Annotated in this window: 61 protein-coding genes and 1 pseudogene (2 of these 62 cut by a window edge); 21 read left to right on the top strand and 41 right to left on the bottom strand. The window is 43.8% G+C overall.

The features are described from left to right. From Pas1_RS03690 to flhD, 3 genes are all read right to left on the bottom strand, one after another. Positions 1–3,667: the 5' portion of a beta strand repeat-containing protein gene (locus tag Pas1_RS03690; RefSeq protein WP_112294543.1), read on the bottom strand. Its footprint begins 302 nt before the window's first position; only the first 3,667 of its 3,969 coding nucleotides appear in the window; the start codon lies at positions 3,665–3,667; the stop codon falls past the left edge of the window. 183 nt (positions 3,668–3,850) lie between these two features. Next, positions 3,851–4,414 carry a flagellar transcriptional regulator FlhC gene (gene flhC, locus Pas1_RS03685; protein WP_096672511.1) on the bottom strand — a complete coding sequence of 188 codons (564 nt, stop codon included), beginning with the start codon at positions 4,412–4,414 and terminating at the stop codon, positions 3,851–3,853. Positions 4,415–4,451: 37 nt separating this feature from the next. Beyond that, positions 4,452–4,784 (bottom strand): flagellar transcriptional regulator FlhD, encoded by a 333-nt coding sequence (gene flhD, locus Pas1_RS03680; protein ID WP_096672510.1) that lies wholly within the window; start codon positions 4,782–4,784, stop codon positions 4,452–4,454. A gap of 394 nt (positions 4,785–5,178) precedes the next feature. Here flhD and Pas1_RS03675 point away from each other — a divergent pair, with 394 nt between their 5' ends. Next, entirely contained in the window at positions 5,179–6,438 is a 1,260-nt protein-coding gene (locus Pas1_RS03675; protein WP_136625602.1) for a response regulator, read from the top strand. A 5-nt stretch (positions 6,439–6,443) separates the two neighbouring features. Here Pas1_RS03675 and Pas1_RS03670 read toward each other — a convergent pair whose 3' ends face one another. From Pas1_RS03670 to Pas1_RS03660, 3 genes are read right to left on the bottom strand one after another with little or no spacing between them, the layout of a single operon-like run. Further along, on the bottom strand, positions 6,444–7,040 hold the full coding sequence (locus Pas1_RS03670) for a FlgO family outer membrane protein (protein ID WP_112294541.1): 597 nt from the start codon (positions 7,038–7,040) through the stop codon (positions 6,444–6,446). A 53-nt stretch (positions 7,041–7,093) separates the two neighbouring features. Then, complete coding sequence (locus Pas1_RS03665) at positions 7,094–7,750, bottom strand: FlgO family outer membrane protein (RefSeq protein ID WP_112294540.1); 657 nt, start codon at positions 7,748–7,750, stop codon at positions 7,094–7,096. Continuing rightward, the gene (locus tag Pas1_RS03660) at positions 7,747–8,001 is read right to left on the bottom strand and encodes a hypothetical protein (RefSeq protein WP_112294539.1); all 255 of its coding nucleotides are present in this window, start codon (positions 7,999–8,001) and stop codon (positions 7,747–7,749) included. The genes Pas1_RS03665 and Pas1_RS03660 overlap by 4 nt, the downstream gene beginning before the upstream one ends. 167 nt (positions 8,002–8,168) lie before the next feature. On the opposite strand from Pas1_RS03660, the gene Pas1_RS03655 reads away from it, so the two are divergent. From Pas1_RS03655 to Pas1_RS03600, 12 genes are all read left to right on the top strand, one after another. Next, positions 8,169–8,969 (top strand): SAM-dependent methyltransferase, encoded by an 801-nt coding sequence (locus Pas1_RS03655; RefSeq protein ID WP_112294538.1) that lies wholly within the window; start codon positions 8,169–8,171, stop codon positions 8,967–8,969. Between the two features lie 94 nt (positions 8,970–9,063). Beyond that, positions 9,064–9,927: a flagellar motor stator protein MotA gene (gene motA / locus Pas1_RS03650; RefSeq protein ID WP_112294537.1), complete on the top strand. Its 864-nt coding sequence runs from the start codon at positions 9,064–9,066 to the stop codon at positions 9,925–9,927. Between the two features lie 3 nt (positions 9,928–9,930). After that, positions 9,931–10,926, top strand: a complete 996-nt coding sequence (gene motB, locus Pas1_RS03645; protein ID WP_112294536.1) for a flagellar motor protein MotB — start codon at positions 9,931–9,933, stop codon at positions 10,924–10,926. Positions 10,927–10,984: 58 nt separating this feature from the next. Further along, a complete protein-coding gene (locus Pas1_RS03640; protein ID WP_136625601.1) occupies positions 10,985–12,925 on the top strand; it encodes a Tar ligand binding domain-containing protein in 1,941 nt (646 codons plus the stop codon). A gap of 189 nt (positions 12,926–13,114) precedes the next feature. Further along, positions 13,115–14,275, top strand: coding sequence for a flagellar biosynthesis protein FlhB (gene flhB, locus Pas1_RS03635; RefSeq protein ID WP_112294534.1), 1,161 nt, complete (start codon positions 13,115–13,117; stop codon positions 14,273–14,275). Next, complete coding sequence (gene flhA, locus Pas1_RS03630; RefSeq protein ID WP_112294533.1) at positions 14,272–16,350, top strand: flagellar biosynthesis protein FlhA; 2,079 nt, start codon at positions 14,272–14,274, stop codon at positions 16,348–16,350. Before flhB ends, flhA begins: the two co-directional genes overlap by 4 nt. Next, positions 16,347–17,654, top strand: a complete 1,308-nt coding sequence (gene flhF, locus Pas1_RS03625) for a flagellar biosynthesis protein FlhF (protein ID WP_112294532.1) — start codon at positions 16,347–16,349, stop codon at positions 17,652–17,654. The genes flhA and flhF overlap by 4 nt, the downstream gene beginning before the upstream one ends. Then, a complete protein-coding gene (locus Pas1_RS03620) occupies positions 17,638–18,183 on the top strand; it encodes a MinD/ParA family protein (protein WP_136625600.1) in 546 nt (181 codons plus the stop codon). The genes flhF and Pas1_RS03620 overlap by 17 nt, the downstream gene beginning before the upstream one ends. Before the next feature lie 4 nt (positions 18,184–18,187). Further along, a complete protein-coding gene (locus tag Pas1_RS03615) occupies positions 18,188–18,922 on the top strand; it encodes an RNA polymerase sigma factor FliA (protein ID WP_112294530.1) in 735 nt (244 codons plus the stop codon). Beyond that, positions 18,904–19,644, top strand: a complete 741-nt coding sequence (locus Pas1_RS03610) for a flagellar motor protein (RefSeq protein ID WP_096672496.1) — start codon at positions 18,904–18,906, stop codon at positions 19,642–19,644. The genes Pas1_RS03615 and Pas1_RS03610 overlap by 19 nt, the downstream gene beginning before the upstream one ends. Continuing rightward, on the top strand, positions 19,628–20,518 hold the full coding sequence (locus tag Pas1_RS03605) for a flagellar motor protein MotB (RefSeq protein WP_112294529.1): 891 nt from the start codon (positions 19,628–19,630) through the stop codon (positions 20,516–20,518). Before Pas1_RS03610 ends, Pas1_RS03605 begins: the two co-directional genes overlap by 17 nt. 58 nt (positions 20,519–20,576) lie before the next feature. After that, positions 20,577–20,867, top strand: a complete 291-nt coding sequence (locus tag Pas1_RS03600; protein ID WP_112294528.1) for a hypothetical protein — start codon at positions 20,577–20,579, stop codon at positions 20,865–20,867. Positions 20,868–20,969: 102 nt separating this feature from the next. On the opposite strand, the gene Pas1_RS03595 is transcribed toward Pas1_RS03600, so the two are convergent. The 3 genes from Pas1_RS03595 to Pas1_RS03585 all read right to left on the bottom strand — a co-directional run bounded on the left by Pas1_RS03595 (position 20,970) and on the right by Pas1_RS03585 (position 23,120). Then, positions 20,970–22,265 carry a type II toxin-antitoxin system HipA family toxin gene (locus Pas1_RS03595; RefSeq protein ID WP_112294527.1) on the bottom strand — a complete coding sequence of 432 codons (1,296 nt, stop codon included), beginning with the start codon at positions 22,263–22,265 and terminating at the stop codon, positions 20,970–20,972. Next, complete coding sequence (locus Pas1_RS03590; protein ID WP_088526006.1) at positions 22,266–22,517, bottom strand: helix-turn-helix transcriptional regulator; 252 nt, start codon at positions 22,515–22,517, stop codon at positions 22,266–22,268. 276 nt (positions 22,518–22,793) lie between these two features. Further along, the gene (locus Pas1_RS03585; protein ID WP_112294526.1) at positions 22,794–23,120 is read right to left on the bottom strand and encodes a hypothetical protein; all 327 of its coding nucleotides are present in this window, start codon (positions 23,118–23,120) and stop codon (positions 22,794–22,796) included. A gap of 107 nt (positions 23,121–23,227) precedes the next feature. On the opposite strand from Pas1_RS03585, the gene Pas1_RS03580 reads away from it, so the two are divergent. Further along, complete coding sequence (locus Pas1_RS03580) at positions 23,228–23,587, top strand: hypothetical protein (RefSeq protein WP_112294525.1); 360 nt, start codon at positions 23,228–23,230, stop codon at positions 23,585–23,587. A 28-nt stretch (positions 23,588–23,615) separates the two neighbouring features. Here Pas1_RS03580 and flgJ read toward each other — a convergent pair whose 3' ends face one another. The 9 genes from flgJ to flgB form a co-directional block, all read right to left on the bottom strand. Continuing rightward, positions 23,616–24,632 (bottom strand): flagellar assembly peptidoglycan hydrolase FlgJ, encoded by a 1,017-nt coding sequence (flgJ, locus tag Pas1_RS03575; protein ID WP_192874763.1) that lies wholly within the window; start codon positions 24,630–24,632, stop codon positions 23,616–23,618. Positions 24,633–24,652: 20 nt separating this feature from the next. Then, on the bottom strand, positions 24,653–25,729 hold the full coding sequence (locus Pas1_RS03570; RefSeq protein WP_255537591.1) for a flagellar basal body P-ring protein FlgI: 1,077 nt from the start codon (positions 25,727–25,729) through the stop codon (positions 24,653–24,655). Between the two features lie 120 nt (positions 25,730–25,849). Beyond that, entirely contained in the window at positions 25,850–26,488 is a 639-nt protein-coding gene (locus Pas1_RS03565) for a flagellar basal body L-ring protein FlgH (RefSeq protein WP_225971643.1), read from the bottom strand. Between the two features lie 62 nt (positions 26,489–26,550). Then, positions 26,551–27,339, bottom strand: a complete 789-nt coding sequence (gene flgG / locus Pas1_RS03560) for a flagellar basal-body rod protein FlgG (protein WP_112294522.1) — start codon at positions 27,337–27,339, stop codon at positions 26,551–26,553. Between the two features lie 41 nt (positions 27,340–27,380). Continuing rightward, a complete protein-coding gene (gene flgF / locus Pas1_RS03555) occupies positions 27,381–28,121 on the bottom strand; it encodes a flagellar basal-body rod protein FlgF (RefSeq protein ID WP_112294521.1) in 741 nt (246 codons plus the stop codon). Between the two features lie 39 nt (positions 28,122–28,160). Next, a complete protein-coding gene (locus Pas1_RS03550) occupies positions 28,161–29,741 on the bottom strand; it encodes a flagellar hook-basal body complex protein (protein ID WP_112294520.1) in 1,581 nt (526 codons plus the stop codon). A gap of 51 nt (positions 29,742–29,792) precedes the next feature. Then, entirely contained in the window at positions 29,793–30,497 is a 705-nt protein-coding gene (locus Pas1_RS03545) for a flagellar hook assembly protein FlgD (protein WP_112294519.1), read from the bottom strand. 13 nt (positions 30,498–30,510) lie between these two features. Beyond that, entirely contained in the window at positions 30,511–30,921 is a 411-nt protein-coding gene (gene flgC, locus Pas1_RS03540; protein WP_112294518.1) for a flagellar basal body rod protein FlgC, read from the bottom strand. 21 nt (positions 30,922–30,942) lie between these two features. Then, positions 30,943–31,380 (bottom strand): flagellar basal body rod protein FlgB, encoded by a 438-nt coding sequence (flgB, locus tag Pas1_RS03535; RefSeq protein WP_112294517.1) that lies wholly within the window; start codon positions 31,378–31,380, stop codon positions 30,943–30,945. Positions 31,381–31,596: 216 nt separating this feature from the next. Between flgB and flgA the strand changes: the two genes are divergently transcribed. The 6 genes from flgA (at position 31,597) to Pas1_RS03505 (ending at position 38,403) form a co-directional block, all read left to right on the top strand. Continuing rightward, positions 31,597–32,451, top strand: a complete 855-nt coding sequence (gene flgA, locus Pas1_RS03530) for a flagellar basal body P-ring formation chaperone FlgA (RefSeq protein WP_112294516.1) — start codon at positions 31,597–31,599, stop codon at positions 32,449–32,451. A 215-nt stretch (positions 32,452–32,666) separates the two neighbouring features. Further along, the gene (gene flgM / locus Pas1_RS03525) at positions 32,667–32,972 is read left to right on the top strand and encodes a flagellar biosynthesis anti-sigma factor FlgM (RefSeq protein ID WP_112294515.1); all 306 of its coding nucleotides are present in this window, start codon (positions 32,667–32,669) and stop codon (positions 32,970–32,972) included. 79 nt (positions 32,973–33,051) lie between these two features. After that, positions 33,052–33,879, top strand: a complete 828-nt coding sequence (locus Pas1_RS03520) for a flagellin N-terminal helical domain-containing protein (protein ID WP_112294514.1) — start codon at positions 33,052–33,054, stop codon at positions 33,877–33,879. A gap of 307 nt (positions 33,880–34,186) precedes the next feature. Then, positions 34,187–35,371, top strand: a complete 1,185-nt coding sequence (locus Pas1_RS03515) for a flagellin N-terminal helical domain-containing protein (protein WP_112294513.1) — start codon at positions 34,187–34,189, stop codon at positions 35,369–35,371. Between the two features lie 191 nt (positions 35,372–35,562). After that, positions 35,563–37,863, top strand: coding sequence for a flagellin (locus Pas1_RS03510; RefSeq protein ID WP_112294512.1), 2,301 nt, complete (start codon positions 35,563–35,565; stop codon positions 37,861–37,863). A 126-nt stretch (positions 37,864–37,989) separates the two neighbouring features. Then, on the top strand, positions 37,990–38,403 hold the full coding sequence (locus Pas1_RS03505) for a hypothetical protein (RefSeq protein WP_096672478.1): 414 nt from the start codon (positions 37,990–37,992) through the stop codon (positions 38,401–38,403). A gap of 87 nt (positions 38,404–38,490) precedes the next feature. On the opposite strand, the gene Pas1_RS03500 is transcribed toward Pas1_RS03505, so the two are convergent. The 20 genes and pseudogenes from Pas1_RS03500 to fliF all read right to left on the bottom strand — a co-directional run bounded on the left by Pas1_RS03500 (position 38,491) and on the right by fliF (position 54,520). Further along, positions 38,491–40,068: a tetratricopeptide repeat protein gene (locus tag Pas1_RS03500; RefSeq protein WP_112294511.1), complete on the bottom strand. Its 1,578-nt coding sequence runs from the start codon at positions 40,066–40,068 to the stop codon at positions 38,491–38,493. Between the two features lie 48 nt (positions 40,069–40,116). Continuing rightward, positions 40,117–40,875, bottom strand: coding sequence for a nucleotidyl transferase AbiEii/AbiGii toxin family protein (locus Pas1_RS03495; RefSeq protein WP_215274831.1), 759 nt, complete (start codon positions 40,873–40,875; stop codon positions 40,117–40,119). 74 nt (positions 40,876–40,949) lie between these two features. Then, entirely contained in the window at positions 40,950–41,786 is an 837-nt protein-coding gene (locus tag Pas1_RS03490) for a type IV toxin-antitoxin system AbiEi family antitoxin domain-containing protein (protein WP_112294509.1), read from the bottom strand. Positions 41,787–41,847: 61 nt separating this feature from the next. After that, positions 41,848–42,060 (bottom strand): hypothetical protein, encoded by a 213-nt coding sequence (locus tag Pas1_RS03485; RefSeq protein ID WP_096672475.1) that lies wholly within the window; start codon positions 42,058–42,060, stop codon positions 41,848–41,850. 58 nt (positions 42,061–42,118) lie between these two features. Next, positions 42,119–42,439, bottom strand: coding sequence for a helix-turn-helix domain-containing protein (locus Pas1_RS03480; RefSeq protein WP_096672474.1), 321 nt, complete (start codon positions 42,437–42,439; stop codon positions 42,119–42,121). A 257-nt stretch (positions 42,440–42,696) separates the two neighbouring features. Continuing rightward, complete coding sequence (fliR, locus tag Pas1_RS03470; protein WP_112294508.1) at positions 42,697–43,473, bottom strand: flagellar biosynthetic protein FliR; 777 nt, start codon at positions 43,471–43,473, stop codon at positions 42,697–42,699. Positions 43,474–43,491: 18 nt separating this feature from the next. Beyond that, positions 43,492–43,761 (bottom strand): flagellar biosynthesis protein FliQ, encoded by a 270-nt coding sequence (fliQ, locus tag Pas1_RS03465; protein ID WP_112294507.1) that lies wholly within the window; start codon positions 43,759–43,761, stop codon positions 43,492–43,494. A 39-nt stretch (positions 43,762–43,800) separates the two neighbouring features. Continuing rightward, positions 43,801–44,604: a flagellar type III secretion system pore protein FliP gene (gene fliP / locus Pas1_RS03460; RefSeq protein ID WP_404824871.1), complete on the bottom strand. Its 804-nt coding sequence runs from the start codon at positions 44,602–44,604 to the stop codon at positions 43,801–43,803. Next, positions 44,591–45,208, bottom strand: a complete 618-nt coding sequence (fliO, locus tag Pas1_RS03455) for a flagellar biosynthetic protein FliO (protein ID WP_112294506.1) — start codon at positions 45,206–45,208, stop codon at positions 44,591–44,593. Before fliO ends, fliP begins: the two co-directional genes overlap by 14 nt. A 51-nt stretch (positions 45,209–45,259) precedes the next feature. Next, positions 45,260–45,508, bottom strand: a pseudogene (gene fliN / locus Pas1_RS03450) (flagellar motor switch protein FliN); the annotation flags it as partial. 88 nt (positions 45,509–45,596) lie between these two features. Beyond that, positions 45,597–46,616 (bottom strand): flagellar motor switch protein FliM, encoded by a 1,020-nt coding sequence (fliM, locus tag Pas1_RS03445; protein ID WP_112294505.1) that lies wholly within the window; start codon positions 46,614–46,616, stop codon positions 45,597–45,599. A 13-nt stretch (positions 46,617–46,629) separates the two neighbouring features. Further along, on the bottom strand, positions 46,630–47,112 hold the full coding sequence (gene fliL / locus Pas1_RS03440) for a flagellar basal body-associated protein FliL (protein ID WP_112294504.1): 483 nt from the start codon (positions 47,110–47,112) through the stop codon (positions 46,630–46,632). A gap of 175 nt (positions 47,113–47,287) precedes the next feature. After that, positions 47,288–47,707, bottom strand: a complete 420-nt coding sequence (locus Pas1_RS03435) for a hypothetical protein (protein WP_112294503.1) — start codon at positions 47,705–47,707, stop codon at positions 47,288–47,290. Positions 47,708–47,790: 83 nt separating this feature from the next. After that, positions 47,791–48,141 (bottom strand): BLUF domain-containing protein, encoded by a 351-nt coding sequence (locus tag Pas1_RS03430; RefSeq protein WP_112294502.1) that lies wholly within the window; start codon positions 48,139–48,141, stop codon positions 47,791–47,793. Positions 48,142–48,147: 6 nt separating this feature from the next. After that, positions 48,148–49,311, bottom strand: coding sequence for a flagellar hook-length control protein FliK (locus tag Pas1_RS03425; protein ID WP_112294501.1), 1,164 nt, complete (start codon positions 49,309–49,311; stop codon positions 48,148–48,150). Between the two features lie 9 nt (positions 49,312–49,320). Continuing rightward, positions 49,321–49,782 (bottom strand): flagellar export protein FliJ, encoded by a 462-nt coding sequence (fliJ, locus tag Pas1_RS03420; protein ID WP_112294500.1) that lies wholly within the window; start codon positions 49,780–49,782, stop codon positions 49,321–49,323. Positions 49,783–49,784: 2 nt separating this feature from the next. Next, complete coding sequence (fliI, locus tag Pas1_RS03415; RefSeq protein WP_112294499.1) at positions 49,785–51,242, bottom strand: flagellar protein export ATPase FliI; 1,458 nt, start codon at positions 51,240–51,242, stop codon at positions 49,785–49,787. Then, positions 51,239–51,886, bottom strand: a complete 648-nt coding sequence (locus Pas1_RS03410; RefSeq protein WP_112294498.1) for a FliH/SctL family protein — start codon at positions 51,884–51,886, stop codon at positions 51,239–51,241. Before Pas1_RS03410 ends, fliI begins: the two co-directional genes overlap by 4 nt. Position 51,887: 1 nt before the next feature. Next, positions 51,888–52,898 carry a flagellar motor switch protein FliG gene (fliG, locus tag Pas1_RS03405; protein WP_112294497.1) on the bottom strand — a complete coding sequence of 337 codons (1,011 nt, stop codon included), beginning with the start codon at positions 52,896–52,898 and terminating at the stop codon, positions 51,888–51,890. Next, entirely contained in the window at positions 52,898–54,520 is a 1,623-nt protein-coding gene (gene fliF / locus Pas1_RS03400) for a flagellar basal-body MS-ring/collar protein FliF (protein ID WP_112294496.1), read from the bottom strand. The genes fliG and fliF overlap by 1 nt, the downstream gene beginning before the upstream one ends. A gap of 252 nt (positions 54,521–54,772) precedes the next feature. On the opposite strand from fliF, the gene fliE reads away from it, so the two are divergent. Then, positions 54,773–55,153 (top strand): flagellar hook-basal body complex protein FliE, encoded by a 381-nt coding sequence (fliE, locus tag Pas1_RS03395; RefSeq protein ID WP_112294495.1) that lies wholly within the window; start codon positions 54,773–54,775, stop codon positions 55,151–55,153. Between the two features lie 26 nt (positions 55,154–55,179). Here fliE and Pas1_RS03390 read toward each other — a convergent pair whose 3' ends face one another. The 3 genes from Pas1_RS03390 to fliK form a co-directional block, all read right to left on the bottom strand. Further along, positions 55,180–55,494: a hypothetical protein gene (locus tag Pas1_RS03390; RefSeq protein ID WP_112294494.1), complete on the bottom strand. Its 315-nt coding sequence runs from the start codon at positions 55,492–55,494 to the stop codon at positions 55,180–55,182. Positions 55,495–55,588: 94 nt separating this feature from the next. Next, positions 55,589–55,855, bottom strand: coding sequence for an EscU/YscU/HrcU family type III secretion system export apparatus switch protein (locus Pas1_RS03385; RefSeq protein WP_096672456.1), 267 nt, complete (start codon positions 55,853–55,855; stop codon positions 55,589–55,591). Continuing rightward, on the bottom strand, positions 55,848–56,706 hold the 3' portion of the coding sequence (gene fliK, locus Pas1_RS03380; protein WP_112294493.1) for a flagellar hook-length control protein FliK. Its footprint extends 47 nt past the window's final position; 859 of the gene's 906 nt are visible here — the last part of the coding sequence; the start codon falls outside the window, past its right edge; it ends in the stop codon at positions 55,848–55,850. Before fliK ends, Pas1_RS03385 begins: the two co-directional genes overlap by 8 nt.

Raw genomic sequence — 56,706 nt, 5'->3', positions numbered from 1 at the left:
TAGCAGTAACAGTAGCCATCGGCCCGTAGGCTGTTCCAGTTAAGGTCAAGGTACTTCGAGTACTTTCGCCAGTAAATCCACCAACAAATGTCCCGCCGAAAACCCCGAGATTTATACCTGGATCTCTACCTGTAGTAATTTTACTAGCAAATATCGAAGCCACTTCAGAGGCAGTTAAGTTGGTATTGGCCGTAAGCGTCAACCCACCAATCGTGGCGCTATCGCCAGAATTAAGATCGCGAAGAGTAACCGCCTGTTTAGCGTAGACACCCAACACACCATTAGAGCCTACAGCTTGAGTAGTGACATTAGACGAAGATATGGCGACTCTAGGAGTCACACTGCCGCTCACGCTCACTGTACTCATCGGTCCAAATGAAGTGCCGGTTAAAGTCAATGCATTTCCCGTACTAGCGCCATTAAAACCAGTTAATGAGCCCACAAAGGATCCCTCTGCATTAAGGGGATCATGCGGACTGCTAGCAGCAGTCTTATCTGCAAACATTTGTGCTACTTCAGTTGCAGTCAAATCCTTAGCAGCCGTAAATGTTAATCCGCCAATCGTGGCACTATCACCAGCGTTTAGAGCATTCAGACTGACTGTTTGCTGTGCGTAGACACCTGTGATACCTGCAAAACCAGCGGCTACAGTTGTAACGTTAGATGACGACAAATAAGCATTACTCGATGGAATGCTACTTGAACTTCCACTAACTGAAATTGCGCCTTGTGGTCCGTAATAAGTACCGGTGATTGATAAAGAACCACTTGATATAGATCCTGGGGCAAAGTTTGCAGAAAATGAGCCGCCAAAATATCCGCCTGCAGGTGAGCTGGTATTACTAGTCATCCGCGCAGAGAAATTATTTGCCACTGTAGCTGCATTCACGAAAGTATTGGCGTAAAAGGTAAGGCCACCAACAGTAACGCTCTCACCAGGAAACAGATCATGAAACTGCAAAGTTTGCTGCGCATAAGCGCCGGCTTGACTTGCAGTTCCGACAGAAATTGTTGTCACATCAGACGCGCTCAGCGCACTATTACCACTACCTCCGGTCACAGTTCCAGATGCGGGTAGCAAATCTCTGGGGCCTGGACTAGAAGCATTTGCAGACAGTTGTCCAAGGGTTACGTTGTAGTTATTTAAAGAGAATTGCGAGCCATAAGTAAAACTAGTGCCACCAAAGGAGCCAGCACTTGAAGGTGGATCTGAGTTGTATTGCTGTTTATTTAAAAATGCAATCGCCACATCTCTTGCCGTCATATTTGAATTTGCGGTAAGAGTAAGACCTCCTAAAGTTTCAGTCTCGCCAGCAGATAAGGCCCTCATCTGAATCAACTGCTGAGCATAGTTGCCTGAGCTAGAGTAATTGCCTGTCACAGAAATAGACACATCTGAAGACTGGATAATGGTTGGGCTTACAGTTCTACCGCTAACCTCCATTGTTCTCGCACCATTTGAAGTTCCGTTGAGAGATAGATTTCCCATCCCAGATGATGTTGCAGCAAATCCACCCGAGAACGCATTCAAAAATGTCCCTGAAGAACTATCTGTATTCGAATTAATTTTGGCTGCAAAAATATCGGCAACTTGAGTTGCCGTTACATTTGAGCTCGCTGTAAATGTAAGACCTCCAACTGTAGCAGTTTCTCCCGCTGCCAAGGAATGCAATACAACTGAAAACTGGGCTGCTAAAGAAGGGCTTCCGGCAGCAATAATGGTTATGTCACTTGCACTTAATGCAGGTCTAATAGAAGAAGACAAGGTAGAGCTTACGACAATTGCGCTCATCGGCCCTACTGCATTTCCATTAAGCGTAAAAGTACCGTTGCTATTGTCAACAGCGCTAAAACCACCTATAAAGCTACTCGTAAAATTACCGCCTGCTGGAGTACTGCTTGGGCTATTGATCTTTTGTGCAAAGGCTGCTGCCACTTGCGCTGCTGTTAAGCCAGTGGTGGCAGTTAGTATTAGGCCACCGACAGTAGCAGTATCACCAGGCGCCATAGCATTTAAGCGAATGGTTTGTTGTGCATAAGATGGTGCCACATAGGCCACCCCAGTGCGGTTGCTAGCAACATTCGCAGAAGTGATCGCTGTTGTTGCGCTTGTAATATTACCGCCAACCCCAATCGAGTTTGGACCGGTTGCCGTTGCAGTAAAGGTCACGGCATTTCCAGAGCCCGGGCTCGTTAGGTTATAACCACCTTGAAAGTTATTGGTAAAGTTACCAGCAGCGCTATTGCTGCTATTTGCAATCTTTTGATAAAAAATGCTGGCAACCTGTGACGCCGTTAAATCACTATTTGCAGTAAAAGTTAGCCCACCTACAGTAGCACTATCCCCTCCAGCCAAACCATTAAAGCTGATGGTTTGCTGAGCATTAGTAGGCGCTACATAGGTCACTCCAGAGATGTTGCTAGTGATATTGCTGCTAGTAATTGGAGATGTTGCGCTCGTAATGTTGCCACTGACTGCAACTGGATTTCGAAAGCCTAAAGGATTACTCGTCAATCTAACTGAACCATTGGCAAGGTCAGTGGCATCAAGACCACCTATAAAACTATTCGAAAAATTACCGCCTGCTGGAGTGCTACTGGGGGTAGCGATCTTTTGAGTAAAGGCTGCTGCCACTTGCACTGCACTTAAATCGTTAGTAGCAGTGAATGTTAAGCCACCTACAGTAGCGCTATCCCCACTCGCCAAACCATTAAAACTAATAGTTTGTTGTGCATTAGTAGGGGCTACATAAGCCACTCCAGAGATATTACCGGTAATGTTGCTATTAGTAATTGGAGATGTTGCACTAGCAATGTTGCCGCTAACAGAAATAGATTGTGGTCCGGTGATCGATCCTGTAAGGATCACTATGCCACTTCCATTATCAGCAGCAGTAAAACTACCTGTAAAGCTATTCGTAAAGTTACCGCCTGTAGGAGTACTGCTTGGACTATTGATCTTTTGAGCAAAGGCTGTTGCCACTTGCGCCGCCGTTAAATCTCGAGTGGCGGTAAAAGTGAGCCCGCCTATAGTTGCACTATCGCCATTTGCCAAACCATTAAAGGTAATCGTTTGTTGTGCACTAGTGGGGGCACTAACAGTAGGCACACCATCTACTATCGTAGTTGGCGTTAAATTTTGAGAAGCTACAGCAAAAGTAATGGCATTCAGAGCCGCTTGTAGGCGGGTGATATCTATACCCTGAATGACAGTAGTTTGGTTATTCACACCATCGGTACCGCTCACTACTGATAATGTCTGGTTACCAGTAAGTAAATTATTGCCATTTAAGCTAGTTGTCGCAGCAATTTGTCCAATTTGTTTATTAAGGCTAGCAAATTCAGCAAACAAATTACTCTGATCAACGGAGTTAAATAAACCATTAGACACTTGCGTGGCCAAACCTTGCATTTGGGACAAAATCGATGAGATTGAACTTAAGCCTGTTTGTGTAATATCGATGATGTTGTTGGCATTAGTAATATTGCCTTGAACAGCATCTTGGCTAGTGGCCTGATTAGATAATCTAGCAACGACACTAGCATCTTGTTTTGAGAGAGGCTGTTTACCGTTGGCAATCTGTGTTTGCGTTTTATCAAGACGTGCCTGAACATCATTGACTGCACTTTGCAGACTAGATGCTAAGGAAGTGATTGAATTATTCATACAAACTAAAAAACACAATAAAATTAATGGCTTAGGTTACTAAGCCATATTAATTAATTACTGTTTTTTTAATGGCTAGAAAAAAGGCATTTAATAGCCTTAATTCCTAGACTCCGCTAGAAATAGCGCCTGGAAAGAGAGTTACAACTAGATAAAACTGATTTGAATGTTAAGTTTTATAACTTAGGCAGCAAGTAATAATTTCTTATTCTTCTGATACTTACCTGCTCTTGAGGGCACATTACACAGATTGCACTCGTATTCTTCATGTAAGTCATACACATCAACTACAAACTTACCTTTACAGCATGAACAAGTTTCAGTTTTCAGAAGTTTTTGCTCTACAAAACGAATCAGAGTCCACGCGCGGATCAAACTGATGACTGGCTCATCGCTGACAGGATGGTCGTCAGCCTGCTCAATGATGTGATATTGCTCAAGATAAAGCTGATAAGACTTAATGAGCGCCTGAATACCAGTAACACCAGTATTTTCTTTTAGGAAATTGTAGATATTGAGAAATAAAGAGGAATGAATATTCGGTTGCCAGGTCAAAAACCAGTCAGTTGAAAATGGCAACATCCCTTTTGGAGGCGAGATACCTTTCAATTCCTTATAAAGCTTAGTCAAACGCTCTCGTGACAAAGAAGTATGCGACTCCAGCAACTGCAGGCGAGCACCTAAATTAATTAACTGAATTGCTAACTGAAGTTGCTCGGTCTCACCAACGATGCTTTTGACTTTCATGATCTAAATTCCGCTTTCTTTATAGGTATTGCAGAAATTAGGCAATAGCTTCGGCTTTTTGGCCGGCCATCAAAATTGAGCTGTGGACAATGGATTGGGATAAACCCTTAGTATTCTTGGTCAACATACCCAACATAGCGGCATCATCAAAGCGAAAGCGCATCAACATCATGTTGGAGCTAGCCAACTTGATCAGCTGAGAATTGCTTAAATCCCCAATTAAATCAGCGATATCCTGACTCACACCAAGGCGGAAAACAGCTTGATCCTTGTCTGCTTGAATCATCTGTTGAGCCAGCATTAAATAATTCAGATTCGCTTCACGAATTTCTGTCATAATGCTTTCTTGTGATTTATCAATCAGTTGCATGTTCTATCTCACTTAATTTATGCGATTTAGTACTTTCGCGATGAATGTAGTTTGCCCGACCCAATTTTTTTCTAAATGAGATAAATGCTACAAATTTAGTAAGGAAAATACTTACAAAACTGTATAAGATGTTTTTGTGCTGCTGATTAGACAGTCTCAATAAGTCGCAATAGACCTAGGTAATCAGCAAAAAAAATAATTCGAATGGTTAGCAAAAGCCCGATTTATAAGGCCTAAGTGTAAATGGAGACCAAATTTTGTATACGCCACGAAGCTACCAAAAATTAGGCAATGCAATGAGCTTGACTCCATCATCACCCAGCCCTAATACTCTCTCACTCAATTTAGATATTAAGATTTCTTGTGCTCAGTTCACAGAATTTAGAGCAAAACTGTGACTATAAACAACACAAGCTCTATGGAGAGCCAAACGAATGGCTATCACCCGGTATTAGCAACGGCTCAAGTACTCATTGTTGAAGACAACCTCATCAATCAGGTTGTCATTAAGCAATTTCTGATGCGCGCTGGCGCGCGTATCGACGTAGCAAACAATGGACAAGATGCGCTAGAACTCTTAAAGACCAAACAATACGACGCAGTGTTGATGGATATTCAGATGCCAGTATTAGATGGCTTACAAGCTTGCAAGCAAATTCGGGAACAAGCACATTTGAAGTCTTTACCCATCATTGGGCTTAGCGCAGGTGTATTCGCTGATGAAATTCAACAGTGCTTTGATTATGGAATGAGCGACTTTATTAGTAAGCCCATCGATCCAAACAGGCTATATCAAACAGTGGTCAATTGCATTTTGCAATTACGACCCCTACGCGAGCATCTGAAATCAACCAATACAGATATTGCTGATCCCCAAAAGCTATCCGATACAGTACTAAAGGACTTGCCCGGCTTTAACATCAATAAAATTGCATTGTTGATGAATGATGTTGCTTTGACTTTCAAGTTGCTGAACCTATTTGCAGTGGATTGCAGGGATTGCAGCGTAGGCCTGCAAAATGAAGTTGCAATGAATGATTTCCAGGCAGCACAAAAAAGGATTCATGCATTTAAGGGGTCTGCATGCACCATTGGAGCTGATGCAGTATTTGCCGCAGCACAGTTTCTAGATGCAGACTTAAGACTCGGCCAGCTCCATGCTGAAAACTATCATGATTTTCTAGAGGTACTTGCAGAGACTAGGATTTATTTAAAACAATATCTTGATAAGTACGAATCACATCATCGCAAGCAAAGCACTCAACAAAGTCTTCAAGATAGACCGCTTCAAGATCTTGTCATTCTGTTAACTGAAGATAATGCTATCGCACAAGAAGCACTAAAAGAATACTTAGAAATTTTTGGCGCGCGTATCGACGTCGCAAACAATGGACAAGATGCGCTAGAACTCTTAAAGACCAAACAATACGACGCAGTTTTGATGGATATTCAGATGCCAGTGTTAGATGGCTTACAAGCTTGCAAGCAAATTCGGGAACAAGCGCATTTGAAGTCTTTACCCATCATTGGGCTTAGTGCCAGAGTGTGTGCAGATACCTCTCAACAATGCCTTGATCATGGAATGAATGGCTGTATTTCTAAAACGGTAGATCCTAAAGAGCTAGTAAATCAAATCACTCAATGGATTAGATAGCATTGCTATTTGTCGAGTCTTAATTTACCGCCACTGCAAGAATAGTTCAGCTCTCGCACAATCGCAGCGCTAATAATTTGATTGCTGGGATCAATGGCTTTAACATTAATCACTAGCTTGTTGGGCAAATTGAGGTAAGTTCCAACAATCACTTGACTGGCGCCAACCTTCGTATTACCAGCCTGACCAATCTTGCGAGTCAAAGACACAATGCCGGTATCGCTGATACGAATATCTTTACCAAACTCTACTTGCACTACCTTCTTCCCGGGGATACGCGCAAGATAACTCCGCATCATCTCGCTCATGACTAGGACATTAGGCTCTGTTTTGAGCGTGTTGACATTGACAAAATCAGCCACGAGTAACACACCGTACTCGTCTGGACCATTAGGATCAAATTTAGGTAATGAGGTATTGAGCTCAGTTGCCATGCCCGAAACCAAGACAGTTAAATCCGTTGCTTGCAGCTTATCTTCAAATGTAAGGCACTGAGCATCGCTACGACTAGTGGTACCACAAGCGGTAAGACCCAAAAGTACACAGAGAAAAACAATACCTATAGATAGATAAGAAAAGTTGTGGGATTGGCGAATAGACATATCGATTCAGAATATCAATAAAAGTCGTATTCTACTAGTGGGTACTAGTACGATTAATTAGCGAGGTTTAAAATTGGCATAGCTGGTGGTCTTGGAGGACCATTCAACAAATGCGAGATCAAACGATCTTGCGGCAACTTAACTTGCGCTGTGGATACTACAGCGCCACTGATGACCTGAATCATTCTGACATTCAGAATAAGTCCCTCAGCGGTATTCACATAAGTGCCAGTAATAATGCTACCGGTTTGTACCGGTGGCTTCAGTTGCTTGACATCCCTACTCAGAGAAAACTCACCGCTAGATTCAATCAGAATATTTTTTCTGAAGGTAACGTCTGTGACAGACCAATTTCTTAACTGCATTTCATGCATCAAGTTTTGCGCCAAGAGCCGGCCTAGCTGAGAAGTCTCATTCAAAGTACTGAGATCAACAAAATCTGTGACTACCAATGCACGGCTTCTCATTTCCGGGGAAAGATTACGCTCTAACTGCTCAGCGATAAACATCGAGGCTGTATTCAGGGCACCAGAAGATGAGGTACTTGGAATGAGGGAAATGGCCTCATAACGAAATGGATAAGGTGAAACAGTCCTCTCTTGACTTGCTTGTGTCTGGGCGTGTGCACTCAAGGAAAATACTGCAGAAAAAAAAGCGCATGTGCTTGCAAGGCGAATCGAGAATACGAAAGGATTTAAATGCAATTTCATTGGGGTACCGCTCTTGAACTCACTGCCTCAGTTGGCATTACCTTACTGAGCTTCGTATCACCCTCAGGAAGTCGAACGCGATAACTCACTGGAAAATCACTAGACATACCAGGTTGAATAATCATCACTGAGTAGTAAGGTTGAGCATTGCAATTTTCACAGTTGACTGCATAGGGCGAGCTCGCAGAAGTACAGCCTGAACAAATCAGAAGACTCGCAATCAATAATGAAAGATAATTTAAACGCAACATATCCCTAGCCCGTAAACCCTTAACTGCCTCACTTGAATAATTCAATACCCACAAACGTTTTAATGCAGCCCGCTTGAATGGATTCTTATGCTTTCTTTATCCCTTTACGGCTCAAAATTGCAATTGATGAGGATTTACTCAAATGATTTTTAAAAACTGAAGTTTTGATGGCAAAGTATTTTGGTTTTAGTAAGGCTCCGCCTGCTCTTATTGCCCTTCTCGTTCAGGGTATTGCTTTTATTTTGGCTGCCACCCTGTGCTGGCTTTTAATACAACTGGGCTTTCATTTCTATAAATGGCTTCCCAGCCTGGCATGCTTATTTGTAGCGCAAGGTATATTTGCCTATTTTTTAAGCGCTCAATTTAAAATGGCGCACTGGTGGCGCTATATTCAACTTTTTTTCCCACTAGCTATTTGGGCGGCATTGGAACTACACATTCCCACCAGCTACTTTTTAGCGGGTTTCATCTTTACTGGAGCCCTCTTTTGGTCAGTTTTTATCACTCAAGTGCCTTTTTACCCCTCCAAACCCGAGGTTTGGACTGCAGTTTCTGAACTTTTACCGGGCAAAAAGCTCAGAATTCTGGAAATTGGCAGCGGTCTAGGCAATTTTGCACTCCGCATAGCCCAATTACGACCAGAATCTCGGGTTGAGGGCATTGAGATAGCGCCTTTGCCCTGGCTTATAAGTCTTATACAAGCCAAATTCTTTACTTCTAGGGTTCGCTTTCGTCTAGGCAACTATGAAAAAGTGAATTTTTCCGACTATGACCTGATTTTTGCCTACCTTTCTCCTGCAGCAATGCCCGAACTCTGGGACAAGGCCCTTTTGGAGATGAATAGCGAAAGCCTCTTAATTAGCCATGAATTTCCCGTCCCTGGCATTGATGAATCACAGAAAATGGGCTTTAGCTCAGACCAGCGCCAATGCTTCGTCTACCAAATGGGTCAATATCGCCCCACGTAACGGAAAGACAGGCACCATAATCTTGCTTTATTCAGGCAATTAAATGTCGTAATTACAGGTATTCTTCTGATATTCAGGCAAAAAGGGGCTTCTTGTGTTTGTCATCATTGGTTACGTAGTCGTTATTTTCTCAGTCTTCGGCGGATTTATGATGGCCGGCGGCCATCTTGCAGCACTACTTCAACCAATCGAGCTATTAATGATTGGCGGCGCAGCATTTGGCGCCTTTCTGGTTGGCAATGATCTCAAAACAATTAAAGCAACGGTTGCAGCCTTGCCAACTGTGCTGGCTCCATCGAGCTACAGCAAAGCCCTCTATTTAGATTTGCTGGCAATGATGTTTGAGTTTTTGACCAAGATTCGTAAAGACGGCATGATGGCCATCGAAAAAGACGTTGAAAATCCAGAGAACAGCGCCATCTTCACCAAATACCCAAAGATTATGAAAGACCATCATTTGATGGACTTTTTATGCGATTACTTACGCATGATGCTCTCAGGCAATATGGAGCCATTTCAAATTGAAAACCTCATGGATGTGGATATTGAGACACATCACAATGAAGGTCATGCGGTATGTCATGCAGTTGCAAAAATGGCTGATGGTATGCCAGCCTTTGGTATTGTGGCCGCTGTGATGGGAGTGGTCCACACGATGTCCTCAGTTGGCCAAGTTTCAAACAATGAGTTGGGAGTCATGATTGCACATGCGCTAGTAGGAACCTTCTTGGGTATTTTGCTTTGCTACGGATTCGTTGGCCCATTGGCAACTATCCTAGAACAAAAGCTGAATGAATCTTCTAAGATGCTACAGACCGCTAAGATCATTTTGCTAGCCAGCTTAAACGGTTATGCGCCAACGATTGCAGTAGAGTTTGGACGTAAGGTATTAAATTCTACTGAGCGTCCTGAGTTTCTGGAACTCGAAGAATATATTAAAGGCGCCAGGACGCGTTAATCCATGGCTACTAAAGAAGAAAAGCCTCTCATTGTTGTAAAACGCATTAAAAAAGTGGCTGGTGGGGCACACGGAGGTGCATGGAAGATTGCTTATGCAGACTTCGTAACCGCCATGATGGCCTTCTTCCTTTTGATGTGGCTTCTAGCGTCCGTCTCCAAGGAGGACTTAAAGGGTATTTCTGAATACTTCAAGATGCCGATTGAAAAAATCGTATCTACCGGACCTAGCACTACTGGTTCAAGCGGTATTTTCGTTGGTGGCGGTAAAGATCTGACGCGTAAAGACGGTGAAGTTTCTAAAGCAGATGACAACAGCGATAAATCTCCACAAAAGATGCTGGATGAGGAGGGCCTCAAGCAACTGAAAACCAAAGTGGAATCTGTTATTCAAGATAACCCACAACTGCAAAGCTTGAAAAAACAAATTCTCATTGATATTACTGATGACGGTTTACGCATTCAGATTGTGGATAACCTGAAAAGACCCATGTTTGCCTTATCCGATGATGAACTCCAGCCTTATGCGCGGGAGATTATGAAAACAATTGGCAAGTCACTCAATGGTGTTGAGAACAAACTTACTTTGTCTGGTCACACCGATGCATTGCCCTTCCCTAATAAAGAAAAGTCTTATAGCAACTGGGAACTGTCTGCCGACAGAGCGAATGCTGCCAGGCGAGAATTGGTTAATGGCGGTATGGACGAAACTAAATTACTCCAAGTGATTGGTCTTTCTTCTGCAGTTTTATATGACAAGACAGATCCACTAAACCCCATTAATCGCCGCATCTCCATTATTGTGATGAACAAAAAAGCGCAAGAGCGCATAGAGAAAAATATGTCCATTGAAGCTGGTAATGCTGAAGGGGTACAAAAAGGTATACAAGCTTCAGGCCCTAAAAGCGCCCCAACTTCAGCTCCTGAGGCAAAGCCAACCACTAGGGTAGACGCCAAGCCAGATGTGAAGCCAGCGGCTAAGACAGAAGTTAAACCCTGAGGCTTAGCCACTTCAATTGAGTTATGTACCCTTCCGTTTATTTGTAATAATGTAAATCATGATCAAACTCAATACCGGACTTTCGAAACTTCCTTACTTGCCAGTCAAGGTTAGCCTGCTCGGCATGTTATTGACCGCGCTTGTTATGGCAGGCTTGCTCCTAATCAATACCCAAAGCTGGACTCCAGAATTCAAGATAACTTTAAAGTCGTCAAACTCCTCATCATCAACAAACACTGCATCTGAATTGCCAAAAGCCGATACGCCTGCACCCGTTGATTTAAATAAGCTCAAAGAGCTGATTGCACAAAATCGTATCTTCTTAAATACCGCATACGCAGAGAAAAAATCCCCCGATCCCGTCTCAGAGGAAGTGCGTAATCTAGCGGAACGCGTCACTCAAGATCTTGCACAGATGAATGCTATGTGGCAGTCCTTCTTAGCGCAGCCTTTAAGCGCTGAAGAAAAAACGGTAGCAAGCCAATTTACAAGCGATTTTGACAAGCTGGTTAACCAATCTATCAAACCTGCCGTTGACCTTTTGCAAGTCAATTATTTATCGCAAGCCAGCGCATTACTCGCTCGCACTCAAGGCTTGCAAACGCAAGTGATGACAGATCTAGATGCTCTTATCAAGGCACAAGCGAGCGCAAAACTAATTGCCTTACAAAAGAAAAGTGTTACTGAAGTGAATCCTGCAGCCCCTTCGGTTCCCGTAACTTCTGTAAGTGAGCCAGCCAATCGGCCAAACGAAGCTTCCTTAGATACTCCCTCAGCAAAATCAAGCGCCCCCTCTTCCAACAACAGCTTGCCAACTGACAAGCTGATGATTATTGCTGTCGGCATGCTAATCATGCTGAGCCTGGCTGCTCAAATCTCTCGAACTCTCAAACATAGTTTAGGCGCTAGTCCTGAAGAATTAACGAAGGCTGCAGGCTATATCGCTAGCGGCCAATTAGATTACCGCATTGCATTGAGTGCAGGTGATCATAGCAGTGCAATGGCGGCCATTAAAGCGATTCAGGGTGAGTGGAAACAGTTCATACTGGATACCAGCATTTTGAACGCCGCCCTGCAAGACGGCAAACTCTTAGGCCGCCGAGATGCAGATCAGCATCGCGGTGCTTTTTATGAATTCGCTCAAGAACTCAACACTACTATTGATCTGGCAATGCAAAAAGGTCAAGTATCTGAATCTGCGCAGCGCACTATTGAGCAAGCACTCCAAAAAGCTTTAGCGCAAGCTCAAACCATTCCAGCAGCGTTGCAAAACCATGATCTAAGTAAACGGCTATCCGTTGATAGCGAACTGGAAGAAGTCAATTTACTCAACAAGACCATGAATCAACTGCTAGATAAAATGGAAGAGTTCAGTAGTATTGCCCAAGTTCAAGGGGTAGAAATTCAGAAGCTAGCTAAGGAATTAACGCTTTACCATGCAAGCCTGATCAAAGGCGCACAAGAGCAGGCTCAAGTCTTGCAAACCTCAAACCTGAAGATGCAAGGTTTGGGTGAAAGCACTAAACAAAATGCTGAAAACGCTAAGCAAGTTCGGCTCATGGCAGTATCCAGTACTGAAATGGCTAACGCCCTAAGTACCGAAATAGCGCAAGCAGGCGTTCCTCCCGAGAAAATAGATAGTATTAATAAGTTCGTTGAGCGTATTGCTAGCTCCACGCAATATGTTGCTGATATGAGCGCCAACATTACGACCGCCTCTTTAGATCAGAGCCTGAACCTCTACGAGGTGAATGGCGCCGTATCCCAGGTCGAAAAAATTGCCCAGAAAAATGTCGAAACCATGAAAGATACGGCTCTCAGCGGGGAAATGCTCTTGCAACATGCCAATGCTTTAGCCGAGACTTTTGGTCATTTGACAGTTTCAGCGCCTCAAAATACCCCCGTCAAGACTGCTTCACTTGATGCGCCAAAGAGTCCAGAACTTGAAAATCCCGCAGCAAATCCTGCTGAAAAAGACCCTGACTGGAAGCTGTTTTAGGCCCCATCTAAGGTCGTCGCTATACCCAACAGTCACTCTAAATCGGATGTTTTTGGCCTTCCATTGCCAATAAACTTGGTTTTAGAAGCTTGAATTAAGGGGGGTTCACCCCCCTTTTCCAGCAATTCATTTAAGCCCCGCTCGCTGAAAATCATTTATCAGCAATTTAATCCTATTTAAGGTGTAGCGGTGGCAGAAGAAAGCGATTTAGAAAAATCAGAACAGGCCTCGTCGACGCGACTAGAAAAAGCGTACGAAGAGGGTGACGTTCCTCGCTCCAAGGAATTGGCGACTTGCGTCTTGCTGTTTACTGCCGGCATGTCAGTCTGGGGGTTGGGTTATCACCTCAACTCCGCATTAAAAGACCTGCTGAGTAGTGGTCTGACTTTTGATAGCAAATTGGCATTCAATCCAGAAGCCGGTCTTAGCCGCTTATCTGATCAGGTTATCGACTTATTAATCGCCTTTGCTCCGCTTGGCTTTGCATTAATGATTGCCGCCCTTGCAGCGCCAGTATTGGTTGGCGGCTGGAACTTTAGCACTCAATTACTCACACCCAATTTAGAAAGACTTGATCCCATCAAAGGCATGGGCAATCTCTTTTCTAAAAACTCCCTAGTGGAGCTCGTTAAATCCATTGCTAAAGCAACCCTGATAGGTGTAGTAGCTTACTTTGTAATTTCTGCAGATTTTCCTCAGCTGATTACGCTCTCGCTGATTCCAGTTGAAGTAGGCCTTGCAAAGACCGGCTTATTTCTTGTCAAAGCATTCATTTTTATTGTGGGTGCTTTAGTAGTCATTGCATTAGTTGATGTCCCCTATCAACTCTATCGCTATGCTGAAAAACACAAGATGAGCCGCCAAGAATTAAAACAAGAATCCAAAGAAGGTAACGGTAACCCTGAAATCAAGGCCAAGATTCGCCAACAACAAAGAGAGATGTCACGTCGCCGCATGATGTCCAATGTACAAAAGGCAGATGTCATTATCACCAACCCTACGCACTACTCTGTTGCCATTCAATATAAAGAAGGTGATATGCGAGCACCGATGCTCCTAGCTAAAGGAACAGATACCTTGGCACTACGCATTCGAGAAATTGCTAAAGAGCATGAAATTTTGATATTGGAATCACCCAAACTTGCGCGTGCAATTTATGCCAATACTGAACTTGATGCAGAAATTCCAGAATCCCTATACCTTGCTGTTGCTGAGATTTTGGCCTTTGTGTTCCAGGTGAAGAACTTCAATGGTCGCAGCGGCGCTTACCCAACTCAACCACACAATATTGTTGTGCCAGATGAATTAGATCCGCTATCTAACCCTAAGCAACTTGAGCTTGCATCATGAACTTCTCACAATTTTTAGAATCTCTCAAAAACCTTAATAGCAAGACGATTGCGGGTCCTATCATCATCGTGATGTTACTAGCCATGATGATTTTGCCGATTCCAGCAATTGGCTTGGACCTTTTATTTACATTCAATATTGCACTCTCCATCTTAGTATTAATGATCGGACTGCAAACCGCTAAGCCGTTGGATTTTTTAGCCTTTCCGACAGTGCTTTTGGTCACCACGATGTTACGTTTGAGCTTAAACGTAGCTTCAACCCGCTTAGTGTTGACTGAAGGTCATACAGGCCCTGCTGCCGCTGGTAAGGTCATCGAAGCTTTCGGACACTTCCTGATTGGCGGTAACTACGCTGTTGGTATTGTAGTTTTTATCATCTTGACCATCATTAACTTTACAGTTGTAACTAAAGGTGCTGGGCGTATTGCTGAAGTAGGTGCTCGTTTTACCTTAGATGCGATGCCCGGTAAGCAGATGGCAATTGATGCTGATCTCAATGCAGGTTTAATCGGTCAAGATGAAGCGCGTAGCCGCCGTGCAGATATTGGTCAAGAAGCTGAATTTTATGGTGCCATGGATGGTGCTTCGAAATATGTTCGTGGCGATGCGATTGCCGGCATTCTGGTAATCGTCATCAATATTCTGGGCGGCCTGATTGTTGGTATGCTCCAGCATGATTTAAGCTTTAGTGAAGCAGTTAAAAATTACACCTTACTAGCTATTGGTGATGGCTTAGTAGCCCAAATTCCATCGCTCATCATTTCAGTTGCGGCCGGTATTGTGGTGTCACGCGTTGCGAATAATCAAGATATTGGCACACAGTTAACCAAGCAACTCTTTACCAATCCGAAGATTCTTAATATCACGGCCATTATTATTGGTGGCATGGGCCTCATTCCCGGTATGCCGAATTTGGCCTTCCTGTTACTTGCAGCCACCCTTGCTGGCATTGCCTATTCATTAAAGAATCAAACTAAAAAATTACTGGATTCAGAAACAAATGCAAGCCAAGAAGTGGCTCAAGAGTCTATTGATGCCACTTGGGACGATGTCATGCCAGTCGATGCATTGGGTCTTGAGGTAGGCTTTCGTCTCGTTCCCTTGGTTGATTCACGTCACGGTGGTGATCTCATTAAACGCATTAAGGCACTACGTAAAAAGTTTGCACAAGATGTGGGTTTTTTAACTCCACCTGTGCATATTTGCGACAACCTGGATCTTAAGCCCTCTGCCTATGTCATTAAGCTTAAGGGCGTAGAGGTTGCTAAAGGAGAATCCCACTACGGTCAATTTTTAGCTATTAATCCTGGTAATGTGACTGGTGAACTACCAGGCCCAGTCACTTCTGATCCTGCATTTGATTTACCTGCTACCTGGATTGACAACACACTACGCGAAGACGCCCAAAGCAAAGGCTATACCGTAGTCGATGCAAGTACAGTAATTGCCACCCACCTCAACCATGTGATTGGTATGCATGCCTCAGAATTGCTGGGACATCAGGAGGTTCAGCAATTAGTCACTCTACTTGCTAAAGAGTCGCCAAAATTGGTTGAAGACCTGATTCCCAAATTACTGACGATTTCAGTAGTACAAAAAGTACTGCAAAATCTTTTGATTGAAGGTGTCACGATCCGCGATATGCGCACCATCATGGAAACGCTCATTGAATATGCTCCCCATACACAAGATCCTGCCGATCTGACTGCAAAAGTCAGAATCAAATTGGGTCGCGCAATTACGCAACAGCTCTTCCCTCATAGCAATGAGATGTCGGTGATTTCATTAGAAAACAATCTTGAGCGTTTATTGATGCAAGCAGTGACTGGCTCTGGCGATAACAGCTCAATTGAGCCTGGCATTGCTAAAACCCTTGCCAACGAAGCGAATGAAGCAGCTAAAGCACAAGAGAGAAACGGACATTCCCCAGTATTGCTCGTTGCTTCACCCTTACGCGCGACCTTAGCCAAATTTTTGAAGAGAGTTACGCCTAATCTACGCGTGCTCTCTCATGAAGAATTACCCGATTCCAAAACTATCCGTGTTGCCAACTTAATTGGAGGTTCAGTATGACCATGAAAAAATTTCTAGCCAAAACGACTCGTCAGGCTTTGATGCAAGTCAAAGCAGAGCTTGGTGAAGACGCTACCATTATTTCTAATCGCTCGATTAACGGCTGGACAGAAATTTTGGCGCGCAGTGAATCCAGCGTTCTTCCTGGCTCAAACCTGCTGGGCAGCGTGTCTACTGCTAAGGAACAAGCGGAAAAAGCCTTGCAAGCCAAAAAGGTACAGGCTACTGTCGATTTACTCAATGGTAGATCTAGTTCTAAGGTAGCTGCCCCTGTTGTCGAGTTGACTACTACTAATGTAGAGGTGATAGCGCCTAAAGAGCAGCCCGTTGAGATCATCAATCATCCTCAGATTCAGGGGATGCTTAAAGAAATGCGCGAAATGCGCAATCAGTTCCAGGCACAACTGGAGACTCTCTCTAATAGCACCCTTGAGTTCAGCCCTAATAAACGGGATTTGATGAGTCAATTTTTATCTGCTGGCTTTAATCTAGATCTGGCTAAACGCGTGATTAGCAAACTCCCTTCCGATTTTTCTTCCAAAGAAGCCAAGCCTTGGGCAATGAATTTACTGGCTAAGAATATGCAGGCCCTAGAAAATGAAGCGGAAATCATGAACCAACATGGTATTTATGCTTTGCTTGGGCCTACTGGTGTCGGCAAAACTACGACGATTGCCAAAATTGCCTCACGCTTTGTCCTTAAACATGGCAATCAAGACATTGCCTTGGTAAGCACTGATACTTATCGTATTGGCGGTCATGAGCAATTGCGTATTTATGGCAAGATTTTGGGTGTTGAAGTGTTTGCCGCAAAAGATGCTCAAGAATTGCAACAGACCCTTGAGAAATTACAAGACAAGAAGCTCGTCCTCATCGATATGGCTGGTTTAAGCCAAAAAGACAAGATGGTTAGTAGTCAGCTTGATATGCTGTGCGAGGCATCACGTGATATCAAAAAAATCATTTGCCTAAATGCTAGTGGCACCTTGGATACGCTCAATAATGTGAGCAAGGCGTTTGCTGGCAGAGGTTTGGATGGCTGCATCATCACTAAAGTAGATGAAGCAATTGGTTTGGGCGGCGTTATTAATGTGATTCTGCAAAATAAACTGAAAGTCCTGTATCTCACCAATGGTCAACGCGTTCCAGAAGACATTGCTCTAGTCGATAAAATCGCTTTGATTGAAGAGGCTTTCAAACAAGAAGACTCTAGTGATCACCTCTCGATTGTCAGACCAGAAGACTTGCCTGCTTTTTTCAGCAAATCTACAGCGATAACACAAGGGCATGTTCAATATGCTTAATCCACGCGATCAAGCAGAAGGTCTCAGACGGATTTTGATGCCAACCAAGGCTTGCCCAATTAAAGCCTTAAGTACAAAACTAGCCCAAGGCAAAGGTCAGCTTCTACAAGACCTAACTATGGATATCGGTGGACGGAATATTCACTTTATCGATATGAGCCTAGACCGGGCTCAGGAGCTCCCCTTGGCACTCTTAAATCAACACGAAATCGTACTCAAATTGGCGCAAAGCTCTGAATCTATAAAGCGGGCTTTTGGAATCATTAAATTACTGGCCAAAAGTCCTGAAAACCGGGTATTTGGCATCATCGTCAGCGCCCAAAATCCTGAGACTGCGAAGACCGTCTTTCGCAACCTTAAGCATGCCAGCCGGGCTTTTTCACAGATTCAACTAGAGATCATGGGTTTTAGTACACTTAGCAACAGTTGGGTAAGCCCAGTCGTCATGGACTCATCCCCTGTAGTGACACGCATGATTACTAGAGACCCTATTTTTACTACCCAATTTGGTATAGCCCCTACTCAATAAGATCATGTACAAGGCCGACGGAAAAACAGACCAGAAAGAAACGCTGGTCCACCAATACGCCGACCTGGTCAAAAAAATGGCTTATCAAATCAAGGCCAAGTTACCAGCTAGTGTTGAGGCAGATGATTTGATCCAAGCAGGCATGATGGGTTTGCTAGATGCCGCTGGTAAGTACCAAGATAATCAAGGTGCCCAGTTCAAGACCTATGCGACCCAGCGCATTCATGGGGCGATCATGGATGAACTGCGTAACGCGGACTGGTTGCCTCGCAATGTTCGCAAACAAATGCGCGATGTTGAAAAAGCGATTGCTAGCTTGCAACAAACCCTTGGCAGAGCTCCTTCAGAAATCGAAGTTGCCAAAAAGCTCAACCTCGATATTGCCGATTACTTTCAGATGTTGACTGACTGTAGTGGCCATCAACTCATTTATTTTGAAGATGTCCATAAGAGCGAAGAAGAAGATCATTTCTTGGATCGCTTTATTCAGAATAATAAAAGTGATGTCATTAATGGCTTACTGTCCAAAGACTTTAAAGAAGCCCTTAAACAGTCGATTGACGCCTTGCCAGAACGAGAAAAAATGTTGATGGGCTTGTATTACGAACAAGAACTCAACTTAAAAGAAATTGGCGCTGTGATGAGCGTCACCGAATCTCGTGTTTCCCAAATGCATAGCCAAGCAGTCGCTCGGATACGCGCAACCTTAAAAGAGAAATTATGGACTGGGCCAGCCTAGGCGGTATTGCACTTGCACTAATCGGAATTTTGATTGGTCAATCGATTGATGGCGGCAGAATAGGCTCACTCCTGCAGCCCTCAGCCTTTTTCATTGTGACCTTTGGTACATTTGGCGCAGTCTTACTGCAGAGTCGCCCCGTGAACTTTCGCAGTGGCATTGCCAAACTCAAATATGTCTTTGTTGAACCTGTTGATCAACGTACGGCTTTGGCTATGGAGATTTCACACTGGAGCATGGTGGTCAGAAAAGAAGGTGTCTTAAAGCTCGAGAACTTTATGGTTGAGACTCCCGATCCTTTTGTTAAGAAGATCCTACGTTTAGCGATTGATGGTGCGCCACCGCAAACCATTAAAGAAATCGGTGCTAATGATATTTACCAATATGAACTTCATGAGCGTAATGCCATCAAGATTTGGGACTCTGCTGGTGGTTATGCGCCCACGATTGGTATTTTGGCAGCAGTGATGGGCTTAATCCATGTAATGGAAAACCTCTCTGACCCGACCTTACTGGGTAGCGGTATTGCCATTGCCTTCGTAGCGACGATTTATGGTGTGGGTTTGGCCAATCTGGTTTTCATTCCGATTGCTAACAAGCTCAAAACGCTTTTACAACTTGAAGTTTCCAAATACGAGATGCTCGTTGAATCTTTAGCATCGATTGCTTATGGCGAACATACCAAAGTGATAGAGGACCGTTTGTCTGGATACCTCCTTTAAAAACCCACCCCTTAAGCGACGTAAGCGCCCAGAAGATCACGAACACCATGATCGCTGGTTGGTGTCCTATGCCGACTTCATTACCCTACTCTTTGCGTTTTTTGTCGTGATGTATGCCAGCTCCAGCATTAATGAAAAAAAGTATGACGCCTTATCTAATTCTCTAATATCCGCCTTTGCACCATTGCAAGCCACCGAAGGGGATAACAAGCTAGATACCAAAATTAAGCCTAACGGTGATATTGCAGGGGCTCAAACTGACGCAAGCCCAATCCTCATAGACCCCTTGGGTCTGATCAGGCTCAAACGTGACATGGCTTTTATCAAGCGTGAGAAGATGAATCGGGTTGAGAAAGACCTGACTAAGGCCTTAAAACCACTGATAGAGGACGGCAAAATCGGGGTAATGCAAACCTCTAAAGGGGTGCGTATTGACATCATTGATAGCTATTTATTTAGCCCCGGCTCAGCCAGTGTCACTAGCCCTGCTGCGCTCAATACGCTGGCACAAATTGCCCCTATTTTGGCTAAAAGTGATCAAGCAATTGATATTGAAGGTCACACCGATAACCAACCCATCAATACCAAAGCCTTTAACTCCAACTGGGAACTCTCTGCTATCAGGGCAACAACTGTTCTGAATATCTTGAATCAAAAAGGCATTAGCGAATCACGTTTAAGTGCAACCGGTTTTGGTTCATCCAGACCTATAGATTCAAATGACACTGCGGTAGGGAAAGCAAAAAATAGAAGGGTTTCTATTTTGCTATTGAACGATTCTGTCCAACAACCCGGTTCCGATATTGCACCAGCTAAGTTAGTGCAACCAGCGGTGCAGCCCCAGAATCAGCCTATGGAAACGAAGAGTCAATAAAGTTGATTTGAGTGCCGTCTGTAACCAACTAAACACACTGACGCTATAATCTCACCCTATGTCATTCCTTGATCTACTCGGCCCCCTCCTCTTTATTATCTTTATCATTATGGTGATCGGGATTGCTGCTTTCGTGGTCAAGTTGAGTGATGCGATTGATAAGCAAGAAAAAGTCATTAAAACTTTATTTAGAATCATTGAAGAAAATCAGGCAGAAGCCCGTAATGCAATTGATGCTTTTGAATCGACCCGCGAAAAAGTGGTCAGTGTTAGCACTCGCGTAGAAAGCGTCGAGTTTGAATTAAAGGGTATGCGGGACAAAATGAAAGAAATGGCGATTAAAAAATAAAACTGAGCTATAAGTTCTTCGCCTTTCTAATTGATCGGCGACTAGCTTAATCAAGAGAAAATTGCTCACTTCAAAAATTGATCTCCGCCAGTCATCATGTATTTACTCGCTGATAGCAAAGCGCTTGATTGTTGTTTTACAGCGCCCCTCAATCAATGAAGTAATTTGACCAAGAATTGGGTGATCCAAGTCATTGGCTTTGAATTGAGTGTGAAGACTCTGCGCAAGTCCTGGCAATACATCAGCGATCTCAAGTACTCTCCTCTTTAATTGAGGTGCACCTAACTGGGCAGATTCGGCCATCTGTACCCAATGGCGTGCATGCAATTCATCGAAGCGGTATTTGCTGCCAATCTTCATGGCCATACTATCGGTAAGACCTGGATAGACCGCTGTTGATAACACGTCATAGAGTGGCGCTAATTGAATTCCATTTCGACCATATAGTAATGAAAAGTTCTTTGCGTGGGCATCGTTGTTACCAACCAAGCAATTAAAGATGATGTAGTCCAGTAGCCTCAAAAGATTAGGGGCACTCGGTGTGGTGACCTTACGTACCAATGCAAATCCATCGACAATAGATGGCCCACCCTCATTTTGGTATTTAAACTCTGGACCCACACTCAATGCCTGACAAAAATCTTCTTGGTGCAATCTTGTTAATAGTCCATTGCTGTCACAAAAACGGTCATATCGTTCTACCAACAAATACGTTTTACCTTTTGTGCAGCCAATCTGAGCGGTAGCTGCACTTAGCTTTAGCTCCTTAGCCAAGGCAAGGCAAAAGGCTTCGTTATAAACACTTCCATCCACATCCGATATCTCTGGCTTAAGTATGTACGAGCTGGGAATATTATTTTTTGGTAGGCCAATTTCAAAATAATTACCTCGAGCAACCTCACTCTGCACCTCTCTAACAACTACCGGTAACTTCTCTTGGGCTCCTGCAAGAGAAAGTCTTAATCCGGACTCTCCAGCAAGCAATGGTCGCTTCGGCAGCTTCTCTAGGACTCCAAGTAATTGATCTTCCTTAAGCCACTCTATCGATTCACTTGCATACGCTTCTAGAGGAGGTATTTGACCAGGCTCCAATAAAATCAATGCACCTGCACACTCACCCCCAATACCATCCAATAATGCAAAATCATTTTTACTGGATACTTTTAAGATGCTGGCTACTGCATCACGCTTGTCACCCTCTGGCAATAAGCCAGCAAAAAAAGGTTTTGTAATCTTGTCGCCAAATGATTCGGGAATTAAAGGCAAAGAGTGCGAAAGAGGCTTAGCATTTTTTGATTCTAGCCATTGAGGTAAATATCGAAAAGACAGATAACCCTCGTCTTGAGTTAGCACACCAACGCACTCACCAAAAAACCAGACGTTTAGTTCTCGAACCATTTAGCGCGCACCCTCTTGCTTGTTTACAATAAATGGGTCCATGCCCTCTACGCTTAATACACCACCCAAGGCTTGCAACACCCTGAGAATATTTTCCAATCTCAGCGTGGGTTTACCCGCCTCCAGTTCAACGATGAACCTTACCCCCACGTTAGCGGCGAGCGCCAATTGTGGTTGAGTCAATTTCAAACGCCTACGAGTTTCACGGATCAGACTACCTAAATCTGTTGAATTTTGAATGGATGTGCTCATAAATATTTCCTGTTCGGGAAATTTTAATCAAATATGCCTATTTTTTCAACATAATTTCCTGATCGGGAAATTTATAGATTATTTGCTCAAATTATAGGCATATATTCCCGATCGGGAAATATTACTGTATATCACCACTAACTAATAGTGAATAACCCACCAATTTAATAATGGCTATCAAGATGCAGTTCGTTGAGAGTCTAGCCCTCAATCTTGCGTCTCATGAAGAGGTCATTTCCAGTCTCATCCTGAATAACTGCAATGAGCCTGTTCACATCACCAAAATTTGATAGGCAATAAGTAGCCGTCAATCTCTCTGCTGAGAGCTTGTTTTGATGAATCCGTAGTGATTTTTTCTTTGACCAAATGAATCAACATATCAATCACGAGTGCTCTCACCTCATCTGGGTGCCAAACATTCATACGATCTGTGAATGAGGACAAAAAATTCTTGCCATTTAGACCGCGTAATCCAGGGTGTAAATTTTCTGAGACTTCAATAGTCGTTGCCAGAGATTGCATGGCATTACGGTTACCAGAAAACTGGGTGTTAAAGGTTCTGCATAATCTTTCAATGAGCTCGGATTCGGTTAAGGCAGCCATACAGGGTCCAGTTTTAATAGTTTTGAATACAATACATCTCAATAGTCATGGCATTATGACATCCTCTAAAATGAAGCGGTATCCTAGGACGTTATAGCCCAAATCCCTTGAAAACCAATACCTCCAAAATCAGAGTAGCCGACAAAAGAGCTGCCCGACTGCTGTGTCAGGCTTTTAATGACGGCATGCGCAGTGGGGCTGAATATAAAGTCGCTTTAGTGAGGATGATAGATGGTCAAAAGAGTCAAATTCCAGAACTAAGATCCCTTGACTCTAAAAGCGTCCTAGCCGCCTCGAATCTGCAAGTGAACGTCATGTTTCCTCATGAATTTCGTAAAAATGCCATTCAAATGATTGTTTTTCTATTATTCAAGCACATCAACCCCAATCTTAGTGGTGCCGATCGCTTCGTAATGGAAGCATTTATAGACGAACAATTAGTACCCCTCAAAGAGTGGGTGCAATAAACCTAGCGGGTTAATTTACCCGAACCCACTAAGAGGGATTGCTCACCCGCTTAATCACACTAGCCAACTTCTTGGCGTAATCCGGATCCGTTGCATACCCCGCTTTTGCCATTGCGTCAGCATAGCTATTGATGTTACCGAGGTTGTTGAGAACGTTCTGGTAGCGTGGATTACTAGAAATCAAGTTTGCAAAATCTTTAAATGAGTCTGCATAAGAATCGTAGGCTCTGAATTTTTCGACTCTTTGTTGCTTTTCACCATTTATATATTCAGTAGTGACTGCAGAAACAGTTTTACCAGTCCAACTGCCGCCTGCCTTAATGCCAAATAAATTATTACTCTGGGTGCCATCAGCCCCTTTAATTTCTTTTTTACCCCAACCTGTTTCTAAAGCAGCTTGACCCAGCATAAAGTGTGCCGGTAGTCCAGAAGCATTACTAGCCTGCTGTGCATAGCTAGCCATTTTGTTCGTAAAAGAACTAACCGCTTCTTTTAGAGTGCTACCCACAGAAGAGGCCATTGCCTCACCTGCATCTTCTAGCGAAGTAAAGAGTTTGGAGACCTTATCCATGAAAGACGGGCTCGCTTTAGCACTAGACATAGATGCCATTGAGGTATAGGCAGCCACTTTTGAACTAGTATTGGGATCAAAGCGATTCAGACCTAAAGCTTTGGAGGTAATAGGCTCATCCCCTGGCTTCAGTGAATCCGTTGGAATGCCCGCAGACTTACTCAATTGCTTCACCAATACATCAGCCAAGCCAATACCTTTGCCCGATGAGAGTTTTTGGCTCAACTGCTGATCAAACATCGAAGTGTAGAGTTTGTTTTGCTCAGTATTAAAAGGGCCGTCCTGTGGACTGGCTTCACGCATACTTTTGAGCATCATATTGATAAAGATCGCCTCAAATTGCTTAGCAACGCCTTTGATAGCCTCAGGAGAGTTCTCTTTGGCAGATTTTTTTAGGCTAGATAAACTATTGGTATCTAATGCCAGCTGGTTACTGGCATCAGACGCCGAAATAGAGTTGCTAGGCAATGCCATTGCGTTCTTATCTTTATGACTTAAATGATTTCAAGTTCAGCACGTAGCGAACCAGCTGCTTTGATGGCCTGCAAAATAGCTACCAAGTCTTGCGGTGTGGCACCAACCGCATTGAGTCCGCGAACCACATCAGATAATGATGCACCACCAGCCAACTGAATCACATTACCAGGGTCTTGGTTCAGACTAACTTGGGATACCTTAGCCTCAACAGTAGTACCCGTATTGGAAAATGCGCTTGGCTGACTAATCACCGGCGTTGTGCTGATAACAACAGTCAAGTTACCGTGCGCTACAGCGCAGTTCTCTAGCTCAACTGTTTGATTGAGCACAATCGAACCAGTACGCGCATTAAGAATGACCTTAGCCTCACCCTTTGCCGGAATCACATCAATACTCTCTAGGGCGGCTAAGAATTGCACGCGGTTGCCGTTTTCTACGGTATTCGGGTCAATCTGAATCACTCTAGAGTCTTGAGCAAATGCAATCGGTTTACCGAAACGCTTATTAATTGCAGAGGTAACGATACTGGCGGTTGAAAAATCAGAATGCCTTAGCTCAAGGCTCACCATTTCCATACCCAACAAATTATTAGGAATGGTTCTTTCAACCGTTGCTCCCGCAGAAATACGACCAGCATTGAGCTGGTTAATGGTTGCTGAGCTACCGTTAGCGGATGCGCTGGCGCCACCAATCACGACGTTACCCTGGGACATGGCATAAACCTGTCCATCAGCACCTTTTAAGGGTGTTAATAAGAGTGTGCCGCCACGCAGTGTTTTTGCGTTACCCATAGCGGAGACGGTGACATCTAAGTTTTGACCAATTTGCGCAAATGGTGGCAAGTTGGCAGTCACGATTACTGCAGCTACGTTTTTTAACTGAATTTGTGAATAAGTACCCGGAGGCAGAGTAACCCCTAAGGACTGCAACATGTTCAAGGTACTCTGGAGGGTGAATGGAGTTTGCGTAGTTTGGTCACCAGTTCCATCTAAACCCACTACCAAGCCATAACCAATTAATTGGTTACTACGAACGCCTTGGATATTTGCTAAATCTTTAATACGTTCTGCATGTGCAGTAGGAGCAATCACCATACTTGCCAAAAATCCAGCGCAAACGACCAAAAACACCACAAGACTTTTTAGCCACTGAGGTGATTTGTCTGCTCTAAACAATGAAAAACGATGGGTTCTGTTTAGCAATAACATAAGCAATTAGAAAGGCAACATGGTTTTGAAAAAACGGGTTACGGAACTCGCCATATAAGAACTATCCATGGTGTTATTAGTACGATATTCGATACGAGCATCAGCTACTGTATTGGAATCCACTGTATTATTAACAGTAATCATTTTTGGATTAACCGTTCCTGAGAAACGAATAAACTGTGCACCTTCATCAAAGCCGATTTGCTTCTCGCCTGCTACTGTTAAGTACCCATTAGGTGATACTTCGAGCACAGTTGCTGCAATGCTGCCTGTAAAAGTATTGTCTTGCTGCCCCCCGCCCTTGTTCTCATTTGAAAGACCATTAGCCCAGCTCCAAGTTGGACTGACCGTATTACCAAACTGGTCTTTTGCAGTAGCAGTAGATGATGCAGTCTTAGATGACAAATTATCTAAAGTCGTTTTACTCTGAGTACTCTCGTCCACCACAATTGTGACAGTGTCGCCTACGGCACGGGCACGATTACCTTCAAAAATGGGTCGATAGCTCCCAGTGCTATAAATAGTTCCAGGAGCAGCTTGTCCAGCGTAAGAACGGGTAGTTCCTGGGCCCGGATTTTGCGTAATTGTCGAGGGCGTTACTGCACAAGCTCCCAAGATCGATAGTGCCGAGATGGCACTGATCATTTTGATAGTAGAGCCGCAAGATAAAGCGTTCAAGTGAGAATTAAACGGTAAACGCATTTGAATTAACCACCCAATTGTGCCAAGCGCTGCAACATCTGATCGGATGTTGTAATCGCCTTACTATTGATTTCATAAGCGCGTTGCGTTTGGATCATATTGACCATTTCTTCAACGACGTTCACGTTAGAAGTTTCCACAAAACCCTGTACCAAAACACCGGTGCCATTGGCGCCAGGATTCGATGGATTCGGTGTACCAGAGGCTGCAGTTTCTGCATAGAGGTTCTCACCTTTTGCACTCAAACCTGCTGGATTAATAAAGGTTGCCAACTGAATTTGGCCAATTTGCGTTTGCGCAACAGTATTTGGCAAAGTGACAGAAACCACACCGTCAGCGGCAACAGTCACAGTCTGAGCATTAGCCGGAATTGTAATCGGCGGCTGAATCGTATAACCACTTGAAGTGACCAGCTGACCAGTGCTATTAATCTGGAAGCTGCCATCACGGGTATATTGGGTTGTGCCATCTGGCATCAAGACCTGATAGAAACCGCTACCGTTAATGGCGATATCAGTGTTGTTGCTAGTTTGCTGCAAGTTACCTTGAGTAAAGATGCGCTCAGTAGCTACGGGCTTTACACCGGTACCGATTTGCATACCAGAAGGCAATTGGGTCTGCTGCGATGATTGGGCGCCAGGCTGACGTAGGGTTTGATAGAGCAAATCCTCAAACACCGCACGTGATTTTTTAAAGCCAGATGTACTCACGTTCGCCAAGTTATTGGAGATCACATCCATTTGGGTTTGTTGTGCTTCTAGGCCAGTTTTTGAAATCCAGAGCGAGCGTATCATTTTATTTCCTTTAATTTAGGTGCATCTTGACACATAAAGTCTTAACTTAAATTGAAGAGCTGAGCGGCTTGTTGGTCGCTATTCTCAGCATTCTTCATGAGCTGCATTTGAATATCGAAGCTACGGGCCAAAGAAATCATATTGACCATACTATGAATCACGCTCACGTTGCTATCTTCTAAGGCGCCATTGACCACCTTCACAGCGGGGTCTGCTGTAAAGCCAGCGCCAGTAGAAGATTTAAATAGGCCATCGTCTCCACGCACTAAACTTTTTTCATCAGGATTAGAAAGCTTGATCACGTCAATCGGGGTGGATGGACCACCACTGACTGCAGGATCAACACTAGAAATCGTGCCATCAGCACCAATGGAGATATTCACGTTTGGAGGGATGGTAATTGGGCCACCACCACCAAGCACATTGCGTCCACCAGCAGTTTGCAAAATACCATTCTCACTAATTTTGAATGATCCATTACGGGTCAAACCTTCTGATCCATCAGGGCGTTGCACACTAAACCAGCCCTTACCTTCAATCGCCACGTCCAAGGTGCGACCTGTTTGTTTAATAGCGCCTGGGCTAAAGTCTGTACCACCCGATGCGTTGACTACAAAAGAGCGTGTATCTAAGCTACCACCCTTAATTGGCACAGATAAGAAGGAATCAATCTGAGCTTTAAATCCCGTTGTCGATACGTTAGCCAAATTATTGGAGTTCGTCGCCTGCTGGTCCAAGATGTGTTGGGCTCCAGTCATTGCGGTATAAATAATACGATCCATATTTTCTCCTTAGCTTTCAGCTCTCATCGTCTATCCGTCTTAACCGTTCATACCAATTAGGGTTTGATAGATTTGATTTTCAATTTTGACCACTTGAGCGCTGGCTTGATAAGCCTGCTGTGCTGCTAGTAAAGCCACCATGTCTTGTGTTTGATTCTCATTGGAGCCCTCAAGTGCAGAACCTTGCATCTTGCTACCTGCCAATTGCGCCGTACCCAGAACAGGTGTACCAGATTTTGAGCTTTGTACCCAAGTGTCGTTACCTACTGCTTTTAAGCCGGTGTAACTAGGAATAGTAGCCACACCAATTTGTGCAATGGTGTTCGTTAGACCATCACTATAAGTGCCAATAATGGTGCCAGTTTCATCAATAGCCATGGTATTTAAATGGGCTATAACTGTTCCAGGAGTCTTAGTCTCAACTAGCGGATTAGATCCTGTCAAGAACCCAGATGCAGTTACATTAATTGTTGGTTGTGAACCAAATCCGGTATAAGTTGCCTGCACCCAACTCGTATTTGCTTGCTGAGCGGGTGTAATGTTCTGACCTAAATAGGTTGTCGGAATATTAGCCGGTACTGCAGCGAGCGTATTGTAATTACTTAATACACCACCAAATAGGCCAGTACGCACTGGTGCTGCATTAGCAACACTGGGAGTATTTCCATTCGAAGCACTTACTGGTAATTGTATATTGGTAGTGTTATTACTATTGGTAAAAGCAAGAGCGCCATTACTGACTTGTGCGCCGGTAGTATTAACGCCAGTTAAAGTGCCATTAATGACGCCATCAGTCACGCTCACACTATTTTTAACAGTGCCATCCGCTAGACCGGCAAAGGCTGCTGCCACATTCGCTGCTGTTGCGCCTGATGCACCAGCGGTAAATGTCATCCCTGCGACAGTAATGCTCTCATTGGCGGCGAGATTATTAAAGCTCACCGTGTTATTGGCAGGCGTAAATAGTGGGTAATTATTCGTAGCAGAATTGCTAAAGCGAGCTGCAATCGTATCAGGTGTATCACCCGCTTGTAAGCCGCTAAACAAGGATGCAACTTGCGCAGCAGTCAATGTTTTGCCATCGGTATTGGTGTAGCTTAAGCCACCAAAAGTAACCGTGCCATAAGGAGATAGTGGTGAATTAAAGCCAATCGCATCTACCTGATTGGTATTGGCTGAGCCAGGGCGAATATCATTCGGTGCTAATGGCAATTGAATTGCCGTACCAGTGATATCTAAAACCTTAAACCCAGAGCCATTTACTAAAAATCCAGTATCACTCTCGGTAAATTGTCCATTGCGCGTATAAACTGTCTGACCCAAAACAGGATCTTTCAATACAAACATTCCCTGGCCAACAATGGCTGCATTAAGTGGTGCTGTAGTTGTATTAATCGGACCCTGTGTAAAAGACTGCATCACATTGGATGCCAGCACGCCACCACCCGTTTGTACTGGTGATCCAGAATTAGCAGCATTGAGTTGACGCGCTAGAACATTGGTAAAGTCAACACTCGAAGCCTTAAAACCCACAGTTGCACTATTGGCAATGTTATTACCTAACACGCTCAAATGTTCTGAGGCCGCATTTAAACCGCTTAATCCTTCGACGAGTGACATATAAATCCTTTGGTGATGAACAGTATTATTAGTAGATATTTAGCTTGCAAATTAACGAATCTGTGCCACATTCGAAATATTGGTAGTCGTGTTGTTATCCAACATGATCTGGGTACTAGTATTTGCTGTAGGATTCAGAATGCCAGTAACGCTTGCCACTGTTAAACCAGTTGGGTTCACATTTTTTCCAGCGACGTTAGCTGCTAACTGGAAAGTGTATTTACCATCAGGCAATTGATTGCCAGCAGCATCTTTACCATTCCATGAAAGTGGCACTGTGCCAGCAGGCTCAGCACCATAAGTCAACACATTGACAGTTTGACCAGCAGCATTTAACACATTGACTTTGAGTGAACTTGCGGGTGCGCTCAATTGCACACCAAAGTTTGCTTGACCCTTAGTCAAGTTCAAAGTATTGCCAGGAACCATGACGCTCTTACCAACCATACTGGAAGCTTGATAAGCTTCATTGGTTTGCATTTGTGTTAATAGTGAATTCATGGAGCCATTGAGTTTATTCACGCCATCGACTGTTGAAATCTGCGCCATCTGACTTGTCATCTCAGCACTATTCATCGGATTAGTTGGATCTTGATATTTCATTTGCGCAACTAATAAGGTCATAAACTGATCCTGTATTTGTGAGGCAGAGCTAGCAGAGGCGCTAATCGCTGCACTTGCACTACCAGCGGCACTTGAATTATTAGTCGCACTTGGCAATGTAGTCACGCTGGGATTATTTTGGATAGTAGTCATCGTGTGGTCCTATTTAGTTTTGGCCAATGGTTAAAGTTCTTTGCAACATCGTTTTTGCAGCGTTCATCGTTTCAACGTTGTTTTGATACGAGCGTGATGTAGAGATCATGTTCACCATCTCTTGGGTAGCATTCACGTTAGGCATTGCTACCATGCCATCTTTATCTGCCAACGGATTAGCTGGGTCATGCACCATGCGAGCGGGTGTTTGATCTTCAATCACCTTATTGACCTTAACGCCCTGATGACCTGATGTGCCAACCGGTGTTGCTTCGAAGATAACTTGCTTGGCCTTGTAGGGTTGACCACTGGAACTCGTCGCACTATCCACGTTGGCCAAGTTACTAGCAACAGTATTTAAGCGTTGAGACTGCGCGCTCATCGCTGAACTAGAAATATTAAAAACGTTTTGTAAGGAGGACATAGTTATTCCGTTCTATCTAAATTAATTACCAGAATTCAGTGCTGTGGTCATATCTTTAATCTGGGCGTTAAGCATGGTGATATTGGCTTCGTAATGAATGGCGTTATCCACGAACGCTGTTCTCTCGACCTCACCATCAACCGAGTTGCCGTCTACACTTCCCTGAATCAAGGGGCGATACAACAAGTCAGCCTCACTGAGACCGTTACCGCCCGGAATATGTTGACCATGAGTAGTAGCAAGGGATATATTGCCGTTGGAACTCACCGCAGAATTATTGGCTGCACTAGCCACATTGGCCTCGAGGGCTTTTTTGAGGGATGCGGCAAAGTCGATATCCCGTGCTTTATAGTTCGGGGTATCTGCATTGGCGATATTGGCTGCTAAAATTTCTTGGCGTTGAGCCCTCACCCGCAGGGCGGTTGCATTAAAATCAAAGAGCGCGTCTAATTTATCCATTTATTTCTCCAATTTCCCTAAAGAAATCCTTAAGTCAGCCGTAATAGGTTTTGTAGCACTGCAAATACCTATTAATGGCATTTTCACTAATGTAATTTGCCCGCCCCTTCCTTGATTTGCCAATAAAAGGGGTAATAGTTCGACTAATTGAGGCATTGACTGGCCCCCAAAATCCTAAAATCATGTTTTCGCCATCCTTTTGGACTGGAATTAAGCATGCATTCCTTAAATGAAACGCCCTTAGAATTCAAGAAAACAGCCCAAAAGCCCCTTTTCGGGTCTTTTTTGCAAGGTTTTGAGACCCTGATCATTGGCATCATTGCTAGTGTGTTGATCTCTTTTTTGGTGCTCTACCCCAAAATCAGCTGGGCACAGACACAAAATCAAGGGGCAGTCCAAGGACAGAACTCAGGTGCTAGCTCAGGAAATGCCCCGGCTTTTCAAAGTCTTAAGGTGATTAATCAGAAAGTAAAAGAGTTCTTGACAGCCCAAAGTGCTGGCTCCCCTGGCAAACCAGAAATTACCGTCACCCCCATGGAAGAAGGCACGCAATTGACCTACTGCCCTTCTCCAGAGGCCTTTTTTCCGCCCAATAGCGCTGCTTGGGGCAGAACGACTGTGGGCGTGCGTTGTGGTCAACCTAAGCCTTGGACCGTGTATGTCCAGGCTAATGTCAGCATCATTGCAAACTATGTTGTCGCTGGAGCTCCAATCGGTCAAGGTCAAACCATCTCCGCCAATGAATTACAACTACAAAAAGGCGACCTAACCACCCTGCCAGCTGGCATTTTTACGGAATTTAACCGGGTGATCGGTCAAACCGCCAGAATGTCCTTGGTAGCAGGCACCGTCCTCAAAAAAGAAATGCTCAAAATGCCCCTGATTGTGCAAAAAGGGCAATCTGTGAGGGTTTCTAGTGGTGGCAAGGGATTCTCGATCAGTACCGACGGCCAGGCCTTAAATGAAGCTTCCGAAGGTGAGATAGTTAAAGTTAAAGTCAGTAATGGCAGTGTTGTAACCGGAATTGCCAAAGAAAATGGCATAGTTGAGGTTGGCGGCTCTTCTAAGTAGATAGATTAGAGCAAAAAACTGAGGGTCAATAGCAGCAATGACTGATATCGGCATATATAACCAACTTAAGCTAGATCTGACTAAAGTTAAGCTATAAAAAGCCGTTAAAGAAGTTGTAGGAAAAGTAATAGAAGAGAAGCAAGTTTTATCGTGTTTTGATAGTTTGATAGAAAACTGAGAAACTAGCAGCACCTAAATTAGGCTAAAGTGTTCCCATGAAAATTAATGATTCTTTGAAGACCGCGCTCAATACCGTAGTGGAAAAACCCGCTGCGAGTGAGAGCAGTCCCACTTCAACGATTGGGCCTAGCTCTAATTCAGTAAAGCCACCCGCTGCTGACATCACTACATTGTCTAGCCAGTTGCAAGCATTGCAAGCAACGATTGCTAATAGCCCAGTGTTTGATTCTAAAAAAGTAGATATGATTCGCAGCGAAATTGAAAGCGGTCAGTTCACAGTTGATACTGGCAAAGTTGCTGATGGCATGATTCATGATGCCGTTGCATTGCTCAAAAAATAATGATCTGCGTTACGGAAGTTACGTAATCAATTCAACTGAAGCAACAACATAAATCACCTAGGCAAGATCAGAGATCATCATGAGTATTGCCAAAACCAATCTAGTTGATACTTTTACAAACTATGTAAAAGATTTTCAGACAAAAATTAATTCGATTAATACGCAGTTAAAGAATGGCAAGCTCACTCTGACTACTGCGCAGCAAGATCAAGTTACCACTCTGTCCGCTACAGCTCAAAGCTACTCAACACCACAAGCGAGCATTACTGCGGCACAAAATACGATTGGTGTAGCCCAGACGGCAATTACAACTATCTTGAAGCTGATGCCTCAGCTGCAACAACTAGCATCTCAAGCCAGCGACCCTACTTTAGGCTCGTCTGATAGCACTAACTATAACTTTCGCTTTCAGCAGCTAGTAACAGAAATTGGTAAGTTAGCCACTAAAGCTAACCTCAATGGCACCAACCTGCTCTCTGGCACAGCTGGTATGAATGTCATCATCGGCACCGATAAAACTGCAGCATCACGAGCCTTTGTTAATCCAGTAGACATCTACGGCATGATGACCATGGGCTTGATGAGTGGCATCAAACTCGATACACCAGAAAATGCCCAAGCAGCAGTGAATGCTCTCAATAGCGCGCTAGCCCAGATCAATAATGGTCAAGCCTTGCTCAAGATGACATCGACAAGACTAAGCGCACAGGCTAATAAACTGACTGGCTTAGCCAAGACTGCCCAAGATTCAGTTAGTGCCATCCAGAATATTGACCCAGTAAAGCTTAAGGCGCAGCTGGCTCAATTACAAAGCCAACAAAATGTTGACTATCAATTAATTAGCCAGTTAGACCCAAATGCCTACAAGGCATTGATTGTTGCTAACGCTAAGGCAAGCGCCGGTTAATCAGCACAAAGCTCGCCATACTTCTTGTTGATCTGCTGCACTTCTTGATTAGCAAAAATCAAGAATTAAATTCAAAAAATACTTAAGTTTTACCAGCTCCCTCCGTTAAAGAATATATAGAACGAAGGCTTCTTCGGAAGTTTTCAAATAGCTAATGTCATAGTTAGCGCCAAGCTCTGTTGATGTGGTCTACGCACTGCGCACTGATGCTTTTCGTAAGTTGGTTTGTAGTTATGCATTTCGCGTAACCAAACCGTTTATTGCAATCCATTGTGGATGCATAAATTTATACTAAAGGAAAAGAATCATGCCAATGCCATTATCAGGTTTAGCACAGACCCTATCAAATTCTGTTGCAAAAGTACAAGCTGAAATTGTTGATGTTCAAAACCAATTGACCGCAGGTACCAAGACATTAGATCCAGCATCAAATGGAATTGTTACCAGATTGGGTGCACAAGCAACTGCTTATGGTACAGTTCAAAACAATATCAGTACTGCCCAAAATGTGATCAGTGTTGGTCAAACAGCCCTGAGTTCTGTCGCCACAATCCTAAATCAAATGAAACAAATTGCAACCCAAGCAGCAAGTGGTGGATTGCAATCCACTGACTTGGATAGCTTAAATACAACTTATACAAGTCTAGAGGCACAAGCTGAAGCTCTAATTGATGCAGCATCTGTGAATGGCGTAAACGTTCTTGGCGCAACCAATTTAGTGGTTACCACAGGAATTGATGGGGCAACTAATACAACTGTGAGCGCCCAGAATTCTAAAGTTGGAACATTACAAACTCAATTAACTGGAGCCACAACTACTGTAGCATCATCTCTTGTCAAAGCCACCACCTCTGATGTTACTGTATCTGCCGTAGTATCACATGCACAGGACTTTGACATGACAGGACTCCCAACTACTACTTCAGGCGCAACAGTTACTGTTGGAGGGCTTACATTTACTGCCGGTAGCACTGGTTACGCCACTACAACTGCTCTTGCTGATTTATTTGCAGCATATATTTCATCTGGCGGCGTTCAGCCGAGCGTTGCAGTTGGTAAATTTAGCGGCTCCCTAGGAACCGTTGATTTAAACGGTGATGCTGCACAAGTTACTGCAGCATCTACTACTCCTGGTGTTTTGACCTTGACATCAACAGCAGATGCTAATGACTTTGTTGCGCTAACTGCGACTGCTGCAAACTCAGCAGCGACAAACGCAAACAAAGCTATTGTGGCCTTGACAGCTGCCTTAAATGCGATCTCAACAGGCCAAGCGAATTTATCTGCATACTCAACTGGTTTGTCAGCGCAGATGACTTCAGCAAAAGCATTACAGTCAGGCCTTGAAAACACCGTAGGTCAAATCCAAAACATTGATGCTACTGCAATGCAAGCGAAGTTACAGCAATTGAACAATCAACAATCAATCGATTATTATTTGGTTAGCCAAATGAATACCGAAGCAGCAGCGATTTTGTCGATATTCCGTTGATTTAACTAGTGTTTTAGCTGTTTAAGCTTAGAAAAGCCGGGTAATTCCCGGCTTTTTTAATGGATTCAAAGGGTTGATAAACCCTTATAGTCTCCCTAATTATTGATTTTTGTCGTGTATAGGGCCAGGGTTTTTACGAATTTATACCTGGATTTTACATAAAAAGATTGGATATTTAAGGAAAAAATATCATGAGCAATACTATTACTTCGCTAGCTTCAACACTGACTCAGTCTGTCAATGAGGTACAGAAAGGCATTGTTGAAACCCAAAACCAACTTGCCTCTGGTAATGCGACACTAAATGCCGCTGAGACTGGGGTTGTTAGCCGAATGACGGCTCAAGTCGCAGGCTATGGATCAGTTACTAAAAATTTGACTGATGCTGGTAGTGCAATTGATGTTGCTCAGTCTGCCTTAACGTCCATCTCTACGATCATGAGCCAGCTAAAAGGCTTAGCTACTCAGGCCTCAAGTGCGGGATTTGCCTCAACCGATCGTGATAGCTTAAATCTGACCTTTCAGAATTTAACGAATCAAATACAACAATTAGTCACTAGCGCTAGTGTTAATGGCGCTAATCTTCTCAATACTGATTTTGGTTTACAAGTAACAACCGGCATTGACGGCACCCCAGATTCACAAACTCAAATAAACGCAACAAATGTGGGAGATTTAGTTACATCTCTAAAGCAATTATTAATTACTGGTATGCAAATTACTGACCAGACCTTTGCGGCTACAAATTTGACGACCCCCGTTAGCACAATTATTGGATCAGAAATCGGAACAATAGACGGGACTGTAGACAGCACCGATCCAGAAGCACCAGTTGTAACTTTCCCAGCAGCCGGATTAAAGGCCGGGGACTCTTATTCCATTACGATTAATACAAATCCTTCGGCAACTATCACTCTCACTGTTACAAGTGATATGAGTGCAAGCGAATTGGCTAATGCTTTTGCAAACTACATTACCGATGGCACAGGAACAACCTATGGCACTTTTACTGGAGACTCCACTGGGGCAGACACAACGGTTGATGGGGGCGCCCTTACGATTACTGCAACTGGTGCATTGACTGCATCGACTGCCATCTATACCGATCCATTGAGTAGTCAGACACAAACGATAACCCTACCGACTAATAGCATGGCTCAGGGCAACTCTCTAACAATTGGTAATTTAACCTTTACTGCAGGTCCAGGACCAGGCACTACTGCTGCTGGTATATCACCATCGGCAGTTAGCAAGGCATTTGCTAATTACATTAATAATGGCGTTCAACCTGATCCAAGCATTGGAACATTTACCACTACAACAACTGCAGTTACACAAGTTCAAACGATTACATTCCGTGATTTAGCAAGCGGCGATAGCTTCTCCGCAGGCGGCTTAACATTTCTCGCAGGAAGTGGTGGAGTGACTGCAGCTCAACTTTCAACAGCATTTTTGGCCAAAATTGGTAACTCCGCATCGCTGAGTCAATATGGCACTTGGAGTGGCTCTAAAGTAGGCGGTCTCGGCACAGCAGTTAGCGCTGGGGGCTCCACAACATCAATTGCCTGGAGCTATAGTGCGGCCGGTGGTCAGCTAACCAATCTTTTGGCAACGGGTCAATCAGGCGCTGCTTCATATACCCTTTCGGGTCAAAGCGCTGTAGCAGTGCCTTCAACTATTACAAAAATTGGTATGAACGCTAATACTGGTACGAAGATTACCGGTGGCTCCGCCTACGGTGTCAGCGCAACTGTTACTTCAAGCAACACATTTAGCCTAACAACAATAGATCCACTAACAACAGGCAGCGCTCCTGGCGGAATTGCCTTGCTGTCTCAAAACAGTAATACCACCACCAGAAATACCTTAACATTCACCAACACTAATTTATTGGCTGGTACTGCCAACTTATTTCCTGGTGACAGCGTCACAATTAATGGGCTCACTTTTACTGCATCACAAACTACAACGCCTCAGCAAGTTTTAGACGCTTTCAAGAATGTGATTAATAGCGGCGATACAGGCAATCTATTTGGAACCTTTGCCAATACCGATGTTGGTGGTGGCTCTTTAACTGGAAAGGTTTCTGAATTCACCAATTACTTCACTGCGATTGACTTAGGCAATAACGTTTTAGCAATTGATAACAAGCCTGGCAATACCTCAACTACCCCACCGACGATTGCCTGGAATACCCAAAATGCGGCGATTGCTAATGCCAATAAAGCAACACAGGTGATTACCGGTCAAATTGATACCGTTTCTACTGCACAAGCATCTCTTGCTGCAGCAACAGCTGGTATTCAAGCTCAATTGAAAAATGCAACCAATATCAAGAATGGTATGCAAAAGACAATTGATGCAATTGCCAATATTGATCCGACTGCTTTGCAGGCTAATCTACAACAATTGAATACTCAGCAAAGCGTTGACTACTATTTGGTAAGTCAGATGAATACCGCAGCGGCTGCAATTTTGTCAATATTCCGTTAATTTGAGCCCTGATACCCCTTGATTTGTACTAATGATCATTTCATGATGAGTTCATATAAATCAGAGGGTTTTCAGATAGAATGATTCTAATAAAGAACACGAAATAACGGATAACGAGAGACCATCATGTTTAATAGCAAAAACGCCATTAATGCTTATGTGTCAGTGGATAACAATCTGACTGGTGCTAGCTTTGAAAAACGCTGGTTTGAATCTGTCATCAGCATCATTAAACGGATCATGGCAGGCGAATTCGATCCTGTAACTAATCACAAAAGACTATTAGAAATCGCTGAAGGCTTGCAGTGGGTACAAGAGAATCTCAATGAGAAATTACATTCTCAACACCGCACGATGCTCAAGACGATCTATAGCACCAATATTCAAATTCTCAATGGCGCCATTCAGTCACAGAATTTTGAGTATCTTCCCCTGGTCATTGCATCAATGGAAGTTATCTTAGGCCCTTACAACAAGGGAACGGCTGGAACCATAGCAGCACCAGCTGAGGCTGCAGAGCCAATGAAGCACACTGCTTAATTCTGTAATTCTCCATTCGATTGATATTCAATACACCTAAGCAGTAGCTTAGGTGTATTGCTTTGTGCTATGCATTAATTATCTTGCTCAGTTGTATTGAGTAGACTGCTTTAATAGCGGTACCAGATCATGGCGGATTTTATCTAGTGGCGCATTCCAAACGCCCTGCTGCTCTTGTCGGTAAAGCCTTAAGCTGGGATACCATGGGCTTAAAGTCACCCCAGATAACCAGCGCCATTGTGGCGCTTTAGGTAATAAGACCCAGCAGGGAACATTAATAGAGCCCGCTAAGTCCGCAACGATGTTGTCAGTAGAAATCACTAAATCACATGCACTGACTAGCGATGCTAAGTCATCAAACTCCACTGATTCGTTAACCTGCTTATATCCATAGATCTGAACCATCAACTTGGACTGAAGATCCGCAAGCTCTCGATCAATAATGCCCTGTTGCAAGTGAACAAATTTGATTCCCGGCATATTTAAGGCTGATGCCAACCGGTTCAGTTCAATATTTTTTGATTTGTCGTGCGGATTATCTTCATCCCTCCAAGCAATACCGATGAGTAACTCATCTGACCTCGCTAGCGCCTCTCTAATAGCAGCTCTTTGCTCAAATTTTGGCTTGAGGTACTGAAGTTTGACATTCAGAAAGTCATCTAAATCATTTCTGAATAGGCCGGGTAGATCTCCTAATGCCAGATGGGCATCGTAGAGTGATTCATCTACTGTTTCTGTTGCAGCATAGAAGGTGATTTCTGGCATGGAGCGCTCAAATAACGGAATGAGGCGTTCATCAACTTGCACCAGTAAATTAGGCGCTAATCTTTGCATCTCTAATAGCAAGCCGCCAAAGAGAATGTGCTCGCTAGCGCCCTGCTCTGCCCATACCAATACTCTTTTAGCTGGGCTATCCTTTTGCCATTTTGGATTGCTAGTTTTAAGCGCTTGGGTCTTGAGACCACGACCCTCCCAACGCCAGTGATACATACCCCATCCAGATTGAAAATGACCATTGAGCAAATACAGCTTTGCCAGGGTATCGTGTGCCGCTCCTAACTGAGGGTCTAGAGCAATCGCCTTTTCTTGACTCTCAATGGCTGGGTAAATCAGGTTCAAAGCTTGATAAGTTAGACCTCGATTGACATAAAAGGTAGCGTCCTCTGGGTCAAGCTCAATGGCTGTCTGAAACTCTAGTAAAGCCTGTTCGTGCTGCCCTAACTCTTTAAATAGATTACCGCGGTTTGAATAGAGTTTGGCCATGGTTGGCGCAATACTGATGGCTGCATTAATCGACGCCAGAGCATCCTCTTGGCGCTGCAAATTACGCAATGCCTCAGCCGCGTTAGCATAGGTTGTCCAATTACCCCCTTCAAGTGCGATGGAATGACGGCAACACTCTAACGCTAAGCCATACTGCCCCAGCTTCATCAGCGCATGGGCTGCATTATTAAAACACTCTGGCATGGTTGAATTAATTTCAAGCGCTTTGGAGAGTAATTGCACTGCTCTTGAAGGATCTTCATCGGTAACTGCCACTCCGAGCATATGTAGAGCGTCAAAATGATTGGGATCATTTTGGAGAATATCTTCATAAAGCAATTTTGCTTGCTCTACATCGCCTTGCTGATGAAGTGTGAAGGCTTGTTGGAAGGATGTATTCATATTCTATATTGGGCGATTGCTAATCCGGCTGTTTTAGAGAGGGTGTAATCATTCCGGTAAATCAGCCGCTCTAATTTCCTTCATAACGTCCCTGAAAACACCATCAAATTCTGGAAGAGCACTCATCTGATGCGCTAGGCGACCTGTCCAGTTACGCTTTAGTCGCTCGCTTTTAACAGCAATTGCTTGCTCAAGGCCATTTACAAATCTATTACGATGCGCCAACTTGCGCTCTAGTTCGGGGCGCAACTCTTGAAGCACAATTGAATACTCTCCAAATAAATGCCAAAGGTCATAAAGATCTCTAGGTTCATTTCTAGCCCGATCACTTAGAGCCGCGACCTTTTCAATCACAATTTCTTCAATGGCATATACATTTAGCATTGATCCTCGTGGTAGATCTTCGAATGCATCATAGGTTTGGAAAATAGGCTTACTTTCTGTGGTGAAACAAAATACCTCATTAATCGTGATGTCTACCTTGACATCATTTGATGCTGGCAACGGCCCTTGATATTTGAGGTAAAAAGTATAGCTATTTTGGTGGCTTGCCCGATCTTCTCTATCGAACTCTATCTTTAATCCACACTCTCTATATACGTTATGAAATATCTCATTTAAGCCAACTAATATTTCTGAAAACTCAATAGGTTTCGTTAAAGTGAAATCCAGGTCTTCTGAAAAGCGATAGTGGTCAATCCAGCAACGTCGAAGCGCTGTTCCACCCTTAAAGATCAATACCTTACCCAAAGGGTGATTGGCAAGTCCAGTCAAAAACCAAGCCAATACATAGTCACGCTCAATCACGGACTCGGGAACACGTTTACCCCCCTCTCTTAATAATTGATTGGAGATCAGGGAAATATTTCTTTGCGGAATCATTATCCAAACCTCACAGTTTCAAGCTCTTCTTGACTCACATTAAGTTGTAATTTCCACCTAGAAAGAAAGGGTCCTTCAGGAGGCAATTGTGGATCTAGGAGCTGATAGGTTGCACTTAAGTACTTTTGTAATTCTTGCAACATATTTTCATCTGCCAACCCATATCCCTCCAATAGATATCCGAGGCGCCGGATTACCGCACCTACGCCGAGCTCTTTAGCATATGCAATGAGAGTTCTAACATTAATCGCCTCTTTTTGCATCCATAAACCCCTAGCCACCTCAGTAATTCCTCCAACATACTCTGGGTGCTTTAAGCCATCAATCAGCGTTCTTTCTAAATCACTGATGAATACAAAGCGCTCTTTATCTACCCAGTATTTCTCTATCCCAAAGACCTGTTCATCCCTTATATTTACAAACTTGAAGTCATATCCTCCAACAGTCTGAGGACGTAAACGCTTAGTTGATGAAACATATGTAGTGAATATTGGCTGTGTGACCATCCGATGCAACTCGAATGCAGTTCCATACGATAAAAAATAAGGCGCCATCCCTACAATCTCTCTCGCGATAATATAAGGACTATCGATATGCTCCGACACATCCCCCAACTCAAAAGGCACCAAGTTGAATAGACCGGGCTTTAGTCGCGTAACGAGCCCGCGTTGCTGCGCTTTGTGCAATAAGTTACTTACCGCAACTGGCGATAGTCCCGTATATTTAACGGCGTCAGCTACCCTAAACGTCATGAGTCCTTTTTCATATAGGTGCGTAATTAATCCTGCCATACGAGAACCTAGGGTTTTAGATGATTTATTATAATTTATGTTCATTTTATATACCAAAAAGATATAATTAGCACATTAAATATAACATTATTTGATCTAGTTAGCACTACTTTTGAGCATGGGGCGTACTGAGATGGCACCTAAAACGACCATTTAACTTATTAATCGAATTCACTAGATCTCCAAGTAAGCTTTTTCCAAGAACGGTATCACCTTCAATAAAGGCAGACATTGTCTCTTGGAATAGAGCCTCTCTAAAAGCAGGATCACGCTCAACCCGAGCTGTTACTGTATCTTGAAATAACTTCGTTAATGGCATTGTTATTTTCTTTTTTCTTTTAGATCGCTAACCTGAACTACTAAGGCCCAAGATGAGCTCAGGCAAATACCACGCTAGTGTGGCCATCAACTTGCGAACGTGATCCTCTGCGAATCACAATTTGCACATCTCTACCTAAACGATTAAGACATTCGAGCATTTTGGTTTCGCTAATACCTCTAAATTGACCGCGAAGTAAGCCGGAGAGTTTCGGTTGGGTCAGCCCCAAAAGCTCAGCAGCCTCAACTTGAGTCAGACGGCGCTGCTTGATAATTTCCCCAATCTTATAAGCTAGGCGAGCTTTAACCAACATTTCTTCTACCTGGCTATCACCCAGGTCAGCATAGACATTGCCGCTGCTGTTTTCAACTTTGGTCATACTCTATTTCCTTTTAGCATGTTCTTGAGCAACTTTTAGACGCTCATGAATTAAATCCATATCCGGTTTTAGAGTAGCAATACCGCTAGTCGATTTCTTTTGAAAACAATACAACGATTTTAAGTAATTCGACATGTCCATATTATACCTATATAGGTATAAAGTAAACTATCTTTTAAACCTTAATCCCTATAAGCGTCCGGGATTTGTAATATTGCAACCACCTTTAATTTGCCTAAAAATAACTAAGCCAATTCTTACCTCAACTTCAACATATTTTTACTAGCCTCAATCCCCTGCTCAATCACGATTTGATAAGGAGCGGCTAAGGTAGGCAGCATCAACATAATCACCAAAAATCCTACTAGCAGAGTGAGCGGAAAGCCAATACCAAAAATATTAAGCTGGGGTGAGGATCTAGTCAAAATACCGAGAGCTAAATTCGTAATCAGCAAAGTGGCCACAATGGGTAATGAGAGCTGTAAGGCAATACTAAAAAGCTTCGCACCCCAAGTGGCAATCATCATGCCATCGATCATATGGGCTTGCGCTGTGACGGGAATGTCATAGAAACTCTGTAGTAATGCAGAAATCATGATCAAGTGACCATTCATACTTAGGAATACTAAGAGCGCCAAGATACCCATCAGTTGGCTGATCACTACCGTTGTACCGCCTGACTGAGGGTCGTAATTGGTAGCAAATCCAAAGCCCATGGTCATACCACTCACCTGACCCGCAAACTCAATCGCACTAAAGATAAGCTGCGCCATAAAACCAATTGCCAGACCCACAATCAATTGCTCGGCAACAATCAACGCACCGCTCAAGGAGAGTAAATCAATATTCGGCATTGCTGGTGCTGCTGGTGCAATCACCATCGCAAGCAAAATACCCATCGCTACTTTAATCTGCAGTGAGATCGCTTGATTACCAAAAAAGGGGGCGACGGCTACAAAACCTAAAATACGCGTAAGCGGTATTAAGATGGTGACAACCCAAGCTTGAATGAGTTCGCTATTGAGCGTCAGCATGGGTGAGGATTTATTGTATTAGCCCATCAAGAGCGAAAAGTTACTGAACATACCGCGCATATAGGTTACTAATACAGAGATCATCCAAGGCCCAGCGATGAGTAACGTGAGCAAAATGCCTAATAGCTTTGGAATGAAGGACAAAGTTGCTTCATTAATTTGCGTTGCCGCCTGAAACACCGAAATGATCAAACCCACTACCAGAGACACCAAGAGCAAAGGCGCACCAACCATGAGGGTTGTCTCCATTGCAAGGCGTCCGATATTCATTACTGATTCTGGCGTCATGACTTTTATCCTAGTCTTATTTTTCTATATTTCTATTGTTTACTGCGCAAAACTGGCTGCTAAGGAGCCTAGCAAGAGCTGCCATCCATCTACCAATACAAACAACATCAGCTTGAACGGTAATGAAATAATCGCTGGTGAGACCATCATCATGCCCATGGCCATCAGCACACTAGCGACCACCATATCAATGATCAAAAAAGGAATAAAAATACTAAAGCCAATCTGAAAGCCGGTTTTCAGTTCGCTAGTCATAAAGCTAGGCACCAAAACACTCATCGGAATGTCATCCGGTGAAGCAACTTTCTTGCCTGACATATTTAAGAACAAAGCCAGATCATTTTCACGGGTTTGCTTAAGCATGAACTCTCGAATCGGTACGGAACCTTTTTCTAGAGCCTGCTGAATGGTGATCTTGTTGTCATTGAGCGGTTGATATGCCTCGTTATAGACTCGATCAAATACTGGCCCCATCACAAAAAAGGTTAAAAATAAAGCTAAGCCCAACAAGATTTGGTTAGGTGGGGTTGCCTGTGCACCAATCGCCTGACGCAAAAGAGAGAGCACAATAATGATGCGTGTAAAACTGGTCATCATTAATAAAACGGTTGGTAAAAAAGATAAAGAAGTGAGCAGAATCAGAGTCTGCAGACTCAAGCTATAGTTTTGGCTGCCGCCAGGCCCAGCGGAGCTAGATAAAACATTTAGAGATGAATTATTCGCCGCATAACTTGGAATGGTGTAAAAAATACAAGCCAAGGCAAAACCTAGGCATAGCGCCCAAAAAATTGTCTTTGCGTTAAGAGAAATGGGTTTGAATTCTGTTAAATCATTCATTGCCATCACCCACTTTTAAGATTTTTCGTAAAAACCGTTTCACATTTTCTTTATGAAATTTGGCAGCATTGGTTTGTGGTTTAAAGCTGCTTTGCATATTGCGCGGCTCTTCTTGTAATTGAGACGAAGATGTTGACTGCTCCTCATCAAACTCAGATCGGAATTGAAAACGGGGTTCTGCCTGGCGTTGTGCGCGAGCATTTTGTGATGTACTTGGTGCGGGCTCATCTTCATAAAATGGCGTCTCTTCATAGCCATCACTAAAATCCAGATCTGCTACTTTGAAATTAGCCAAGCTATTAACTTGGCCTGAGGCCACACCGACAACCACCCAATTGCCACCAATTTCAACGACTACCACTCGCTCACGCGGTCCCACACTCACGCCGCCAACAATTTTGGCAACGGATTGATTACCAATTTTGGCATGATTGAGTTTTTTCATTGCCCAAGCCAAACCCGCAATCAAGCCTAGTACCAATAGCAAACCCAGGATTACTCTAAAGGGACCACCATCCGACTCTGGAACGCGGGTGACCTGAGCCATTGCTACTTCAGCGAAGAAGAGGCTTGAGAGAATTGCCCAGTTACGTGTTTTCAGGATGGTCATCTTGTGCTTTTTTTGGCTTATTGAGCTTATTTAAATTAATTATTTATTGATTTATTTATTTAATTTACGAATGCGTTCAATTGGCGTAATGATTTCAGTCAGGCGAATACCGAACTTTTCATTAATCACCACCACCTCGCCTTTAGCAATCATCGTGCCATTAACCAGAATATCCATCAAATCACCTGATGCGGCATCTAACTCAACGATAGAACCCTGGGTTAACTGCAGAAGTGTCTTAATTGGAATTTTTGTGCGGCCGATTTCCACAGACAACTGGACCGGAATATCTTTAATAAATTCCAAATCCTTTTCCTGTGGCTGGGACTTATCATTCCCTTCCAGCTCATTAAATACTTCGGCGCCCTCTTGATTGCCGGATTCAATTTCATTTGCCATCATTGGCTCCTTTAATATATTCAGATGCGTCGGGTTTTAAGAGTTTTTCAACTCGCAAAGAGTATTGGTTGTTGTATATCCCATAGCGACAGGACAATACAGGTACGTTATCTACTGTCACAGGAATTTCTGCTAAATAAGATAGGGGGATAACGTCGCCATTCTTTAAGGCAATGATTTCTTCCATCAACATGGTTTTATTGCCCAAATTAGCAACTACCTCTACTTCAACTGCTTGTACCTGCTCTAGCAAACTCAGTTCCCAGATATGATCATGCTCAGACACCATGCCCTGAGTCTGAGATGTCAGAATATCCATGATGGGTTCGAGCATCATGTAAGGGACACACAGCTCAATCTCGTAATTCGCTTCGCCAATGACGAGTGTGAAAGTGGTGGTTGACATTAACTCGCTAGCCATCGCAATGTTGACGAATGACAAATTCATTTCTGAGCTAACGTGTTCGCATTCTATAGGGTACGCTGGGGCCCATGCTTCTTTATAGGAACCAAAGAAGGTTTGTAATAGCGTACCTACAATCCGCATCTCAGTAGCCGTAAATTCACGACCTTCGATAGAGACTGGAAAACGGGCACCACCACCAAAGAGATTATCAACGGTGTACAACACCAAATTGGGATCCATAATCAACAAACCTGTACCGCGCAGTGGTTTCAGTTTGATCAAATTAATGTTACTAGGTTGACTATGCTTGGCGAGCAACTCACCATACTTACAGGTTGTAGTTGCTGATGTTTTTACCTCAATAAGCTGGCCAAATAAATTGGAGGCCGTAATTCGTAACAAACGAATAAAACGCTCATGTACTGTTTCGATCGTGGGCATACGGCCACGAACCAGGCGCTCTTGGGTGCCTAAATTAAATGTCTTAGCTTGTGCGCCCTGCAGGTTTTGCTCCTGCATTTGGGCATTTTTTTGTTCTTCAGTTAACTCAACGTCTTTTAACAGCTCGTCAAGTTCACCTGCGGTGAGGTTTTCATCTGCCATGATGGGCTCGTGTTTACTGAATAATGAAAGAAGTTAAATAGACGCCAGTAATTTTTTGTTCTGACTGACTACCGCTAAAAGGTTTTTGAAGTTCCTCAGTAATTTCAGTGATCAAGGTATTTTTACCTTCGACTGAGGTGATTTCAGAGGCTTTTTTATTGGTGAGAATAAACAAAATACGACTTCTCAACTCTGGCATATGCGCTTTTAAATTGGCGCTCATCTCTTCAGAAGGAACTTGAAGATTTAAAGTCGTTTGCAAGTACTGTTGAGGTTCAGTGCTCTCTGGTCGCAAATTCACGGTAAATGCTTCCAAAGGAACAAAAATTTGGAGTTCAGGAGTCTTTGGTTTGGACTCGGCTGCATGAGAGTCGGCTTTCATGACCAAGAAATAGTAGGCTGCTCCACCACCAATAGCCAAGGCGAGCACAACGCCTAGGATGATGAATAACATCTTTTTGGATTTAGGCTTAACTGCCTGTTCGTTCTCTGCCATTTACCGCTCCATTGTGAAAATCATTCCTCATTATCGGGGGAAATCATGACACTAGATACTCAGAAAAGAGGTAGAAACACCCCTTATAAAGGCATTTAGATAGTGCTTTTAGGGTTGATTCGGAGGGGTTTACTTTAGAAATCCCAATCCGAAGGAAGGGATTATTCTGAAAAGCTTATGCCGAAGTAATAAAACTGGCGCCTGGCAAGGCAGCGGGCTGAGCTTGATAAGGGTGGCGTGGCAACATTTGACCTGCAGCGGCAGTCATGCCAGCTAATGAACTCTGGTCAGCACTGGGTTTACTGGCGCTGAGTAAGCCATGTAAAAGCGTGCTTGCAGCGGCATCGCCCAGCTTAGAAAGGCCCAGAGAAGCACCAGGCAAAGCAATTGAACTCCCCAGTGATGCAAGGGCAAGACCGCCAGATAGTGTTTTACCCAAAACACTACCCAAACTATCAACAAAGCTAGCCGAAGAACCCTCTACAGCGGATGCTTGTCCCCCTGTAGGGCAGTGGAATTCAGCAGAAACCCCTTTAGCTAAAAAGCCGGGGTTCAGAGAATTGCCAAAAGAGGTAGGTAAGCCTAAATCAGTCATCGTTCGATTTTATAGGGGGTGCAGAGATTCAATTCGGAGAATAAAGGTATTTTTTGCCCTTAGTTCTGGATTTTGGACCGGTTTCACAGCTTATCCTGCCACTGAATCGGCGAGCCAACATGCTCGTATTCCTCAGTTTGAGGGTTATAAAAGGTCATTGCCCAGCTAGGATATTCGCGGGAGCTAATCTCACCCTCCTGAATGACGCTTACTAGGGTATGACGGGAATCTTGCTCTATTTTGCTAAACAGCGCTTTGATAGCAGATTCTTCGCCCTCCAAAACCTCCATGAAATTCCCGTCTTTAAATACCAACATGCCGGTTATACCGACCTTGGTATTTTCACTACTCATCAGAAAAGCCATATCCAGAAACTTTTCTCGAGTAAAAGTCTCTGTTGCAGAACTGACGTAGATGAGTTGATAAGTGGCCATAAAGAATTACACAAAGACGCTGACAATGCCATCGTACCGCATTGGCAGACCTGGATCCTGAACTTTCCCGCCCTTCGCTGCTTGCTCATTGAGTAGCTGGCTTAGCGCACTGTGGTGCTCAGATGAAAGAATTGAACCAGACTGATTTTGGGCAGCGAGAACGCTAGCCTGACTTTCTTCAAAGCTAGCACCAGAACAGACATTCGCCTGCTCCAAAATGAGATCAGCTTGGCTCATTGAGCCCCGCAATTGCTCTATGCCATCTTGCAAAGCTTGGCGCACGTCCGCATTATTCGACACAAAAGTCGCATTGACCTGATGATCTTTAACGGTAATCACAATTTTTATAAATCCAAGATTGTCAGGATTGAGATTTAACACGGCTAAATGCATATTAGCACCAACCATCAAGATCATTCTCTGGGAGATCTCTTCACTCCACTGTAAAGAACCAAACTGGGCATGGACTTGGCCATGCATCGTATTGGCTTGAATTGGTGCATTACCAAACTCGGATTCGCCACCACTGCCAGCTTGACCACCTTGTCCTTGATTCTCTGATGCAGAAATTCCCATAGCGGTAATCGCTTCGCTTTCAAGATTTGCGTTCTTCTTGGGTACTAGCGGATCTTTACCTGGCATCTCCAATGTCGCGTTCTTGGATAATGCTTGGGAAGGGCCTAGAAGTTTAGCTTGCGTTTGTAGAATCTCAGCATCAGAAGTAAACCCCGGCTCTCTTGAAATAACGCGCATATTTTTGGCTTGCGCTTGCATTTCCGCCAGTTTGGCAAAAGCAAACTCTGTATGAGCCTGCTTCATATTTGTGCTTTGGGTTGCTGGTGCTTGAAATGAATTAACTTCGCCTGATTTAGAGATATTCACAAAGGCATCTACCTGCCTTGCAACCGCAGCCCTTACCTCTTCTTGATGAGGATTATCTTTCGCCTGCAATTTACTGGCCTGGACAATATTAGGCGATAGTAGCTGCGCAGTGTTCACTGTATTTTTGGCATCTAGCTCTTGAAATACTTTTACTTGGGAAGAAAGTAATTGACTAAAAATGGGTAAAGTTGAAGCGGTGGCAGCATTGGAGTTAGACTGTATTCCAGAATCCTGCCCAACACTGGTGTTGAGTAAAGATTGGGCTTGAGCTTTGAGATCGATATTCATAGCCGTGTTTTAAGCGCTAGAATTATTGGCAGATAAAAAGCGGCGTTGATTACTGCTGAACTCATCCATTTGCTTTTGCTCGCGTCTAGCTGCCAGCTTTTGCATTTGTAATTGATTTCTTTCAATAATAACTTCGTATGATCTTTTTTTAGCCTGACATTTTTGCCAATAGGCTAAGTGATGCTTAACGATTTCATCATATTGATGAATGGCACTACCCTGACTAACAATCGCTTGGTCTAAATTCTTCAAAAACAGCATGTAATTTTGCAAATCGGTAGCAGTAACACCCTCCAGCGATAACGCATTTCGCTGATCAATATATTCATCACGATAGTTTTGCAAATGCTTTTCTTGATCACGTGCCTGTGCAGCATCCCGATTTGCTTTAGCCAATCTTTCGGCAGCATTATCTAGATTACGTTTAGCAAGTTCTAAGAGAGTATTCATACCATTAAGGATATTCGCCATGATTAACCTTGCTGCGTAATAATCTGATTAAGCTGCTCGATACTTTCTTGGGTGTTGCACTGTGTCGCAAAATCTTGTTGCAAGAAGTTTTCAATACTTATACGTTTCTGAATCGCCTCATCCAAAACAGCATCTGCTCCAGGGACATAAGCACCTACATTAATCAGATCTTGGTTGCGACTGTATTTAGAGCTGAGTTGTTTGAGCTTACGCGCCGATTGCTGATGCTGAGTATCCACAATACTATGCATCACACGACTAATCGACTGCTCAATATCAATCGCTGGATAGTGGCCTGCTTCCGCTAGAGTTCTATCCAGCACAATATGACCATCCAAAATGGCTCGTGCTGAATCAGCAATCGGATCTTGCTGATCATCGCCCTCGGTTAAAACAGTATAAAAGGCAGTAATCGATCCACCGCCGACATCACTGTTACCTGCGCGCTCTACCAACTTGGGTAGTTTTGCAAACACTGAAGGCGGATAACCCTTGGTTGCGGGTGGCTCACCTAGCGCTAAAGCAATTTCACGCTGGGCCATAGCAAAACGGGTTAACGAATCCATAATAAGTAAGACATGCTTACCTTGACTGCGGAAGTGCTCTGCAATCGTAGCTGAATAATTGGCGCCTTGTAAACGCATCAAAGGCGATGCATCTGCAGGGGCTGCAACCACTACTGAACGCGCTAGACCAACCTCTCCCAAAATGTGTTCAATAAATTCCTTGACCTCGCGACCACGCTCGCCAATCAAACCGACGACGATGACATCAGCATCGGTATAGCGAGCCATCATTCCAAGCAGGACACTTTTACCCACACCAGAGCCAGCAAATAGACCCATCCTTTGACCACGCCCTACTGTGAGCAGACTGTTAATGGCCTTCACACCAACATCCAAAATCGTATCAATGGGCGCGCGCTTTAAAGGATTGATTGGTTCAGATTGCAAAGGAGCAAAATGATCTGCTTGCAGGGGGCCTAAATCATCTAAGGGCACGCCTGCAGCATCGAGAACACGCCCCAGAAGATGATCGCCGACGGGTAAACGGGTAACCCGACTTTCATTCTGTGGGGAATCATCATTGTGATCAAACGGCTTATGAAATTGTGAAGTGCGAATAGGCATTGACTTCAAAATAACTTTAGCAGAAGGAGCAATCCCTTCAATGCTACTTTGGGGCATCAAAAATAGGCGCCCATGATCAAAGCCAACTACCTCAGCCTCAACCTGCTGTCCGTCACCCATTGGAATCACACAAACACTCCCAATGGGTAAATATATTCCACCGGCTTCAATTACTAAGCCCGTTACCTTTGTAACACGTCCAGCAACTTCAACATTATCTACAGTGGAAACAGCACTAGAGCAATGGCGTAAGTAGTTATCGAGAAGCCCATCTAGATTCAGGTGGGATTGATCAATACCGAACGAATCCAATTGGTTGGCAACAGTCATGATTTTTCTGCCAGCCAATCATGATTTTGACCCAAAGAATCACAAATTAGACGCCAGCGGTTCTCATGTGTAGCGTCTACAGTATTACCAGACGTTTCGATAATGCAAGAGCCACGTTCAATGCAAATATCTTCCTCTATCTGCCAATGATTTAATTCGGCCTGGAGATATTTCTGCACAATTTGTACATCTTCAGGATTTAACTTCAGATGCAGTGGCCCTTCGCTATCAATGAGGCTATTGGTGGCCTGTCGCAAAATAGGGAGGATTGCCTCTTGATTAATCTTGAGATGCTCTTTAAGCATTGCTTTGGCGATGTCGAGAGATAGCGCTAATACGTCTTCACACAAGACCTTACTTTTTTCCTTGGCAGTATTGGAAAAGCCATTCATGAGATTTTTCAAATCGGCTTGTTCAACTGCCAATTTTTCATTTGCCATATTCATGCCGGCTTCGTGACCGCTTTTCATGCCACGGTCATAGCCATCCAAATAGGCTTTATCTAAGATCTCTTTAATTTTCTCAGGGGAAAAACTAATAGACTGTGAAGCACTAGGCTCAGGCTTCACTGCGGGCTTAGTCGGAATGAGATCAGTAAAAAAAGATTCGCCTATTGCTTTAGGCCAAGCACGAGTAGTTTCCATATTAGAGGTAATCCTCACCACCTCCGGCACCCGGCAACATCACCGAGCCATCCTCAATCAAGCCCCTGACCACAATCAGGATTTCTTTTTGCTGCGCTTCAACTTCAGAGAGTTTGACAGGGCCTTTATTTTCCAAGTCATCACGCATCATATCGGCCGCACGAGAAGACATGTTCTTGAAGATTTTTTCACGCAATTCAGCACTTGCACCTTTGAGGGCTGTAACTAATGCATCTGACTGAACATCGCGCAAGATGGTCTGGATTCCGCGGTCATCAATATTGATAATGTCGTCAAATGTGAACATTTCATCGTTAATCTTTTCTGCAATTTCAATGTCGTATTCTTTAATACGATCCATTAAAACTTGTTGTGGGGCTTGGCCTATATAGTTCATGATATCTGCAGCAGCACGAATACCACCAATTTGTTTTTTGGTGGAAGTCTGCGCCCCACTCAATAATCGGGCAAGTACCACATTTAATTCTTTAAGTGCTTGAGGCTTTACTTCCTCTAGGGTAGAAATCCGCAACATTGTATCTTTGCGCAAGTCTTCATTGAACAAGGTCAAAATTTGTGAGGCCTGCTCTGGCTCAAGATGCACCAAAATCGTGGCAATAATTTGTGGATGCTCATACCGAATTATATCGGCGACAGCTGTGGCATCCATCCACTTCAAGTTATCAATACCTTCAGAATCTTTATTCTCCAAGATACGCTCAAATAAACCGGAAGCGGTTTCTTGGCCTAAGGCCTGGGTTAGAACGTTTCGAGTAAATGAATCGGTATCAATATTAAGAGATGCACCTTCACCAGCATAACTAAAGAAATCACGTAAGGTATCGGCAACTGTAGCCTGCTCAACCCTGCGCAGAGTTGTCATGACAGCACTCAGCTTTTGCACGTCTCGTGGCGAGACGTGTTTCATCACTTGAGATGCACCCTCTTCTCCGAGAGCCAGCATCAAAATAGCGGCTTTAAGAACACTGCTCTCGTTTGGATTTGTTGCCATTAGCTATTTCCCACCCAACCAGCAACCACGTCAGCTACTACTTTTGGATTTTCCTTGGCCAAAGCCTGAACGGTCTTGAGGTCCTTTTGATACGGAGTTAATTTTGGTATAGGTCTGCCATTTTCGTCAAGATTATCGTCAAATTCAGCAGGAGCCTCATCTGGCGCCAGTAAATTGGCCAACATCGGTTTGATTGCCTTACGATACATCACAAATAGCACGATCAAGCCTAGAACAATTTGACCAATATTCTTAGCCATTTCAATATTAACCGGGTCTTTCCAGATTGGTAATTCAGATACATCAGCTTCTTTAACTGGGGTAAACGGTGTATTCACCACGCTTACGCTATCACCCCTAGCTTCATTAAAACCCATAGCTTGTTTAGCTAAATCCATAATTTGCTGTTTTTCAGCATCGTTTAAAGGACGTGTCGTTGGTTTACCTTCAGCATCAACGTCAGCTTTATTGTTGACTACGATTGCTACTGAAAGACGCTTCACTCCGCCCATCGATTTTTGGGTAAACAAAATCGTTTTATCAATTTCATAATTCGTAATCGAATTTCTTTGCGTGCTCATCGGATTTTGAGCAGCGCCAGCTGCACCAGCAGCACCTGCACCAGCAGCAGCCCCGCCTGGAGCAGCATTGTTAGTTGTATTTAAAGGTGCAGTTGCATTTGCAGGGGGTTGATTACTCAATGCACCTGGTACGCCACCATTGTTTGAGCCTGAAGGCACAATAGACTCATTAGTCTGCAAGCTACGAATGACAGCAACTTCAGGCTTTTGATTTGGCTTGTAAATTTCATTAGCCTCTTCAGTGTTTGAAAAATCGATTTCTACATTAGCCTCGGCGCGCACATTCTTCTCTCCTACGATTGGAGTAATGATTGCCTGAATTCGCGACACAATATTTTTTTGCAAATCTTCAACATATTTGAGTTGATTTGCATCTAAAGTTTTAGAGCCGCCCTTGTTTACGTCTGAAAGCAAGCTACCATTTTGATCAAGGATATCAACATTGCTAAGGCCTAAATTTGGCACGCTACTAGAAATCAAATGGGCTATTGCACTTACTTGATGTTGATCTAGAGTGCGGCCTTGCATTAATTTCACTAAAACCGATGCCGTTGGTTTTTGCGCATCACGAACAAATACTGATGATTTAGGTATTGCCAGATGCACTCGAGCGCCTTCTACTCCAGAGATCGATTGAATACTACGTTCTAGCTCACCCTCTAAGGCGCGTTGAAAGTTCACCTGCTCTACAAATTGAGAAACCCCAAATTTTTGATTTTCAAGAAGCTCAAAACCCACATTACCGCCTCTGGGCAAGCCCATAGCAGCTAATTTGAGTCGGGTCTGATACACCAAATCTGCTGGTACCAGAATGGAAGAGCCGCCATCGGCTAATTTATAAGGAATATTTTGCTGTTCCAGAACGGCAACAATAGCCCCGCCATCCTTGTCATTGAAATTGGAGAACACGACCTTGTATTTAGGGCCCTGACTCCAGATCCAAAAGACCGCCATCACGGCAACAACCGCAGCGATCCCTGCTGATAGAAGCACTTTTTTACTAGTGCCCTGCAAATTTAAGCGCGCTAACAAGCTTTCCATAGCAATTTTCCCAGCCAATTAGTGATATGAAAAGGCAGATTGAAGATCACTCTGGAAACTGATAAGATCGGTTTTTTGCATGATTTCTCCAATACGCCCTAAATAAATATGATGTTTAACCGTCATTATGAATAGGGAAATTTCATTTCAATTGAAGGAATAAGGCCTTTTTTTCCTTCTTATTGCCAAAACTGCTGCCGTTCTTTGCTGATACATTACTTCCATTGTTCAGTTTCAGTGAGGAGTTCCATCATGAGTGTCGGCGCTATAGATTCAGGGCGTATTCAAGCAATGTTGGCCCAATTAAAGGCTGCGTCTTCTGCCGCCCCTGCAAACCTTGCTGCCCCAATTCAGGGTCTAGATGGCATTAAAGGCATCACCAACGGGGATGGTCCTAAAACTGCCCCTTCGATTGATTTTGCAACTGCCCTCAAGTCATCACTTGACCAAGTAAACCAACACCAGGCTAAAGCGGTAGAACTGGGGAAAAACTTTGCCTTAGGCGACGACAGTGTCAACCTCTCCGATGTCATGGTAGCAACACAAAAAGCCAGCCTGTCATTTCAAGCCACTGTACAGGTTCGTAATAAGCTCGTATCTGCTTATCACGACATTATGAATATGCAGGTCTAGCTCTATCACAACCGCAATAGCGATAATTAGCTAGTAATTTTTTGCTGGGTTACTTCAATCAACTCAGAGTGTGAGTATTTGGAACCCACAACGTCGCCCACTAGGTAGACAATCACATCCACTGCAAAGTTTCGTAACTGCGCCCTGCTGGTAAAGGTTTTACCCATGGATAACAAAGCCAATACCTCCTTAGGATTCACTGATCTGAGCTTGGGGTGTAAAGAATTACACATCTCCATCATATGCACCAGGGCTTCGCCCGCATTTGCATTTTGCATAAAATGCGCGTTATAAGCAGCGCTCATTTCTAAAATAAGAGTACTTTCAATAGAAACGGACATATTTTCAATTCATGCAATAAAGGTTTGAGACTCAATGACTTACTTAGCTAACGATATTTCAGCAATCCACTGCATTACTGTATCAGGTCATTGCCTAGGCCTGCTTTTCTAGCTGATAAAGCCAAGCCAATATTTCTGCTACGGCTTGGTATAAAGCAGGGGGAATATTCTCATCAAGATCGACCTGCATGAGCAAGCCCACCAGGTCCTTAGATTCATGGATATAAATATGATGCTCTTTAGCCTTGGCAATAATTTGCTCAGCTACAAGGCCCTTACCGCTAGCTAATACCTTTGGTGCAAATTCGCCTTGCTCATATGTCAAGGCTACTGCTTGCTGCAAAATCTTGGCCTTATCCATGGGCAATGACCTCCATTGCTTTGAGCTCTTGGCCATTAGCGTTAAAGGTATTTTTAAGATCTGAGATTTCTTGTCTAAAGAGATTTTCAGTCTGGGGCTTTTCAGCCTTCAACTGAACACTTAAAGCATTACCACGCAGGGTCAAGCGCGCTTGCACTTTGCCCAACTGGGGTAAATCCAATTCAATCACACTGACGATCGCCTGATCAGTATTGTCATCATGGGGCAACGAGGAAGATTGCTCCTGTTCATATGCTACCTGCCAATCCATCAGTTGGCCTGGCCAGATATTTCCATTCCAGCGGATGGTTTGATTTTCTAAAGCATCTAACTGTTTATTGACGATTTGCGAAGCATTAAAATTAGGGCGATTTTGAGGCTCCTTCATCAAGGCATTTAAGGGCCATTTGCCTTTAGCAAAGTTGGCCAAATGCGATTCATAGAAGAGCCCACTCATCACGATAGCGTTTTGTAATTGAGCCGCAGTAAGCTGAGAGTTTTGGGGATTTTGTAGCATAGGAGGCAGCAAGCTCTCAACCTTTGAGAGCTGCCCTTGTAACTGTGCTTCATCTTGCAATTGGGCGATCAACAAACTCGTACCGCTCAAAATGACATTTTCAAACGCGGATTGATTAGCGCCAGCACTTAATAATAGAAAGGTAGGGTTTGGATCGCTGCCGAGAAAGCGAAAATGCAGCACATCTCCAACTGCAAAATGACTGCCCAGCTTCATACCAAACACTTGGTCGCCAATTTGTACTTCGGCTATTCCAGCTGGATCAAAGGAGATAATTTTTCCGACATACTCCAAGCCAACCCTCAAGGTAGCCTGGCTAGACTGCCCTACTCCT

The sequence above is a fragment of the Polynucleobacter paneuropaeus genome, from assembly GCF_003261235.1.
Lineage (GTDB): Bacteria > Pseudomonadota > Gammaproteobacteria > Burkholderiales > Burkholderiaceae > Polynucleobacter > Polynucleobacter paneuropaeus.
This window is presented reverse-complemented; position numbering and strand designations above follow the sequence as displayed.

Excerpts from the sequence above, each read along its gene's own strand:
- Pas1_RS03570 (WP_255537591.1), bottom strand. The coding sequence starts at position 25,729 with ATGGTGATTGCTCCTACTGCACATGCAGAACGTATTAAAGATTTAGCA.
- fliR (WP_112294508.1), bottom strand. The coding sequence starts at position 43,473 with ATGCTGACGCTCAATAGCGAACTCATTCAAGCTTGGGTTGTCACCATC.
- fliM (WP_112294505.1), bottom strand. The coding sequence starts at position 46,616 with ATGGCAGATGAAAACCTCACCGCAGGTGAACTTGACGAGCTGTTAAAA.
- flgF (WP_112294521.1), bottom strand. The coding sequence starts at position 28,121 with ATGGATCGTATTATTTATACCGCAATGACTGGAGCCCAACACATCTTG.
- Pas1_RS03545 (WP_112294519.1), bottom strand. The coding sequence starts at position 30,497 with ATGACTACTATCCAAAATAATCCCAGCGTGACTACATTGCCAAGTGCG.
- Pas1_RS03480 (WP_096672474.1), bottom strand. The coding sequence starts at position 42,439 with ATGACCAAAGTTGAAAACAGCAGCGGCAATGTCTATGCTGACCTGGGT.
- flgG (WP_112294522.1), bottom strand. The coding sequence starts at position 27,339 with ATGATACGCTCGCTCTGGATTTCAAAAACTGGCCTAGAAGCACAACAA.
- flhC (WP_096672511.1), bottom strand. The coding sequence starts at position 4,414 with ATGAAAGTCAAAAGCATCGTTGGTGAGACCGAGCAACTTCAGTTAGCA.
- flgJ (WP_192874763.1), bottom strand. The coding sequence starts at position 24,632 with ATGGCATTGCCTAGCAACTCTATTTCGGCGTCTGATGCCAGTAACCAG.
- Pas1_RS03595 (WP_112294527.1), bottom strand. The coding sequence starts at position 22,265 with ATGGTTCGAGAACTAAACGTCTGGTTTTTTGGTGAGTGCGTTGGTGTG.
- flgC (WP_112294518.1), bottom strand. The coding sequence starts at position 30,921 with ATGTCCTCCTTACAAAACGTTTTTAATATTTCTAGTTCAGCGATGAGC.
- fliI (WP_112294499.1), bottom strand. The coding sequence starts at position 51,242 with ATGACTGTTGCCAACCAATTGGATTCGTTCGGTATTGATCAATCCCAC.
- Pas1_RS03620 (WP_136625600.1), top strand. The coding sequence starts at position 17,638 with ATGTTCAATATGCTTAATCCACGCGATCAAGCAGAAGGTCTCAGACGG.
- Pas1_RS03430 (WP_112294502.1), bottom strand. The coding sequence starts at position 48,141 with ATGGCCACTTATCAACTCATCTACGTCAGTTCTGCAACAGAGACTTTT.
- Pas1_RS03565 (WP_225971643.1), bottom strand. The coding sequence starts at position 26,488 with ATGATCAGTGCCATCTCGGCACTATCGATCTTGGGAGCTTGTGCAGTA.
- Pas1_RS03655 (WP_112294538.1), top strand. The coding sequence starts at position 8,169 with ATGGCAAAGTATTTTGGTTTTAGTAAGGCTCCGCCTGCTCTTATTGCC.
- flgM (WP_112294515.1), top strand. The coding sequence starts at position 32,667 with ATGAAAATTAATGATTCTTTGAAGACCGCGCTCAATACCGTAGTGGAA.
- motB (WP_112294536.1), top strand. The coding sequence starts at position 9,931 with ATGGCTACTAAAGAAGAAAAGCCTCTCATTGTTGTAAAACGCATTAAA.
- Pas1_RS03660 (WP_112294539.1), bottom strand. The coding sequence starts at position 8,001 with ATGTTGCGTTTAAATTATCTTTCATTATTGATTGCGAGTCTTCTGATT.
- Pas1_RS03500 (WP_112294511.1), bottom strand. The coding sequence starts at position 40,068 with ATGAATACATCCTTCCAACAAGCCTTCACACTTCATCAGCAAGGCGAT.
- Pas1_RS03390 (WP_112294494.1), bottom strand. The coding sequence starts at position 55,494 with ATGTCCGTTTCTATTGAAAGTACTCTTATTTTAGAAATGAGCGCTGCT.
- Pas1_RS03550 (WP_112294520.1), bottom strand. The coding sequence starts at position 29,741 with ATGTCACTCGTCGAAGGATTAAGCGGTTTAAATGCGGCCTCAGAACAT.
- Pas1_RS03640 (WP_136625601.1), top strand. The coding sequence starts at position 10,985 with ATGATCAAACTCAATACCGGACTTTCGAAACTTCCTTACTTGCCAGTC.
- Pas1_RS03505 (WP_096672478.1), top strand. The coding sequence starts at position 37,990 with ATGTTTAATAGCAAAAACGCCATTAATGCTTATGTGTCAGTGGATAAC.
- Pas1_RS03410 (WP_112294498.1), bottom strand. The coding sequence starts at position 51,886 with ATGGAAACTACTCGTGCTTGGCCTAAAGCAATAGGCGAATCTTTTTTT.
- Pas1_RS03590 (WP_088526006.1), bottom strand. The coding sequence starts at position 22,517 with ATGAGCACATCCATTCAAAATTCAACAGATTTAGGTAGTCTGATCCGT.
- fliJ (WP_112294500.1), bottom strand. The coding sequence starts at position 49,782 with ATGGCGAATATCCTTAATGGTATGAATACTCTCTTAGAACTTGCTAAA.
- Pas1_RS03485 (WP_096672475.1), bottom strand. The coding sequence starts at position 42,060 with ATGCCATTAACGAAGTTATTTCAAGATACAGTAACAGCTCGGGTTGAG.
- flgB (WP_112294517.1), bottom strand. The coding sequence starts at position 31,380 with ATGGATAAATTAGACGCGCTCTTTGATTTTAATGCAACCGCCCTGCGG.
- Pas1_RS03515 (WP_112294513.1), top strand. The coding sequence starts at position 34,187 with ATGCCAATGCCATTATCAGGTTTAGCACAGACCCTATCAAATTCTGTT.
- flhF (WP_112294532.1), top strand. The coding sequence starts at position 16,347 with ATGACCATGAAAAAATTTCTAGCCAAAACGACTCGTCAGGCTTTGATG.
- fliG (WP_112294497.1), bottom strand. The coding sequence starts at position 52,898 with ATGGCAACAAATCCAAACGAGAGCAGTGTTCTTAAAGCCGCTATTTTG.
- Pas1_RS03610 (WP_096672496.1), top strand. The coding sequence starts at position 18,904 with ATGGACTGGGCCAGCCTAGGCGGTATTGCACTTGCACTAATCGGAATT.
- flhD (WP_096672510.1), bottom strand. The coding sequence starts at position 4,784 with ATGCAACTGATTGATAAATCACAAGAAAGCATTATGACAGAAATTCGT.
- Pas1_RS03490 (WP_112294509.1), bottom strand. The coding sequence starts at position 41,786 with ATGAACATAAATTATAATAAATCATCTAAAACCCTAGGTTCTCGTATG.
- fliP (WP_404824871.1), bottom strand. The coding sequence starts at position 44,604 with ATGGCAATGAATGATTTAACAGAATTCAAACCCATTTCTCTTAACGCA.
- Pas1_RS03600 (WP_112294528.1), top strand. The coding sequence starts at position 20,577 with ATGTCATTCCTTGATCTACTCGGCCCCCTCCTCTTTATTATCTTTATC.
- Pas1_RS03520 (WP_112294514.1), top strand. The coding sequence starts at position 33,052 with ATGAGTATTGCCAAAACCAATCTAGTTGATACTTTTACAAACTATGTA.
- Pas1_RS03665 (WP_112294540.1), bottom strand. The coding sequence starts at position 7,750 with ATGAAATTGCATTTAAATCCTTTCGTATTCTCGATTCGCCTTGCAAGC.
- Pas1_RS03435 (WP_112294503.1), bottom strand. The coding sequence starts at position 47,707 with ATGACTGATTTAGGCTTACCTACCTCTTTTGGCAATTCTCTGAACCCC.
- Pas1_RS03670 (WP_112294541.1), bottom strand. The coding sequence starts at position 7,040 with ATGTCTATTCGCCAATCCCACAACTTTTCTTATCTATCTATAGGTATT.
- flgA (WP_112294516.1), top strand. The coding sequence starts at position 31,597 with ATGCATTCCTTAAATGAAACGCCCTTAGAATTCAAGAAAACAGCCCAA.
- flhA (WP_112294533.1), top strand. The coding sequence starts at position 14,272 with ATGAACTTCTCACAATTTTTAGAATCTCTCAAAAACCTTAATAGCAAG.
- fliF (WP_112294496.1), bottom strand. The coding sequence starts at position 54,520 with ATGGAAAGCTTGTTAGCGCGCTTAAATTTGCAGGGCACTAGTAAAAAA.
- Pas1_RS03425 (WP_112294501.1), bottom strand. The coding sequence starts at position 49,311 with ATGAATATCGATCTCAAAGCTCAAGCCCAATCTTTACTCAACACCAGT.
- fliE (WP_112294495.1), top strand. The coding sequence starts at position 54,773 with ATGAGTGTCGGCGCTATAGATTCAGGGCGTATTCAAGCAATGTTGGCC.
- Pas1_RS03510 (WP_112294512.1), top strand. The coding sequence starts at position 35,563 with ATGAGCAATACTATTACTTCGCTAGCTTCAACACTGACTCAGTCTGTC.
- fliO (WP_112294506.1), bottom strand. The coding sequence starts at position 45,208 with ATGACCATCCTGAAAACACGTAACTGGGCAATTCTCTCAAGCCTCTTC.
- fliL (WP_112294504.1), bottom strand. The coding sequence starts at position 47,112 with ATGGCAGAGAACGAACAGGCAGTTAAGCCTAAATCCAAAAAGATGTTA.
- Pas1_RS03385 (WP_096672456.1), bottom strand. The coding sequence starts at position 55,855 with ATGGATAAGGCCAAGATTTTGCAGCAAGCAGTAGCCTTGACATATGAG.
- fliQ (WP_112294507.1), bottom strand. The coding sequence starts at position 43,761 with ATGACGCCAGAATCAGTAATGAATATCGGACGCCTTGCAATGGAGACA.
- Pas1_RS03615 (WP_112294530.1), top strand. The coding sequence starts at position 18,188 with ATGTACAAGGCCGACGGAAAAACAGACCAGAAAGAAACGCTGGTCCAC.
- Pas1_RS03585 (WP_112294526.1), bottom strand. The coding sequence starts at position 23,120 with ATGGCTGCCTTAACCGAATCCGAGCTCATTGAAAGATTATGCAGAACC.